Source organism: Sphingomonas sp. S6 (assembly GCF_043498045.1).
In the GTDB taxonomy this organism is placed as follows: domain Bacteria; phylum Pseudomonadota; class Alphaproteobacteria; order Sphingomonadales; family Sphingomonadaceae; genus Sphingomonas.
Genome location: NZ_JBIEOE010000009.1, coordinates 1 through 54,940, shown reverse-complemented (window position 1 = coordinate 54,940; position 54,940 = coordinate 1). Strand labels below are relative to the sequence as shown.

The following is a 54,940-nucleotide window of genomic DNA, read 5'->3' as shown; positions in this document are numbered from 1 at the left end:
CGCTTCCAGCACCTCGGCCAGCTTCATCGGCCCACGCGCCTCCATCTCGTCGCGGATGCCGTCGGCGGCACGCGCCGACATGCAACCCAGGAAGCGGTTGCGGCCGTTTTCGTCGGTGCCCTTCAGGGCGCGCGACAGGATGTCGCCGTCGACGTTGCGGATCAGCGTGCCCAGGTTCTTGTCGTCCATGTCGAGCAGGTTGTCGAAGATGAACATCGCCTCTTCGATCGCCTTGGCGACTTCCTTGTCGATCTTGAACAGCTTGGGCATCACGCGCTGCTCGGTCGCCTTGCGTGCGCCCTGCAGGATCAGCGCCGCCTCGCGCGTGCCGCCCAGCGTCAGCCCGCCCGACGTGGTGCCGCCGCCGTTGCGCCGGTTGGCGAGCACCGTCTTCAGCGTCTCGATCGCATCGGCGTTGATCGGTCCCAGCCGCGCGATGCGGTGCAATATGTCGGGCTGCACGCCTTCGGGCAGCAGTTCCAGCACCTTGCCGCCGACCGCGGGTTGCAGATGCGCGATCATCACCGCGGCGATCTGCGGATGCTCCTTCTCGATCATCTGCGCGATCTCGGGCGCGTCCAGCCAGTTGAGCATCTCGAGCTCGCTCGACGTTTCGGCCGGGCCGATCCGCGCCAGGATGCTCTCCGCCTTTTCCTCGCCCAGCGCGCGCGTCATCAGCGCCTGCACCTTGGCGCGCGGGTCGAAGGTGATGCCGTTGCGCTCGCGTGCCTTGCCGGTGAAATCGTCGAGCACCATCTGCATCTCCTCCTCGGAGACGTCGGCGACGTTGAGCATCGCGGTGCCCAGCTCGCGCACCTCGTCGGGATCGAGCTTCTGGAGCATGGCCGCAGCCTCCTCCTCGTCGACCAGCATCATCAGCACCGCGGCGCGTTCGACGCCGCTGAAGGTGCGCGGGGCGGGGGCTTCGCTCACTGCTCTTCAGCCTTCATCATGTCGCGCAGCGCCAGCGCGGCGCGGGCGGGATTGTCGCGGGTGAAGCCGCGCACCGCCATGATCCGTTCGTCCATGGTCTGCGGCTGTTCCAGCTGCTCGAGCGTCACCGGCTCGTGGACGGCGATGCCCAGCGGCGCGGTGCCGTCGGCGCCGATCCCGGCGGTGGCGCCCTCGGTGTCCTCGGCGCCGTCCAGCGCGTCGGTCTTGCCGGCGGCGTCCGCCTCGGCCTTCGTCTTGGCCAGCGTGTCCTCGCGCTTGCCCATCAGGCCCTTGGCGATCGGACGGACGCCGAGCAGCAGGACGAGCAGGGCAATCAGGATCGCGGTGCCGTTGCGCGCCGCGACCGGCACCCAGGCGTTGTCGTACCAGGCGGGCGGGGCGACGTCGGTCGCGTCGGCGAACTTGCGGCTGATGACCGTCACCTGATCCTGCCGCGCGCCATCGAAGCCGACCGCGCTCTTTACCAGATCGGTGATCTGCTGGATCTCCATCGCGGTGCGGCGGCTCTTGTCGGGATCGCGCAGCAGCACCGCGACCGACAGGCGCTTGATCGATCCCGGCGTCGCCTTGGTCACCGACACCTCGCGGCCCAGGTCATAGGCGCGCTGGAAGCTGTCGCTCTGCTTGTTGGGGTTGGGGGCGGGGCCACCGGCGACCGGCGAGGGGTCGGGCGTCGGCGCCGCACCCGACGCACCGTTCGCGGCCTGCGGCTGCTGCAACTGGCTGGCGGGCGGCGGCGTGTTGCTCAGCGCGCCGGGGATGCCGCCCGGTGTCGTCGGGCTGGGCGCCTGATTGCCGGTCCAATTGCCCGTCTCGGCGCGCAGGGCGCCCTGCTTGTCATAGCTTTCGCGTGTCGCCTGCGTCTGGTCGAGGTTGATGTCGGCCTGCACCTCGGTGGTGAAATTGCCCGCGCCGACCAGCGGGGTCAGCAGCTGGATCAGCTGCTGGCGCACCTTGTCTTCGGTCTTGCGCTGCATTTCCAGGCGCGCGTCGCCCTCGGCATCGACGCCGCTCGCGCCGCCGGGCTTGGACAGCAGCGCGCCCATCTGGTCGACGATCGTCACGTCCTCGGGCTTCATGCCGGGGACGGAACTGGCGACGAGGTTGATGATCGACTGGACCTGCGCCTGGCTCAGCGCACGGCCGCCCTGCAACTTGACCACCACCGATGCGGACGGCGATGCCTTGTCGCGCACGAACACGCTGGCTTCGGGCATCGCGAGGTGGACGCGCGCCTCGGCGACCGCGTCGATATCCTCGATCGATCGGGCAAGCTCGGTCTCGCGCGCCTGGCGCAGGCGTTCGCCCTCCACCGCGCGGCTGACGCCCATCGGCAGCTGGTCCAGGATCGCATAGCCGCCGGGCGCCTGCTTCGGCAGGCCCTGGCCCGCCAGCAGCATCCGCGCCTTGCTATACTGGTCCTCGTCGACGGTCAGGGCACCCGTGCCCTCGTCGATCCGGCTCTTGATGTTCGCCTGGGTCAGCGCGGCGGTGACCGCCTGCTTGTCGGCGTCGGTCAGCCCCTGGAACAGCGTCTTCTGCGTCGGCGTCGACAGCGTCATCCACGCAAGCGCGGCGGCGCCGATCAGCGCGACCAGCATCGCCATCGGCAGGCTGCGGCGCACCGCGGGCTGCGCCAGGACAGACTTGATCTGCAACAGCGGGTTGGCGAACTTCTCGGGCAGCGCGGGCGCGGCACCGGGCGTGGTGGTGGCGAGTGCAGTGGTCATCGATTACACCGGCATGCTCATGATGTCCTTGTAGGCGGACAGCAATTTGTTGCGGACCTGCAGCGTGGCCTCGAACCCTACCGAGGCTTCCTGGCGGGCGAGCATCACCTTGGCGATATCGACCGTCTCACCGCGTTCGTAACTTTCCGACAGCGCGCTCGCCTTGTTCTGGCTCGCGTTCACGTCCTTCAGCGCATCCTGCAGCGTGTCGGCGAAGCTCGCAGGCTTCGTCGCGGCACTCTGCGTCGGTGCGGCGCCATCGGCCGATCCGGCGCGGGCCAGCGCCTGGTTGCGTTCCAGGATCTGCGCGCGCAGCTGCATCACGCGGTCGACGCTCATCGCGCCGCCGACGCCCGAAATCCCGCTCATGCCGAAGCGGCCCAGGCGGTGGCGGGCCGGGCGAGGTCGTCACCCTGCTCGCGCGCCTTGGCGAGGCGATAGCGCAGCGTGCGCTCGGAAATGCCGAGGCGCCGTGCGGTCTCGACGCGGCTGCCGCCGCACGCGGCCAGCATCTCGCGGATCGCCTGGAATTCGCTCATCTGCACCACGTTGCCCAAGGTCGCCGGCTCGGCGGGGAGGGCAGGGGCGGCAGGCGCGACCGCGAACAGCGGCGTCACCGGGCTGGTCTCGCGGAAGGTGAAGCTGATCGGGCGATCGAACACGATGTGGCTCGCCTCGATCGTGTCGCCGCCGGCGAACAGCAATGCGCGCTGGATCACATTCTCCAGCTCGCGCACGTTGCCCGGCCAGTCGTGGCGGATCAGCGTCTCGACCGCCTCGGCGGTCGGCCACGGCACCACCGCGCGGGTGCCGGCGTGGCGCAGGATCATCGTCGCGGCGAGCGCGGGAATGTCCTGCGTGCGGTCGGCAAGCGGCTTGGTGCTGAGCGGGAAGACCGACAGGCGGTAGTACAGATCGGCGCGGAAGCGGCCCGCGGCGACTTCGGCCTGCAGATCGCGGTTGGCGCAGGCGACGACGCGCACGTCGATCGGCTGCGGCACGGAGGCGCCGATCGGCACCACCTCGCGCTCCTGCAACACGCGCAGCAGCTTGGCCTGCAATTGCAGGGGCATTTCGGCGATCTCGTCCAGCAGGATCGTGCCGCCGTCCGCGGCGCGGAAGAAGCCTTCACCGCCCGACGAGGCGCCGGTGAACGCACCCTTCTGGTGGCCGAACAGCAGCGCCTCCAGCATGGTTTCGGGCAGCGCCGCGCAGTTGATCGCGACGAACGGCCCGTTCTTGCGGGGCGAATTGTTGTGGATCGCGCGCGCCAGCACTTCCTTGCCGGTGCCGGTCGGCCCGTTGATCAGGACGGTGATGTCCGCCTGCGCGACGCGCTCGGCCAGCGCCAGCAGCGCCAAGCTCTCGGGGTCGGCTGCGGTCGGCGTGTCGGGGCCGGCGACCAGCGCGCGGGCAAAGCCGTTGCCGACCGCCGCATCCTCGGGACCGAAGGCGATGCGCGCCGGATTGCCGCCGTGCGAGGGCACGACATGGCGCGGGCCATCACCGATGATGACCGTGCGCGCCGGGGCGGGCGGGGCCTCGCCCTCGGCGACCAGGAACAGGTCGGTGGCTGCGGGCTGGCCGGATTCGAACGATCCGATCCCGAAGCCCTGGGCGCGCAGGCCCGAAACGAGCGCATATTTGCGCTGCATCACTGCAGCGGAAGGAAAAATCGAACGCATGGTCATCCCCCAAGGATGAGCGTTGAAATGCGGCAAGAGTGGTAAACGGGTCGTTAAAACGGTTGCCGCCCGGCAAAATATTTCCGGGCGCTCGTACGCGCTTAGCGCGCACGCGCCGCACCCGTGCCCGCGTCGGGTGCGCGCACGCCTCGCACACGCCCTCGTGCACGCGCTGCACGCACGACACGCACGACACGCACGTGCCCGATGCGGGCGTACGTCGCGGGCGCATGCTTCTTCCTGCCGCACGATCCGGGTTCCCGGCCATCGCCGATTGCGCGCGATTTTTTTGCTTAAAGCCCGTTTCGGCCGGCCGTTACCCACCATGACGGCTCGGCCTTCCTCGCCAACGAGGCAGCGACAGGCCGCAGACCAATGGAGGTTCTCATGGCTGTTATCGGTACTAACGTTGCTTCGATCCGCGCCGCCAATGCGTCGACGGCTGCCAACCAGATGCTGCAGACGTCGATGGAGCGCCTGTCGACCGGGCAGCGCATCAACTCGGCGAAGGACGATGCCGCCGGCATGGCGATCTCGGACACGATGACCGCGCAGATCCGCGGCATGAACCAGGGCATCCGCAACGCCAACGACGGCATCGCGATGGCGCAGACCGCCGAAGGCGCGCTGGGCGAAGTCGCCAACATGCTGCAGCGCGTTCGCGAACTGACCGTTCAGGCGACCAGCGGCACCTACAGCTCGTCGGACAAGACGAACATGCAGGCCGAAGTCTCGGCGCTGAAGACGCAGATCACCTCGACGCTGGCCAACACGCAGTTCAACGGCAACAAGCTGTTCGACGCGACCGCCGGCACCGTCAACACGACCGGCACCGCGCCGGCCCCCGTCGTCGCCGTGTCGAGCACGTTCAAGATCCAGGCGGGCGCCAACGCCGCCGACGCGGTCAGCCTGACGTTCAACAAGCTGACCAACAATTCCTCGCTGACCGCGGTCATCGGCGACGCCACCGCTCCGGCGCCGGCGCCGGTCCCCGGCATCGACCTGACGACGGCCGACAACTCGGCTCTCGCCACCGTCGACAGCGCACTGAAGACGGTCAGCACCTACCGCGCCGGCCTGGGTGCCGCGCAGAACCAGCTGCAGTCGGCGGTGAATAACCTCACCACCAACGCGACCAACCTCACCGCGGCGAAGAGCCAGATCACGGACGCCGATTTCTCGGCCGAAACGACCGCCCTCGCCAAGGCGCAGATCCTGAGTCAGGCATCCACCGCGATGCTCAGCCAGGCCAACCAGAGCCAGCAGGGCGTGCTCAAGCTGCTCCAGTAATTTCCTTCCTGACGGCCGGATAAACTCCGCAAGTTCGGACGCCGTCCGGCCGTATCCCAACATGGTAGCTCAGCCTTTCGCCCAGGGGGGGCGGCGGTGAGGTGCCAATAACCAACCAAGGATTGTCACATGGCTGTTATCGGCACCAACGTCGCCTCGCTCCGCGCGGCTAATGCTTCCACCTCCGCCAACGCGATGCTGCAAACGTCGATGCAGCGCCTGTCGACCGGCAGCCGGATCAACTCGGCCAAGGACGACGCCGCCGGCATGGCGATCTCGGACACGATGACCGCACAGATCCGCGGCATGAACCAGGGCATCCGCAACGCCAACGACGGCATTGCGATGGCGCAGACCGCCGAAGGCGCGCTGGGCGAAGTGTCCAACATGCTCCAGCGTGTCCGCGAACTGACCGTGCAGGCGACCAGCGGCACCTACAGCTCGTCCGACAAAACGAACATGCAGGCCGAAGTCACCGCGCTCAGCGCGCAGATCACCTCGACGCTCGCCAACACGCAGTTCAACGGCAACAAGCTGTTCGACGCGTCGGCCGGCACCGTGACCGCCGCGACTGCGGCACCGGCCCCGGTGGCGCCCGCCTACAGCACGATCAAGATCCAGGCGGGTGCGAACTCGGCGGATGCGATCAACCTGAAGCTCAACAAGCTGACCGACGACACGACGATCACCAACGCGACGTCGCTCGATCTCACCACCGCCACCAACACCGCGCTCGCCACGGTGGACTCGGCGCTGAAGACGGTCAGCACCTATCGCGCCGGCCTGGGTGCCGCGCAGAACCAGCTCCAGTCGGCGGTGAACAACCTCACCACCAACTCCACCAATCTTACCTCGGCAAAGAGCCAGATCACGGACGCCGATTTCTCGGCTGAAACGACTGCCCTCGCCAAGGCGCAGATCCTGAGCCAGGCATCCACCGCGATGCTGTCCCAGGCCAATCAGAGCCAGCAGGGCGTGCTCAAGCTGCTCCAGTAAGGTTCCGCTACCCGCGCAGCTCCGTCACCTTCGTGGTGACGGGGAGGCTCCTTCCTAACCCCCCTTACAGAAGGAACGATCATGACCGTCATCGGCACAAACGTGGCATCGCTGCGCGCCGCCAATGCCTCCACCAACGCGAATGCCGCGTTGTCCACCGCGATGCAGCGCCTGTCGACCGGGCAGCGCATCAACTCGGCAAAGGACGACGCCGCCGGCCTCGCGATTTCCGATACGATGACGGCCCAGATCCGGGGCATGAACCAGGGCATCCGCAATGCCAACGACGGCATCGCGATGGCGCAGACCGCCGAAGGTGCGTTGGGTGAAGTCTCCAACATGCTGCAGCGTGTCCGCGAACTGACCGTGCAGGCGACCAGCGGCACCTACAGCTCGTCCGACAAGGCGAACATGCAGGCCGAAGTCTCCGCTCTGTCGACGCAGATCACCTCGACGCTCGCCAACACGCAGTTCAACGGCAACAAGCTGTTCGACGCGTCGGCCGGCACGGTGACCGCCGCGACTTCGGCACCGGCCCCGGTGGCGCCCGCCTACAGCACCTTCAAGATCCAGGCGGGTGCGAACGCGGCCGACTCGGTGAACGTCAAGTTCAACAAGCTGACCGACGACACGACGATCACCAACGCGACGTCGATCGACCTCACCACCGCGACGAACACCGCGCTCGCCACGGTCGACTCCGCGCTGAAGACGGTCAGCACCTATCGCGCCGGTCTCGGCGCCGCGCAGAACCAGTTGCAGTCGGCGGTGAACAACCTCACCACCAATTCCACCAACCTTACCGCGGCGAAGAGCCAGATCACCGACGCTGACTTCTCGTCCGAGACGACCAACCTCGCCAAGGCGCAGATCCTCAGCCAGGCCTCGACCGCGATGCTCGCCCAGGCGAACCAGAGCCAGCAGGGCGTGATGAAGCTGCTCCAGTAACGGCAGCCGACGACTTTCAGTAACCGCGTACTTCGGCGCGGGCACCGCCCCCCCCAAGGGTGCCGGCGCCGGACCGAGCTCGTCCCCCAAGGTCGAGCAAGCCAGAGCCCCGGTGGTCGCCAGCGACCGCCGGGGTTTTCGGCGTGTCACCTTCGTCTTTCCGGCGTGTGCTACCCGCACCGCCCACCCCACCCACACCGTCACCCCGGACTCGTTCCGGGGTCCACTCTGCGGCGAGGGGGATGGCCAGAGCCTCCAGCCACGCCCTCGCGGCCCGGTGGACCCCGGAACGAGTCCGGGGTGACGCGTTGTGCGGGGCGGCCGTGCCGCCCCCATCCGGGCGCCGCTACCGATGCGCGGCGCGCGCCAGCCGGTCGTTGATCGCCTCGCCCAACCCGTCACGCGGGATCGGCGCAATTGCGATGCCCGCAGCATCGCTCGCATCGGCCCGGTGCAGCGCATCGAACAGCCGCGCCGCCGCCTCCGTGAGGTCGCCGCGCGCCGACAACGTGTCGTCCCCTATTAGAGAGTCATAGCCGATCAGCCATTCGCCTTCGCGGCGCGCGGTCGCCTCCAGCCGCAGCGGCTTGGCCGGCGCATAATGCGTCGCAAGCTGCCCCGGCGCGGTGATCGCCGCGCCCTCGGCCCGGCGGGTGACGGGAAAGGGCAGGTCCGCCGCGGCGATCGGCCCTGGTCGCAGGATCGTCCGCCCGGCGACGATCGTCGATTCCACCCCCGCCGCGCACGCGCCGTCGTCGATGATCAGCGGCACCCTCGTTCCCAGGCTCCTGGCGACATGCTCCGCCCGCGTCGGGCTCAACCCGTTGCTCGCATTCGCCGACGGCGCGGCGAGCGGCGCCCCACTCGCTGCAAGCAGCGCCTGCATCGCGCGATGCCGCGGCACGCGCAGCGCGATCGTCTCCAGCCCCGCCGTCACCAGCGACGCGATCCCCGCGTCGGTACGCAGCGGCAGTACCAGCGTCAGCGGCCCCGGCCAGAAGCCCGCCGCCAGCGCCCGCGCGTCCGCATCGAACACGGCGATCCGCTCCGCTGCGGCGAGATCGGGCACATGTACGATCAGTGGATTGAAGCTCGGCCGCCCCTTGGCCGCATAGATACCCGCCACGGCTGTCGCATTCCGCGCGTCGGCGGCGAGGCCATAGACCGTCTCGGTCGGCACCGCGACGCATTCGCCGCGGGTGATTCGCGCAGCCGCCTCGTCGATCGCGGCCATGCCGTAGGGTAAGATGCGCGGGTTTGGATCGGCCATTTTCCGACGCTATATCGTGGTGATCCTTGGGAGAGAATGATGTCCTTTACCGCCGCCGTCGCCGACCAGCGTTTCGTGCTGGAGCATGTCGTGAAGATCGACGAACTGGCGAACACGGATCGCTTTGCCGCCGCCAGCGCCGACGTGGTCGATGCCGTGCTGGACGGCGTCGCGGATTTCGCCGCGGGCGAATGGGCGCCGCTCAACCGAGAGGGCGACACGGTCGGCGCGAAATGGACGCCCGACGGCGTTCACATGCCCGCGACTTTCATCAAGGCGTATAAGGATTATGTCGAGGGCGGCTGGGGCACGATCGGCGTGCCCGAGGCTTTCGGCGGCCAGGGCCTGCCCTTCGCGATTCAGACCGCCGTGCTCGATACGCTCGGCAGCGCCAACATGGGCTTCGCGCTGTGCCCGACGCTCACCGTCGGCGCGATCGAGGCGCTGATCCACCACGGCACGCCCGAACAGCAGGCGCAATATCTGCCGCACCTCGCCACCGGCGCGTGGACCGGCACGATGAACCTCACCGAACCGCAGGCGGGCAGCGACGTCGGCGCCTTGCGCGCGACCGCCAAGCCGCTGGGTGACGGCACGTGGAGCATCAAGGGCACCAAGATCTACATCTCGTTCGGCGACCACGACATGGCGGACAATATCGTCCACCTCGTCCTCGCCCGCACCCCCGATGCGCCCGCCGGCACGCGCGGCATCAGCCTGTTCCTCGTCCCCAAATACCGCCTCAATGCCGACGGCACGCCCGGCGACTTCAACGACGTCCGCGTCGTGTCGATCGAGCATAAGATGGGCCTGCACGCCTCGCCGACCTGCGTCCTGTCCTTCGGCGACCATGACGCGTGCATCGGCGAGCTGATCGGCCCCGAACATGGCGGCATGCGCGCGATGTTCACGATGATGAACAACGCGCGCCTCAACGTCGGCCTGCAGGGCGTGCAGGTTGCGGAGGGCGCGACGCAAAAGGCGGTCGCCTATGCGCTCGAACGCGTCCAGTCCGCGCGCGCCGGCTCGCCTGACAAGAACCCGGTGCGCATCGTCGAACATCCCGACGTTCGCCGCATGCTGCTGCGCATGAAGGCGCAGACCCAAGCCGCCCGCGCGCTCGTCTACTACGCCGCGGGTCAGGTCGACCGCGCGGGCCTCGGCGATGCGGCGGCGAAGAACCGGCTGGAGGTCGTCACCCCGCTCGCCAAGGCGCACGGCACCGATATCGGCAATGAAGTCGCCAGCCTCGGCGTCCAGGTCCATGGCGGCATGGGCTATGTCGAGGAAACCGGCGCCGCGCAGTATTTCCGCGATGCGCGCATCACGCCGATCTACGAAGGCACCAACGGCATCCAGGCCGCCGACCTCGTCGGCCGCAAGCTGGGCCTGGAAAACGGCGCCGCCTTCGCCGCGCTCGTCGCCGACATGCGCGCCGAGGCGCAGCATCCGCAGCTCGTCGCGCTGATCGACGCGGTCGACGCCATCGCCCACCGGCTCGCCACCGCGGACGCCGATGACAAGCTCGCCGCCAGCTACCCCTTCCTGACGATGACCTCGGTCGCGACCTGCGGCTGGCTGCTGGAACGCGAAGGCCGCCATGCGACGGGCGACGAAACCTTCGCCCAGATGAAGCGCGCCAGCGTCGCCTTCTACCTCGACCAGATCGTCCCCGAGGCGCTCGGCCTGAAGGCGGCGGCGACCGCCAAGGCCGACGTACTATACGCGGTGCCGGCAGAGGCGTTCGCGGCCTAACCCATTCCTCCCCTGCTCCGCAGGGGAGGGGGACCGCTCGCGAGGCGAGTGGTGGAGGGGCAGCCCCAAGCAATACCGCCCGCGGCTGCCCGCCGTCAGCCTTCGGCTGCCACCTCCCGTCCGGGGAGGTGTCAAACGTCGACACCCTCCCAATCGTCATGCCCGCGCAGGCGGGGATCCAGACTGGCAAGCCTTTCGGCTCCATCCCCAACGTCAGCCAATCTGGATTCCCGCCTGCGCGGGAATGACGAAGAAGGGCAGGACCCGCTGCGACCGCCGGCTCACCGCCACCCGCCACCCAACCCCCTTGCCAACCCCGGCAATCCTGCCGAAAGCCACCCGATGTTTGATCTCGACGCCTATCTCGCCCGCATCGGCCTGCCGGCCCGCGTGACCCCCGACGCCGAAGGCCTCGGCCGCCTGCAGCGCGAACACCGGTTGGCGATCCCGTTCGAAAACCTCGATGTCCGCCTCGGCCGCGGGATCGCGATCGACAGCGCCAGCGTGTTCGCCAAGCTCGTCACCGCCAAGCGCGGCGGCTATTGCTTCGAACACAACCGCCTGTTCCTCGATGCGCTCGCCGCGCTGGGCTTCGACGCGCGCCCGCTGCTCGCCCGCGTCTGGCTCGGCGCGACCGACGTGCCGCCGCTCACCCACACGTTCAGCCTCGTGACGATCGATGGCGCGGACTGGATCGCCGACGCCGGCTTCGGCGGCAGCTATGCGCCGGTGATGGCGCTGGTCGACGGGTGGGAGGTCGACGCCCCCGACGGTGCGCGCTTCCGCCTAACGCGCGACGCCGCGCACGGCTGGATGCTGCTGCGCAAGGGCGCCGCCGGTTCCACCGACGGCCGCGGGACGGGCGAGGGCTGGCAGCCGCAATACAGCTTCCACGAGACCGCCGTCGCCGATGCCGATCTCGCACTGTCCAACCATTGGACGTCGACCGCGCCCGGCAGCCGCTTTACGCAGATGACGATCGCCAGCATCGTCCTGCCCCATGGCTTCGCGGGCCTCACCGATCGTCGCTACCACCGCCGCGCGGGCGACAACGACACCGCAGCCGAGATCACCGATCCACGCGTCTACCGCATGCGCATGTCGCTGATGTTCGGGATCGACCTGACCGCGGACGAGGTAGCGGCGCTGGGGCTGTTCTAAAAATTCGTCACCCCGGGCTCGACCCGGGGTCCCGCTTCTTGCTTCCCGCTGCCCTAAAAGCGTGAACCTGGGTCAAGCCCGGGGTGGCGCGGAGAAACCGGCCTTAGGCCCCCTCGCGCTCCAACAGGTCCGCCGCGTCGAGGCCCAGCAGGTCGATATAGCTGCGGATCCGCGGCCACTGATTTTCGATGAAGCTTGCGCGTTCCGCCGCGCGCAGCTTGTCCGCCGCGCCGGGCAGCACGAACATGCCGACGCCGCGCCGCACCTCGACATAGCCGTCGTCCTGGAAGCTCTGATACGCTTTGGCGACCGTCAGCGGGTTGGCGCCATGTTCGGCGGCGAAGGCGCGGACCGAAGGAAGCTGGTCACCCGTGCGGTAATCGCCGCGCAGGATCCCGGCGGCGATGGTGCCACGCAGCCGGATGTAGACCGGGCTGTCCTCGTTGCTGAGCGCTGTCATGGTTGTTTAATACACCAGTCGCGCGAAAGGTCCATCCCAAACCTTTTTGTCCGAACCTGCCTTAAAATCCCGTGCGATCAGGGCCAGTGGCTGATCACGCGTGCCAGATCGGGACGGGGCCGTTCGTCGAGCGGCCGGCCGGGTGTGCCGAGGAAGACGAAGCCCGCGATCCGCTCGTGCGGCCCGCCGAACGCATCGCGCACCACCTCCGAAAAGGTCGGCCACCCCGTCAGCCATCCGCCCGCAAAGCCCATCGCATGCGCGGCATGCAGCAGGTTCATCGTCGCCGCGCCGGCCGACAGCTCCTGCTCCCAACGCGGAATGTGGCTGGTCGTGCTGGGCGAGGAGAGGACGACGACCAAGGCCGGCGCCTGATGCGCGAACTGCTCCAGCGATTCGATTTCGGTCCGCGCTGCCTGCGGGCGTTCCGCGCGATAGGCGTCGGTGATCAGCGTCGCGAGCGCGGCGCGATCGTCGACGATGACGAAGCGCCAGGGCGCGAGTTTGCCATGGTCCGGCGTGCGCGCCGCGATGGCGATCATCTGCTCGAGCTGCGCGGGCGAGGGGCCCGGCGCGATCAGGTCGCGCGGCTTGCCCGAGCGGCGCGTGGTCAGCAACGAAAGCGGCGTGGAGGTGTCATTGAACATGGGCGCCGCCATAGCCCCGAGACGCCGATGTTTACAGTCGCGGCTTTGTCGTTACTCTTGATACCATTAACGACGATGCGCGCGCAGCGATGCGGCACAGTTCAGGGAGCGTAACGAATGGTGGACACCCCGACCGCGGATAACCGCGGCGAGCCTGACATCAGCCACATCAATCCGGCCGCCGAAGGTACGTGGTTCGGCCACCCCCGCCAGCTCGCCCGCCTGTTCACCACCGAAATGTGGGAACGCTTCGGCTATTACGGCATGCGCGCGCTGCTGACGCTCTATCTGACGCAGCATTTCCTGTTCGGCGACCGCGCCGCGACCGGTCTGTATGGTGGCTATACCGCGCTGGTGTACCTCACCCCGCTCGTCGGCGGCTATCTGGCGGACCAGTATCTGGGCTCGAAGCGCGCGGTGAAGTTCGGCGCGATCCTGATGGCCTTGGGCTATTTCACGCTCGCCTTCGGCGGCCAGCCCGCCAAGCCCTATGCGACGATCGACGGCCAGCGCTACGAGGTTGCCGTCGCGCAGGTGAACGGCGTCGAGACGCGCTACGTCATCGACGGTACCCAGAAACTGGCGATCAAGGGCAATGACGACGGCACCGTCGCGCTGCTTGGGGCCGACGGCCAGCCGCAGCGCACGATCGCCAAGGGCGGCTTCGCCTCCGATGGCGAACGCAGCGCCTTCTATACCACGCTGATGCTGATCGCACTCTGCATGGTCTCGGTCGGCAACGGCTTCTTCAAGCCCAACATCTCGACCATGGTCGGCGAACTCTATGCCCAGGGCGACCGACGCCGCGACAGCGGCTTCACCATCTTCTATATGGGCATCAACCTCGGTTCGCTGCTCTCGCAATTCCTCTGTCCGCTGCTCGCGGTGGGTATTCCCGGCGTCTGGGCGGGCCTCGGCTGGTGGGCGGGCTTCGGCCTTGCCGCGGTCGGCATGCTGCTGTCGTGGATCCTCGTCCAGTTCGATGGCGGCCGCCTCAACGGCTATGGCGAACAGCCCGCCGGCCAGCCCGCCAACCGCACGCTCGGCATCTACGCCGCAGCGCTGATCGGCATCCCCTTGTTCTACCTCCTGTTCGTCAACCTGATGAACAGCGCGGAATCGACCGCGGGTGCGGGCTCGATCGTCGCCTACGTCCTGGCGCTGCCGCTGATGGGCAAGCTGCTGTTCGGCACCTTCATCATCGCCGTCCCCGGCATCCTGATCTGGAGCTTCGTGTCGGGCAGCCGCACCGAATTCCAGATGATGCTGGCGGCGATGGTGCTCATCACCTTCAACGTCGTGTTCTGGACGCTGTTCGAACAGGCCGGCTCCAGCCTCACGCTGTTCGCCGATCGCAACACCGACCTTCACATCTTCGGCTATCCGATCTCGGCCGGGCAGACGCAGACGTTCAACGCGCTGTTCATCGTGCTCTTCGCCCCCGTCATGGCGGCGATGTGGACGAAGCTCGCCGCGGCGGGCCGCGAACCGTCGATCCCCGTCAAGTTCGGCATCGCGCTGATGGGCGTCGGCGCGGGCTTCCTGTTCCTCGTCTTCGGCAGCCGCTTCGTCGGCCCCGATTTCAAGGTCGGCATCTGGTGGCTCGCGGGGCTGTACCTGATCCACAGCCTTGCCGAACTGTGCATCTCGCCGGTCGGCCTGTCGATGATCACCAAGCTGTCGATCGCGCGCATCGTCGGCCTGATGATGGGCGTGTGGTTCCTCTCGATCTCGGTCGCGCAATATTTTGCCGGCATGATCGCGCAGGTCGCCAGCGTCGAAACCGTCGGCGGTCAGGTCACGAACCTGAAGGTCAGCCTCGACACCTATAACGGCGTCTTCACGCTGATCGCCGAATGGGCGATCGGCCTCGGCATCGTTCTGCTGCTGCTGTCCTGGCCGCTCAAGAAGTGGATGCACGGCGTCAAGTAAGCCAAGCCCGTCACCCCGGCCGAAGAGCCGGGGTCCCGCTTCTTCTGTCTGCGGCGATAGAAGCGGGACCCCGGGTCAAGCCCGGGGTGACGGCTTCTGGTCCGGGCGTTTGTCCCGCCCCACCACACTCGTCACCGCCACATCCATCGTCACATTGCCCACGGTCCGGAACAGGTCCGGCACCGTCTCCACCGCCACCAGCAACCCCAGCGCCTCGATCGGCACCCCCATCGCGAACGCCACCGGCGCGACGCTGGCGAAGAAGCTGATCGTCCCCGGCAGCGACACCGACCCCATCGTCGTGATCGCCGCGGTGGCCACGCCCGCCGCCAGCTGCCCCGGCCCGATCGGCACCCCCAGCCAGTGTGCGACGTACAGCGCCACCGCCAGGTTCATCGCGGGACTCGTCGCGCGAAAGATCGCCACGGCCACCGGCAGCACGATCCCCGCGGTCGCCGGCGCCACGCCGATCGCTTCCGATCCCTTCAGCATCGCCGGCAAGGACGCGAGCGAGCTTTGCGTGCTGATCGCAATCCCCTGCGCTGGCGCCACCGCCTTGGCGAAGGCGCGTATCGGCACCCCCCCGAACACCCGCGCCACGGCATAACCCGCCAGCAGCACGATGAAGCCGATCGTCGACACCAGCACGATGTAGTGGACCAGCGCGCCGAACGCCGCCGCCCCGGTCCGCGCACCAACGCCATAGGCAAGCGCGAAGATGCCGATCGGCGCCAGCTTCAGCACCCAGCCGATGATCACCAGCATGGCGTCCGTGATGCTCTGGAACAGGTCGGTCAGCCGCTTGCGCGACTCCGCCTCCAGCCGCGTGATCGCAAACGCGAAGGCCAGCGTGAACACCGTCAGTGGCAGGAACGCGTCCCCGGACGCAGCTGCAACGACGTTGGTCGGCACGATCGTGTTGAAGAAATCGGCCAGCGTCGGCACCTTACCCATCACCGGCGCCGCGGTCAGCGCCGCGCGCAAGGCCTGCGACCACGCGTCTGGTAGCGGCCACGCATCGAGCAGCAACGGCATCACCGCCGCCGACATCAGCGTCGTCCCCCACAGCACCACCACGAACAGCGCCACCGCGCGTCCCGCGATGCGTCCGGCGCGTGCCGCTTCCGCGGTGGCGGCGATCCCCGTCACCAGCAGCCCGACGATCAGCGGCACGATCACCATCTGCAGCGCGTGCAGCCATGCCTCGCCGATCGGCTGGGTGACGGTCGTCACCGCCAGCGCCCAATCCCGGTGGATCGCCACCCCCAGGATGCCGAGCGCGATGCCGGCGACGAGCGCCAGAAGGATACGGGTGGCTTGCGACATCGGGTTCCTTGGCGCATCGGGAAAACACGAAAACGCATAGCGGGACGGAAACCACGCGATGGCAAGGAAATACTTCGGCACCGACGGAATTCGCGGGCTGACCAACGCGGGCGCGATGACCGCGGCAATGGCGATGAAGGTCGGTATGGCGGCCGGCGCCTATTTCCAGCGCGGCGATCACAAGCACCGCGTGCTGATCGGCAAGGACACGCGCCTGTCGGGCTATATGCTCGAATCCGCACTCGTCGCGGGCTTCACCAGCGCCGGCATGGACGTCATCATGGTCGGCCCGCTGCCCACCCCGGCGGTGGCGATGCTCACGCAGACGATGCGCGCCGACATCGGCGTGATGATCTCGGCCAGCCACAATCCCTTTGCCGACAATGGCATCAAGCTGTTCGGCCCCGACGGCTACAAGCTCTCCGACGAAGCCGAACTGACGATCGAGGGCCTGATCGACAGCGACGTAGCCTTGGCGCCCGCCGCGCAGATCGGCCGCGCGCGCCGCATCGATGACGCGCAGGGTCGCTACATCCACTTCGCCAAGAACACCTTCCCCACCGACCTGCGGCTCGACGGGCTGCGCGTCGTCATCGATTGCGCCAACGGCGCCGCGTACAAGGTCGCGCCCTCCGCGCTGTGGGAATTGGGCGCGGACATCATCGCGATCGGCGTCACCCCCAATGGCGTCAACATCAACGACGGCGTCGGCTCGACGGCGCCGCAGACGCTGTCTGAAACCGTCGTCGCCAGCGGTGCCGACATCGGCATCGCGCTGGATGGGGACGCCGACCGCCTGATCGTCGTCGACGAACAGGGCAGGGTGGTCGATGGCGACCAGCTGATGGCGACGATTGCCGCGGGCTGGGCGCGCCGCGGGCGCCTCGCGGGCGGCGGGCTCGTCGCGACGGTCATGTCGAACCTCGGCCTCGAACGGCACCTGCGCTCGCAGGGCCTCGGCCTCGTCCGCACCGCGGTCGGCGACCGCTACGTGCTCGAAAAGATGCGCTCGTCGGGTTACAATGTCGGCGGCGAACAGTCGGGCCACATCATCCTGTCGGATTACGGCACCACCGGCGACGGCCTCGTCGCGGCGCTGCAGGTGCTCGCCGAACTGAAGCGCGCCGGCGCGCCGGCCAGCGAAGTGCTCCACCGCTTCGAACCGCTGCCGCAATTGCTCAAGAACGTCCGCTTCGCCGGTGGCAAGCCCTTGGAGGCGCAGTCGGTCAAGGACGCGATCGCTGCCGCCGAAGCCGAGCTCGCCGGCACCGGCCGCCTCGTCATCCGCCCCTCGGGTACCGAACCGGTGATCCGCGTGATGGCGGAGGGCGACGATGCGGCACAGGTCGAAACGCTCGTCGACCGCATCTGCGACGCCGTCCGTCAGGCCGCCGCCTGATGCTGGAGATGCGCCCCGACTGCGAACGCTGCGGCATGGACCTGCCGGCGGACGAACCCGGCGCGTTCATCTGCTCGATGGAATGCACCTTCTGCACCGAATGCGCCGACGGACTCGACGAACGCTGCCCCAATTGCAGCGGCGAACTGCTCGACCGCCCCACGCGGCTTGGTACGTTACTAAAGGCGAACCCCGCCGTCACCGAACGCCGCTTCCAGGCCTGACCCTCGATCCGTCATCCCGGCGAACGCCGGGATCCATGGACACGGCGCCGCCAGCATCGGCGCACCGCCGCGACCTCGCCGCCACCATGGATCCCGGCATTCGCCGGGATGACGAACAATTTTGGTTCACGCGGAGACGCGGAGACGCGGAGGTGTTGCTCTAGACCCCGGCAGCTCTCACCAAAACGGTTCAAGAATGGACGCCGCTCGCGAAGCGCGTCACCCATCTCACGAGCGCAACCCTCCGCGTCTCCGCGTGAACCCAATCCCCATCGCCCCAGGCACCGCCGATGGTTCACACAAAGCCGCGAAGCCGCAAAGATGCTTCACCTGCGGCCCCGCTGTCGATCGCGCGACAGCGCCACCCCACACGCCCCCTCTTCGCGTCTTGGCGTCTTCGCGCGAACCAAAACCCCTGTCCTACACGCCCCCAAATATGCCATGGCAAACCACCATGGCTCACCTGACAAGCCACACCCCCGCCATCGTCGTCCCAATGCCCCAGCACGGGGAGCAATTCCGGACGTTACGTACCGTCCACTTCGTCCACTTCCGGCACCATATATGATCCCCCGCGTCCTCATCATCGCCGGATCCGATTCGGGCGGCGGCGCCGGTATCCAGGCGGATATCAAGACCGTCACGATGCTCGGCGGCCACGCCATGACCGCGATCACCGCGATCACCGCGCAGAATACGTTGGGGGTGCAGGCGGTGCATCCCGTCCCCGTCGACATGGTCGTCGCGCAGATGACGAGCGTCCTCGACGACATCGGCGTCGACGCAGTGAAGATCGGCATGATCGGTTCGGCCGCGACCGTCCACGCCGTCGCCGACGTGCTGGAGGCGCTCGCCGTCCCCATCGTCTTCGATCCCGTGATGATCGCGACCAGCGGCTCCGTCCTCGCCGACGCCGACACGATCGCCGCCTTTGCGCGGCTGATGCGCTGCGCCACGGTCATCACGCCCAATCTGCCCGAACTCGCTGCGCTGGGCGGCATCGACGCGGTGCGCGCGGGCGGTGCCGCGATTCTCGCCAAGGGCGGCCATGCCCCCGGCGACACCGTGTCCGATCGCCTGATCCACGCCGACGGCACCGAGCGGACCTGGTCCAACCCCCGCATCGACACGCGCCACAGCCACGGCACCGGCTGCACGCTCGCCAGCGCCATCGCCACCGGCCTCGCCGCCGGCTTGTCGCTCGACGCGGCCGTCGCCCGCGGGATCGGGTTCGTCCGAATCGCGCTGCATGAGGCACCGGGCCTCGGCGCCGGCCACGGCCCGATGGGGCATGCCCGTGTCCGCGTGGACAGCGACCTCGGCGGCCTCAGTCCCAATCAGGTGACGCTGCCCGCGACCGACCACGCGGTGTCCTTCGCCTTCTACCGCACCCTCGGCCTCACCCCGATCGTCGACAGCGCCGGCCGCTACGCCCGCTTCGAAAGCGCCGCCGGCACGACCCTGTCGATCGAAGCGGCGGACGAGATCGACGGCCGCCCGATCCTGTTCCTCGAAACCGCAGATCTCGACGCCGCCGTCGCCCGCCTTCGCGCCGCCGAGCATGCCGTCGCCGATCCGGTCGCGCAATCCTGGGGCTGGCGGGAAGCGCGGGTCACCGATCCCGCCGGCAATGCGCTCTGTCTCTACACCGCTGGCGAACATCGCCGCTTCCCGCCATGGCGCCTCGCATGCCCGGACTGAAGCACGAAAAAGCCTGCCTGCCCCCCGTCGCCGGGGTGGACGAAGCGGGGCGGGGGCCGCTCGCCGGCCCGGTGGTCGCCGCCGCGGTGGTGCTGCCCGCCAAGGGCACGCCGCGCGGCATCGATGATTCGAAGAAGCTCTCGGCCACCGAACGCGCCCGCCTCTGCACGCTCATCCAGACGCGCGCCGTCTTCGGCATCGGTATCGTCGAGCCGGACGAGATCGATACGCTCAACATCTATTGGGCGACGATGAAGGCGATGACGCTGGCGGTCGACGCGCTCACGCTCAAGCTCGGCTGCGATCCCGGCCATGTGCTGGTCGACGGCAATCGCCTGCCGCGCTGGTCCTATCCCGCCACCGCGATCGTCAGCGGCGACGCGCACAGCCTGTCGATCGCCGCCGCCTCGATCATCGCCAAGGAAACGCGCGACGCGATCATGCTCGAACATGCCGCGGTCCACCCGCAGTATCACTGGCATTCGAACAAGGGCTACGGCTGCAAGCACCACCTCGCGGCGCTGATCGAGCATGGGCCCACCCCGATTCACCGCCGCAGCTTCGCCCCCGTTGCCGCCGCCTACGCCCGAATCACGCCCGATGCGGCGGCGGGACCGCTGTTCACCGCCTCTGCCGCTAACCAATTTCATGGCTGAGTCTTTTGAGTCACACCCCCAGCGCTGGGGGACGCGTGGAATCGACGCTCCCATATCTTGCGGGGCCGAGTCGCTGATCCCACCGCTTAACGGGATGGCAAGCTTTATCGTTAACCACTCAGGCCTTGACGCGAGTCCACCATCTGACGCGAATAGAGGTCCAAGGGGGACGTAATGGCGGTTATCGAGAAGGTCAGGCAGCCGAAGGTTTCGGCGCGGACAATGGCGCGCAAGGTGGCGTCGGTCGACACGCGCGTGCTGCCGCTCGATCAGATCGTCCGTGGCGATTGCATCGCGGCGATGCGGGCGATGCCCGACAAGTCGGTCGACATGATCTTCGCCGATCCGCCCTACAATCTGCAATTGGGCGGCGAGCTGTTCCGTCCCGACGGCAGCCATGTCGATGCGGTGACCGACGATTGGGACAAGTTCGACACCTTCGCCGCCTATGACGCCTTTACCCGCGCTTGGCTGGCCGAGGCGCATCGCATTCTGAAGGACACCGGTTCGATCTGGGTGATCGGCAGCTATCACAACATTTTCCGCGTCGGCACCGCGGTGCAGGATCTGGGCTATTGGATCCTCAACGACATCGTGTGGCGCAAAGCCAATCCAATGCCCAATTTCCGCGGCACCCGCTTCACCAACGCGCATGAGACGCTCATCTGGGCGTCGAAGGGCGAGGGCGCGAAATACACCTTCAACTACCGCAGCATGAAGACCCTGAACGACGAGCTGCAGATGCGCTCCGACTGGGAATTCCCGATCTGCGGCGGGCAGGAGCGCCTGAAGAAGGACGGCGTGAAGGTCCACCCGACCCAGAAGCCCGAGGCTTTGCTCTACCGCATCCTGCTCGCCTGCACGAAGCCCGGTGACGTCGTGGTCGATCCCTTCTTCGGCACCGGCACCACCGGCGCGGTCGCCAAGCGCCTGGGCCGCCACTGGATCGGCATCGAGCGCGAGGGCGACTATATCGCCGCCGCCGAGGAACGCATCGCCGCTGCGCTGCCGCTCGATGAATCGGCGCTCTCCACGATGCAGTCGCCGCGTCAGCAGCCCAAGGTCGCGTTCGGCGTCCTGGTCGAAAACGGCTATCTCCAGCCCGGCGCGGTGCTCACCGACACCAAGCGCCGCTTCCGCGTGACGGTCCGCGCCGACGGCAGCCTGCTGTCGGACTGCGGCGCCAGCGGCTCGATCCACAAGCTCGGCGCGACGCTGCAAGGCGCCCCCGCCTGCAACGGCTGGACCTTCTGGCAGCATGAAGCCGGCGGCAAGCTCCAGCCGATCGACACGCTGAGACAGACGTATCTGCTGGCGACGCAGCCCTGACAATCCTCCCCGTGCCGCGGGGAGGGGGACCGCCGCCGAAGGCAGTGGTGGAGGGGGGGCACAAACGATGCCCCAAGAGGAAGCCCCCTCCGACAGCGCTGACGCGCTGCCACCTCCCCGTGCCGGGGAGGAGTGAGGGTTGCCTTGTCGGCCCACAGCAAGGACACGGGAACGATGACGCTCCACCTCCGCCCCGTCCAATTCGTCGACACCCCCGTCACCCAGACCGACGGCGCCGTCGCCCGCCTCGCCGGCGGGCTGCAATGGTTCGCGGCCTATGAGGTGATCGAGGGCGGCACCAAACGCACCGTCCCGGTTGCCGATATCGCCACCCTCGGCGACCGCGCCCAGGCGCTCCACGCCGCTATCACCGCCCCCCGCGCTCCGCTCGTCCTCGGCGAGCGCACGCTCCGCCTCGACCAGCCGCTCGTCGCCGGCATCCTCAACGTCACGCCGGACAGCTTTTCCGACGGCGGCCAGCACAGCGCCGATCCCGCCGCCGCCGCGGCCGCCGGTGTCGACATGGCCGCCGCCGGCGCCGCGCTGGTCGACCTCGGCGGCGAATCCACCCGGCCCGGCGCCGCGCAGGTCTGGGAAGGTGACGAGATCGCCCGCATCCAGCCGGTCGTCGAACGCCTCGCCCGCAGCGGCACGCTCGTCTCGATCGACACCCGCAAGGCCGCGGTGATGGAAGCCGCACTCGCCGCCGGCGCGCAGATCGTCAACGACGTCTCCGCGCTGCTCTGGGACGATCGCGCGCTCGCCGTCGTGGCGCAGGCCGGCTGCCCCGTCGTACTGATGCATTCGCCCGATCCCAAGGAGGGTGGCCACGCCCGCACCGGCTATCGCGACGTGCTGACCGAGGTGTTCGACTGGCTCGACGCGCGCATCGCCGCGGTGGCGGCCGCGGGCATCGACCGATCGCGCATCATCGTCGATCCCGGCATTGGCTTCGGCAAGACGCTCTCGGAGAATCTCGCCCTCCTCAACGGCCTCGCGCTGTTCCACGGTCTCGGCTGCCCGATCATGCTCGGCGCCAGCCGCAAGCGGATGATCGGCGCGCTGGACAATGAAGCCCCGGTGGCGGCGCGCCTCGGCGGCAGTCTGGCACTCGCGCTGAAAGGAGCGGAGGCCGGCGTGCAACTCCTGCGCGTTCATAACGTTTCCGCAACGGTTCAGGCACTGCGCGTGTGGCGCGGCCTGCGTGACCGGGCCCTCGCGGGTGGCTGAACCGTAAAATAGTGTTGCGGTGCAGCATAGCGTGCAGATGTGCGTTATGGCCGCTCCGTCATCATTCGTGAGGTTCCATGATCGTCGCATCCTCCCCTCGATTGAACCGCATCATCGCCGAGGTCTGGAAGCCGCTGACGCTCCTGTTCGTCTGGGACGTCATCGTCACGGTCACTTATTACGTCCTGCCGTTCAAGGCGCCGTCGCTGCCGCTGACGCTGTTCGGCTCGGTGCTGGCGCTGTTCCTCGGCACGCGCGCCAATTCGGCCTATGCGCGCTGGTGGGAAGGGCGTTCGCTGTGGGGGCTGATGATCAACGCCTCGCGCAACATCAGCCGCGAAGCGCGCAACTTCCTGCCCGCCGAAGAGGCGCATGACCTGCGCCGCACGATCGTGCTGCGCCAGATCGCCTATGTGAACGCGCTACGCTGCCAGCTGCGCAAGCAGCCGGTCGACGAACAGGTGCTGAAATATCTGTCGCGTGGCGAGGCGGAGCCGGCGCTGGCCCGCACCAATATCGCCAACGGCCTGCTCGACGGCACCGGCCGCCGCATCGACGATGCGCGCCGCGCCGGCCTGATCGACACGATCCAGCAGACGCGGATGGAATCGACCTTGGTCGATATCGCCAATTCGCAGGGCGGCATGGAGCGGCTCAAGAATACGCCGCTGCCGAACCAGTTCCGCTTCTTTCCGACGCTATTCACCCACGTCTTCTGCATCCTGCTGCCGATCGGCCTCGTCGAGACGTTGGGCTTCGCGACGCCGCTGGGGTCGACGGTGGCGGGGCTGATGTTCCTCGCGGTGCTCGCGATCGGTGACGATCTGGTCGATCCGTTCGCCAATACGGTTCACGATCTGCCGCTGACCGCGATGTGCCGGACGATCGAGATCGATCTGCTCCAGTCGATCGGTGACGAGGCACCCCCGCCGGTCACCCCGGTAAAGGGTGTGCTCTGGTAAGAGCGGGCCGCCGCCGTCGGTGCGTGACCCATTCGGCGCGCATCACGCCGCGGCGTTATCAATCCCCAGCTCGCCGAGCTTGCGGTACAAGGTCGACCGCCCGATCCCCAGCCGCCGCGCGACTTCGGTCATCCGCCCGCGATAATGGCCGATGGCGAGCCGGATCACATCCGCCTCGATATCCTCCAACGGGCGCAGATTGCCGTCGGGCCGGAACAACGTCACGCCGCCACCCGATAGCGTGGCGGTGCCCGCGCTCCCCGGCCGGCGATTGCCCAGCGACGCGATCTGCGGGAAATCCGCCCGCGTCAGCGCCGCACCCTCGCACAGCACCGCTGCGCGGAAGAGCGCGTTCTGCAACTGGCGGACGTTGCCCGGCCAGTCATATTGCACCAGCAGCGCCAGCGCATCGTCGGTGATCCCCAGCGGCCGCAGCCCCGGCTGCTGCGCGATCCGCGCCAGCAGATGTCGCGCCAGCGCCGGCACGTCGGCCAGCCGTTCGCGCAACGGCGGGATCGTCACCTGCACGACGTTGAGCCGGTAATAGAGGTCCTCGCGGAACCGCCCGGCGGCAACCTCGTCGAGCAGCGTCTTATTCGTCGCGGCGATCACGCGCACATCCACCTGCCGCGCGTGACGCGCGCCGATCGGCTGGATTTCGCCCGATTGCAGCACGCGCAGCAGCTTCACCTGCGCCTCGAGCGGCATTTCGCCCACCTCGTCGAGCAGGATGGTGCCGCCGTCGGCATCGGCGAACTTGCCGATCTTGCGTTCGAACGCGCCGGTGAACGCGCCCTTTTCGTGCCCGAACAATTCGGATTCGACGAGATTCGCCGGGATCGCCCCGCAATTGACGGTGACCATCGGCTTCTTGGACCGCGGCGAGGCGGCATGGATCGCATCGGCGACCACTTCCTTGCCGACGCCGCTTTCGCCCTCGACCAGCACCGGCACGCGCGCCCGCGCCGCCTTGGCGGCGATGGCGAGCGCGGCGCGGAAATCGGGCGAGGAGCCGACGATCTCGTCGAACGCCAGCAATGCCGGAATCTTTTCGGTCAGCGGCCGCAATTCCCCCGCCGCCGTTCCCGCCACCGCCGCCTCCAGCGCCGCGAGCAGGCGTTCGGGGGCCAGCGGCTTCACCAGGAAATCGGTCGCGCCGGCGCGCATCGCCGCGACGGCATGCGCGACCGATCCGTTGGCGGTCAGCATCAGGATGGGGAGCGCCGGGCGTCGTTCGCGCAGCTCCGCAATCAGCGGGCCGGCATCGGCGTCGGGCGCCCAATGATCGAGCAGGATCGCGTCAAGCTGCATCCCGTCCTGCGTGCCGAGCTGCGCCAGCGCCATCTCGCCATCGGCGGCGAAGATCGATCGCCAGCCGGCGCGCGCGGCCAGCGCCGACACCAATCGCCGCTGCGCAGGTTCGTCGTCGATCAGCAGAAGCAGGCGCTGCCCGTTGCGCGTCATAAGGTTTTCCGTCCCGGTTCGGGGCAAGCGATACACGGTCGGAGTAAAGGCGGGCTTAAGCCAGCGCACGCGTACCTTGCCTTGACGCCCATGGCGCTTTGCGGGCAGTGATCGTGCAACAGGGGCGAAGGCGCCACAGGCAAACAGGGGTTGGATGATGGCCGGCAACGGTGACATGAAGGCGCATGTGGCGACCTATTCGAGCGTCACGAAGATGCTGTTCTGGGGCGCCATCGCCTGTGCGGTGATCGCCGCGCTGGTGATCTGGCTGATCGCCTGAGCGCCCGCCGACATGAAGATCGCCGTCCTCAAGGAGCATGTTGACGGCGAGCGGCGCGTTGCCGCCACGCCGGAAACCGCCAAGAAATTCATCGCCCTGGGTGCGACCGTCGCGGTGGAAGCCGGCGCCGGTGCCGCCGCCCGTTATGCCGATCAGGCCTATGCCGATGTCGGCGCCAGCGTCGCCGACCGCGCCAGCACGCTCGCCGGCGCGGACATCATCCTCGGCGTGCAGGGCCCCGATCCCGCCGGTCTGACGGGCGCCGCGTCCGGCGCGTGGATCGTCGCCGGCCTTAACCCCTTCGGGGACCGCGCGCGAATCGACGCTTATGCCACTGCCGGCTACGAAGCCCTGGCGATGGAATTCATGCCGCGCATCACCCGCGCGCAGTCGATGGACATATTGTCGTCGCAGTCGAACCTCGCCGGTTACAAGGCGGTGCTCGACGCCGCGGCCGAATATGGCCGCGCCTTCCCGATGATGATGACCGCGGCGGGCACGGTCAGCGCCGCCAAGGTGTTCGTCATGGGCGTCGGCGTCGCCGGGTTGCAGGCGATCGCCACCGCCCGCCGCCTAGGCGCGCAGGTGTCCGCCACCGACGTGCGCTCCGCCACCAAGGAACAGATTCAGAGCCTCGGCGCCAAACCGATCTTCGTTGAGAATGTGAAGGGCATCGAGGGCGAAGGGGCCGGTGGCTATGCCGGCGAAATGAGCGACGAATACAAGGCCGCCCAGGCCGAACTCGTGTCGGCGCATATCGCCAAGCAGGATATCGTCATCACCACCGCGCTGATCCCCGGCCGCCCGGCGCCACGCCTCATCAGCGATGCGCAGGTCGCCAGCATGCGCCCCGGCAGCGTCATCGTCGACCTCGCGGTCGAACAGGGTGGCAATGTCGAAGGCGCGGTGGCGGGCGAGATCGTCGAGCGCCACGGCGTCACGATCGTCGGCCATCGTAACGTCGCCGGTCGCCTGCCCGCCGACGCCTCGGCTTTGTTCAGCCGCAACCTCTACAACTTCCTCTCGACCTTCTGGGACAAGGAGGCCGGCCGCCCGGTGCTCGACGCCGAGATCGGCGATGCCGTCCGTCTGACCAAGGACGGGCAGGTGGTGAACGCTCGGCTGCTCGGCGCATGAGGGGGGCTGTCCTACACGCGGCGAAAGAGCCTAGTTTTGCGGCCATGAACCGCGAATCGCGCCCCCGTTCTGCCACGACGAACCGTTCAGGTTCGCGGTATGGCAAAGAGGGGGGTACCGTTTCGCTTACTTTGTCCACTTTGGAAGCGCCGGTACGCCGCGCCGAATCGGTCGGGAGCTGAATCATGGACTTCGTCGCGATCCTCTCGATCTTCGTGCTGGCCTGCTTTGTTGGATATTATGTCGTCTGGTCGGTCACGCCGGCGCTGCACACGCCGCTGATGGCGGTGACCAACGCCATCTCCAGCGTCATCATCGTCGGTGCACTGATCGCCGGCGCGGCGGCGGGCAGCACCTCGTCGAAATGGCTGGGGCTCTTGGGCGTGGTGCTGGCCAGCATCAACATCTTCGGCGGCTTCGCGGTCACCAGCCGCATGCTGGCGATGTACAAGAAGAAGGACCGGCCGGCACCGGCCAAACACTAAGCACAATACGTCACCCCAGCGCAGGCTGGGGTCTCATGCCGCAGGCGCGCGCTTGCGGAGAAAGATCCCAGCCGTCGCTGGGATGACGGACAGGGGGACAGGATGGAACACGCAACCGCCGGCAGCTCGTTCGCGGCGCTCGCCTATCTGATCGCCGGGGTGTGCTTCATCCTCGCGCTGCGCGGCCTGTCGTCGCCGACGTCCAGCCAGCGCGGCAATCGCTTCGGCATGATCGGCATGACCATCGCCGTGGTGACGACGCTGGTGACGCACGTGCCGATCGACCAGTTGCTCGTCACCGGCGCCACGCCGACCTATGATTACACGGCGATCCTGAGCCGCGTCGATTACGTCACGATGCTCGAAATCCTCGCCGCGATCGGCGTCGGCGCGGTCATCGGCATCACCACCGCGCGCCGCATCGCGATGACCGCGATGCCGCAGCTCGTCGCCGCCTTCCACAGCCTCGTCGGCCTCGCCGCCGTGCTCGTCGCCTGCGCCGCCTTCCTCAACCCCATCGCCTTCGGCATCGCCGACATGGTGATCCCGATGATCGGCCAGCCCTTTGCCGTCATCCATGGCGTCAGCCGCGTCGAGATGGGCCTCGGCGTAGCGATCGGCGCGATCACCTTCTCGGGCAGCGTCATCGCCTTCCTGAAATTGAACGGCAACATGGGCGGCAAGCCGATCCTGCTGCCCGGCCGCCACGCCATCAACCTCGCCGTGCTGGCCGCGATCCTGCTGCTCGTCGCCTATTTCACGCAGGATCAGAGTCCCTGGATCTTCTGGACGATCACGATCCTCAGCTTCGCGATCGGCTTCCTGCTCATCATCCCGATCGGGGGCGCGGACATGCCGGTCGTCGTCAGCATGCTCAACAGCTATTCGGGCTGGGCGGCGGCAGCGATGGGTTTCACGCTCCACAATAGCGCGATGATCATCACCGGCGCGCTGGTCGGCTCGTCGGGTGCGATCCTCAGCTACATCATGTGCCGCGCGATGAACCGCAGCTTCATCAGCGTCATCGCCGGCGGCTTCGGTGCCGAGGCCGCGGCGGGCGGCGGCGGCGACAAGGTCGATCGCCCGTGGAAGCGCGGCTCGGCAGAAGACGCCGCCTTCCTGATGAGCCAGGCCGAACAGGTCGTCATCGTCCCCGGCTACGGCATGGCGGTCGCGCAGGCACAGCATGTGCTCCGCGAAATGGCCGACAAGCTGAAGGAGCATGGCGTCCGCGTGAAATACGCGATCCATCCCGTCGCCGGCCGCATGCCGGGCCATATGAACGTGCTGCTCGCCGAAGCGAACGTGCCCTATGATGAGGTGTTCGAACTCGAGGACATCAACTCCGAATTCGCGCAGACCGATGTCGCCTTCGTGATCGGCGCCAACGACGTCACCAACCCGGCAGCCAAAACGGACAAATCGTCGCCGATCTACGGTATGCCCGTGCTTGACGTCGAAAAGGCGAAGACGGTGCTGTTTATCAAGCGCTCGATGGGCGGCGTCGGCTATGCCGGCGTCGATAACGACGTGTTCTACATGGACAATACCATGATGCTCCTCGCCGATGCGAAGAAGATGGTCGAGGAGATCGTCAAGGCGCTCGACTGATGGCGGCGGCTGTCTCCATTTTGGAGGTAATGGGCATTTCGGCGCCATTTACCTCGGAAATGGAGGTGACTGACCGCGATCCCGCCCCCGGCCCGCGTATCGTGCCGTCATGGGGAAGGCGACGTTTACTGAATGGGCGGGGCAGGGCGGTGCCGGCTCCTACAGACACCGCGGCCGGGCGATGCTGCTGATCGCCGACACGGACGTAGGCGATGCCGCCGACGCGGCCATCGCCGCCGCCGGGGGGCGGCCGTTGCGGCGCATCGCTTGGGCTGAGGTGGAGGCCGGTCTCGCCGCCGTCGTCGCGGCGCCTGTCGTGCTGGCTGAGGCGGGCGGCGTCGCTCCTGAACGGCTGGAGCAGGCGCTGCCCGCGCTGTGCCGCTTCCTCGACGCGATGGAGACGCGCGGCGTCGTCACCTTCGCCACGGACCAGATTGATCTCGTCGCCCGCCACCTGATGGATGCCCCCGTCGAATTGCTCTGCGACGCCACCATCCCGCAGCGCGCGCTGGCCCTGGCGCAGGCGGCGCTGCCCCGGGCGCTGATGCTGAACGACAGCATGCCCGACCGGGTCGAGGATGATCGCCACGCCTACCATCCGCAGGGCTCCGAATCGGACGACCAGCACATCCGGCGGATGGCCGAAGGGATCGCGCAAATCTCGCGCATCACCGCCGGCCTCCTCTCCCATACCGTGCCGGCGGAGGGTGGCCCGGGCGCACGCGACCTCGCCGACCGCCGCCGCAGCTTCGCCAGTGAGCCCGCTACCGGCGGTCAAATGGTCACGCCGCAGGAGGTGCGCCGCGTGATTCAATTACGCCAGTCACGCAGCCGCTTCTTCGGCCAGTTCATCGGCGAAGGGCTCTTTGAAGACCCGGCGTGGGACATGCTGCTCGACCTGTTCGCCGCCGAACTAGAGGGCAATCGCGTCAGCGTCTCCAGCCTGTGCATCGCCGCCGGCGTCGCGCCGACCACCGCACTGCGCTGGATCGCCCGCATGACCGACATGGGCCTGTTCGTCCGCCACCCCGACCCCGTCGACCGCCGCCGCGCCTTCATGACCCTGTCTTCCCGGGCCAGCGAGGCGATGCGCGCCTATCTGGTCGCAGCGCGGAAGGCATGAGTGCGCTTCCCTCTTGCGGTTCCGCTCCGGCTTTGGCAGGGCGGACATCCTCGAGAGGGGGCGCTTAGCTCAGTTGGTAGAGCATCTCGTTTACACCGAGAGGGTCGGCGGTTCGAGCCCGTCAGCGCCCACCATCCCCCCGATGATCAGGCCTGCGCCGCTCCAAAGTCCGACGGCGTCCGCCGCGGACCGCCGCTGCCGCGCCGGTTGAGCGCCTGGCGCACCCTGTCGAGCAATTCGGTGCGTCGATAGGGCTTGCTGAGCACGTCAGTGGCGCGCTTGCGCGGGCCGTTGACGACCAATTCCTCGTTATAGCCGGTGGTCAGCAATACCGAGACGCTGGGATCGCGCTCCATCACCGCATCGGCCAGCATCAGGCCGTTCATGCCGCCCGGCATCACCAGATCGGTGAACAGCAGGTCGATATGGTTGTCGGGATGGACCTTTTCGAAGGTCTTGAGGCCCTGTTCGCCGCTAATCGCGGTGGTGACGCGATAACCCGCGCTGGTCAGGATTTCGCTCGCGACCGCCAGAACTTCGTCATTGTCCTCGACGATCAGCACATGTTCGACATAGCCGCGCGGCTGCGCCGGTGCCGCGTTCAGCGCATCGACGCTGGCATCGGACGTCGCCGCCTCTTCGGTGGGGCGCGCGACGGGGAAGATCATCATGACGCTGGTGCCGCGACCGTCTTCGCTCTCGATATCGAGGCGGCCGCCGGACTGGCGCAGGAAGCCGCTGGCCATGGCGAGGCCGAGGCCCGTGCCCTGGCCGACGCCCTTGGTCGTGAAGAACGGTTCGACCGCGCGCTCGAGCACCTCTGGCGGCATGCCCGTGCCCTCGTCCTTCACCTCGAGCACGACATAGTCGCCGGGCGCCAGTTCGCGTGCGGTTTCGGGCGTGAGCGACAGGCGGCGCGTGCCGATCGTCACCTCGCCGCCATTGGGCATGGCATCGCGGGCGTTGTTGACGATGTTGAGCAGCGCCATTTCGAGCTGATCGGGATCGACGACGACGTGCGGCAGACCCCGGCGCAGGCTGAGATGCAAGTCGACGTATTTCGACACCGAGCTTTCGATCACTTCGCTGAATTCGGTGACGAGGTGGCTGAGGTCGATCGCGCGCGGTTCGAGGCGTGTCTTGCGGGCGAAGGCGAGCAGCTGGCGCGTCAGCTTGGCGCCGCGTTCGGCGGCCGACTGCGCCGCGGCGACGTAGCGCTTGGCCTTGTCGCTGTCGGTGACCGCGGACAGCAGGTCGAGGTTGCCGTTCACCACCTGCAGCAGGTTGTTGAAATCATGGGCGAGGCCGGCGGTGAGCTGGCCGATCGATTCCATCTTCTGCGCCTGGCGATAGCTTTGTTCGACGTTGCGGCGCCGCGTGACGTCGAGCTGGCTGGCGAAGAAATAGAGGAGGTTGCCCTCGACGTCGTAAACCGGGCCGATGAAGACCGCGTTCCAGAAGGGCGAGCCGTCGCGGCGGTAGTTGAGCAATTCCAGTGCGATCGACTGACGTGCCTCGATTGCCTCGCGCAATTCGGCGACGGCCCCGCGATCGGTCTGCGAGCCTTGCAGGAAGCGGCAGTTGCGGCCCAGCACCTCGGCTTCCTCATAGCCGGTGAGGTCGAGGAACGCCTTGTTCGCGAAGGCGATCGGATTGTCGGGCGCGTTCGGATCGGTCAGGATCATCGGCATCCGCGTCATCTCGATCGCGGCGAAGAAGACGTTGCCGCGATCGTCGAGGCCGGGGCGCGTGATCGTGCTTTCGCGCCAGTGATGCAGACCGGGGCGGCCGATCGGATCGTCGTGCCCGCTGTCGATCGTGCCTGCGGAGGGAACCCCGGTCGCCTGTCCGATCAGTGGCGCGTCGGACGCGGTTCGCTGGGTGTCGTCATCCATGGATTCGGGCATGCCGCAGCGAACGCCAACACGCAAGTCGCGACCGTACCGGCATTATTTTACCCGTCATGAGCGATTGCCGCCCTCGTCGCGATATTTGATCTCGAGATAGCGGCCGCGCGTGGACAGGCTGTCGAGGTCACTCTGCGCCAGCCGCGCGGTCATGTCGGCGATCTCTTGCTCGATCAGCCTGAGGCCGGCGACGAGTTCGGCATCCGGCGTACGGCCGTTTCGCTCGACGCGGCGGAGCGGTTCGGGGACGCGCGCATAATCGGTGACGAAGGCGGGCAGCTGTTCGCCGATCAGGCGGCGGACCTCATACGCTTCTTCCTCGCGGCCATCGAGCCGGCCGAGCTGCGGCGACAGCGTTTCGAGCCGTACGCCGATCTGGTCGACCAGCCCGCGCGCCGGCGCCGGCAGCATCGGGCGCTGCGCATCGAGCCAGCGTTCGGTCTTGGCGGGCAAAGTCTTGATGTCGGTTTCGCGCAACACCCTCTCGCTCGGCGCGCGGGCGGCCGGCGCGATGGCGATGGCGATCGTCACCGCCGCCATCAGCAGCAGGACGGCGAGGCCGCCGAACAGGCCGAGCGGCACGACCATCCCCGCCACTGCGGCGGCGATCAGGATGATCGCATTGACCGCGCAGATGATCGCGAAGCGCGTGCCGACACCCACCGCCTTGCGCTTCAGCCGCTTGCCGTGCGCGCGATACACCGTGCCGAGCTTTTCGGTGACCGGCCTGCGATATTCCTCGCTGATCCGGGCCATCGTCGCGCGGGCGCGGGCGATCTGTTCGTCGACCTCACTCATGATCGTTTACAGCGACTCCAGGCGATAGCTGTCGGCCGAGGGACCCTTCAGCGCGCCCTGCGCGGCGCCTTCCGCACGCGCGATATAGCCCTTCGACTTTTCGACCTCGCTGCCGAGCGCGGTGACGGTCGTCTTCATCGAATCGAGCGCCTTGATCTTGAACGTGTCGATCGCATCCATCGTGTCATAGATGTTCTGGAAGGCGCGTTGCAGCGTTTCGAGCGGGATGGTCGACGCGGCGGCCTGTTCGTGGATCGCGGCGGTGTTGCTGCGCAGCAGCTTGCCGGTCGAATCGATGATGTTGGCGGTCGTCGTGTTGAGCTGGGTGATCGATTCCAGCACCAGTTTCTGGTTGGTCAGCGCCTGCGCCACGGTCACCGCGGTGCGCAGTGCCGAGACGGTGGTGGTGCTGGCGCGATCGACGCCCTTCACCAGTTCGACGTTGTTCTTCTTGACGAGGTCGAGCGCGAGATAACCCTGCACCGTCACCGCCATCTGCGTCAGCAGATCCTGCGTGCGCTGGCGCGTGTAGAAGAGCGCGGTTTCGCGGATCGCCTTCGCCTTGGCGGGATCGGTGTGGTCGAGATCGGCGGCGGTTTCCTCCAGCTTGGCGTCCATCGCCTTGCTGAGGTGGATCATCTGTTCGAGGCGGCCCATCGCGCCCCACAGATTGGCGCGTTCGGTATCGATCGCGGCATTGTCCATCAGCAGCTCGTCCTTGCCGGACGCAAGGTTCTTCAGGATCGCGCTGATGTGCGTCTGCGACGACTGATAGCTTTCGAAATAGTCGCGCATCTTCGACCCGAAGGGGATGATGCCGAAGATCTTCTTCGGCCCGCTAAGCGCGCCCTTGCGGCCGGGATCGAGGTCTTCGATCACGCGGCGCAGCTGTGCGAGATCGGCGCCGACGCCGCTCTCCTTGTCCATGGCGCGGATCGGCCGATCGAGGAAGCGGTTCGACTGGCCCGCCGCCTCGCGAATTTCCTTGGCACCCATTGCGGTGATCGCATCGACGCGCTTGCCGAATTCGGGGCTGTTGACGTCTTCGGCGACGAGATCGCGGACGAAGGTGTCGACGCGCGCTTCGAGCTGCGTCTTCTTGGTATCGTCGATCGGCACGAGCCCGGCGGCGCGCTCGGCCTGTACGGTCGGCACGGGATCGGGCGGGGTCAGCACCAGCCCCGGTTGCGTAGGTGCGCTCAGCGTATCGGCGCTCGTCGCCATCATCGTCCTCCAGCGGGCATCGGCCCGTTGCCCCGCAATGTGCCGGTTGCGGGGGCGGGGTTCAAGTGTGTCATTTGAATAATACGCTTGGACGCGGGGCAGGAGGTGATTCGGGCCGCGGAAGTGGACGAAGTGGACGGTACGTTACGTCCCGAAACGCCACCTGTGCTGCGCCTGCCGGCAGAGGGCAGGGCGAGGGTGGGCGTGGCCATCGCGGGAGTATAGCGGATCGGGGGCGTGTAGGACAGAGGCGTGTCCAACTGGTGGGCTACTCCAGAGAAGTGAGACTAAATTCGTCCACTTGCGGACATTAGGTCGTCACCCTTTTCCAAAAAACGTTGGCAACCAAGATCACGCTGATCGCGGCTCCAAACGCTCCAAGCACTTGCAGTGAGGATGTGAATAACGCCTTTGCTGACGTTGGCGCGTCAAGGCCTAGCCATTCGAGTAGGCTGTATCCGAGCGCGCCCATGCCGGCGACCGTTGCCAACGAGAGCATATACGCCAGAGTGCCGACACGACTTGCCCGAGTAAGCACGAAGGCAGCAAGTATGGCCGTGAGCAGACACGCCACGGCCCACCCGAATACCTCGGCAAAACCACGCCAACCCTTCGGGCCGATGCCGTCGGTTAGTCCAGCGAAGCCGATGACAGCTGCCGGAAGGGTGGCCATGCAGCCAATACCTTAATGCACACCGTTTCGCTGCATTGCGCGTTCCCCCGCTCGCATTCTGAGAACGCCTACACCTATCGGAACGCGGTGCAGATTACGTGAGGGCATCGTCCGCTTTCCACGCAAAGCGGACATCAGGTGAGGACTCGTCGGAGCCTCTGGACGTTTGGGTTGCGGGTGCTCCGTGGTATATACATGGCGCATCCTCAGGAGGGTGATTTGGCAGAACCGGCGACTAATCGTACTGTTCGGGCGGCGAAGCTCTTTCGCAATAACGGCAGCCATGCGGTCCGCATCTCAGCGGAGTCCGAGTGCGCCGGCAGTCGCGTACCTATCCAAACGGATGGCGACCGGCTCAGCATCAAGTCGGAACCCCGGCCGGGCCTGATCGGGACGCTGCGAGGTGTGGCGCCGCTCGATCCCGAAGACGCGTTTCCGGACGATCTGCATGATCGCTTGCTGTCGCTCCGAGGAATGTGCAGCCGGGATCGTGACGGGGGCGATAGACATGGAAACGAGGATGGCGCTGAAATGTGGTGGCGCGATGTTGGCGTTCAGTCTGATGTTGCTCGCCGCTGCCTGGCGGGTCTGGTTGCACATTCCGCACGTCGCGGATCTGTATAACCTGGTCTATGACAACAGTCGGCCGGCAAAATCCGAAGATAGTACGACCTTTCTATTCGTGTTTCCGCTGTTTTGCTGCGCGGGCAGCTTGAGTATGCCGATCAGCGCATGGAGGGGAGTGCCCTCCCGTGGCTCCAAGCTCGTCATCCCCTTCCTCGTCTTTGGCATATTCGCGTGTGGATCGATCCTTAGGACGGTGACGGTCGCTCGCTATTACGGCGTCTGAACCTCGGGCCGGACTGGGTTTCCCCGCCCCCTTCCCGCGACGCAACATTTCGGCTATGGGCGCCCGCGATACCCTATAGATCAGGAATTCCCATGAGCCTCCGCAACGTGGCGATCATCGCGCACGTCGATCACGGCAAGACGACGCTGGTCGATCAGCTCTTCCGCCAGTCCGGCACCTTCCGCGACAACCAGCGCGTGGAAGAGCGCGCGATGGATTCGAACGACCTCGAAAAGGAGCGCGGGATCACCATTCTCGCCAAGCCGACCTCGGTCGACTGGGCCCCTCCGGGTGGTGGCGAGACCGTTCGCATCAACATCGTCGACACGCCCGGCCACGCCGACTTCGGCGGTGAGGTGGAGCGCATCCTGTCGATGGTCGACGGCGTCGTGCTGCTGGTGGATTCGTCGGAAGGCGCGATGCCGCAGACGAAGTTCGTGACCGGCAAGGCGCTGGCGCTGGGCCTGAAGCCGATCGTCGTCGTCAACAAGGTCGACCGTCCCGACGCGCGCATCCAGGAAGTGCTGGACGAGGTGTTCGACCTGTTCGTGTCGCTGGACGCGAATGACGAGCAGCTCGACTTCCCGGTGCTCTATGCCTCGGGCCGCAACGGCTATGCCTCGACCGACATGGACGCGCGCGAAGGCACGCTGATCCCGATGTTCGAGACGATCGTCAACCACGTGCCGCCGCCCAACCTGGACAAGGACGCGCCGTTCACCTTCCTGGTGACGCTGCTGGACCGCGACAACTTCCTGGGCCGCATCCTGACGGGTCGCGTCAATTCGGGCACGGTGAAGACCAACCAGGCGATCCACGCGCTCGACGCCGATGGCAACATCATCGAGACGGGCCGCGCGTCCAAGATCCTGTCGTTCCGCGGCCTCGACCGCGTGCCGGTCGATGAAGCAAGTGCAGGCGACATCATCAGCCTCGCCGGCCTGACCGTCGCGACGGTCGCCAACACGATCGCCGACACGACCGTCAGCGAGCCGCTGCACGCGCAGCCGATCGATCCGCCGACGCTGTCGATGCGCTTTGCGGTGAACGATTCGCCGATGGCGGGTCGCGAGGGCAGCAAGGTGACGAGCCGCATGATCCGCGACCGCCTGTTCCGTGAGGCGGAATCGAACGTCGCCGTGAAGGTGACCGAAGCCGCCGATCGCGACAGCTTCGAGGTCGCCGGCCGCGGCGAGCTTCAGCTCGGCGTGCTGATTGAGACGATGCGCCGCGAGGGCTTCGAACTGGGCATCAGCCGCCCGCGCGTGCTGTTCGGCGAGGACGAGGACGGCAAGAAGACCGAACCGTACGAAACCGTCATCATCGACGTGGACGAAGAGCATTCGGGCACCGTCGTCGAGAAGATGAACCTGCGTAAGGCGGAACTGACCGACATGCGTCCGTCGACCGGCGGCAAGACGCGCATCACCTTCTCCGCGCCGTCGCGCGGCATGATCGGCTACCATGGCGAGTTCCTGTCGGACACGCGCGGCACCGGCATCATGAACCGGCTGTTCGAGCGTTATGGTCCGCACAAGGGTCAGATCGAAGGCCGCAAGAACGGCGTGCTGATCTCGAACGGGGCTGGCGAAGCGAACAGCTATGCGCTCGGCCCGCTCGAGGACCGCGGCATCCTGTTCGTCGGCCACGGCGAGGCGCTGTACGAAGGCATGATCATCGGCGAGAACGCCAAGACGGATGACCTGGAGGTCAATCCGATGAAGGCGAAGCAGCTGACGAACTTCCGTGCGTCGGGCGGCAAGGACGATGCGATCCGCCTGACGCCGCCGAAGAAGATGACGCTGGAACAGGCGATCGCGTACATCGACGACGACGAGATGGTCGAGGTGACGCCGAAGTCGATCCGCCTGCGCAAGCGCCACCTGGATCCGCACGAGCGCAAGAAGGCGTCGCGCGCCAAGATGGCGGCGTAAGGCTTTCAGGCTTTGGTTCGAGGAGGGGGCGTCCGAGCGATCGGGCGCCCTCTTTTTTTGTGCGCGGTGGGGCGGGCGGACTGGTGGTTTCGCCCGATCCGTCACCCCGGGCTCGACCCGGGGTCCCGCTTCTTCTTTTCCGCCGCCTCTAAAAGCGGGACCCCGGGTCAAGCCCGGGGTGACGGGGTGGGTGGCGTGAGGGTGCCTGCCGTCGCCGTTGTCTTGGGTTGGGGCCGGGGAGCCCGCTTTGAGACTCCGCGGAAAAGGAGAAGGGGACCCTGGCTCTTCGGCTCGGGTGACGGGTGGGCGGGACCCGCGGGCACAAAAAAGGGGCGGCGCCGTGTGGTGCCGCCCCTTGCCGTCGGTAACGATCGCTTAGCGGAAGCGGCCGCTGACCGAGACGCCGATGATGCGCGGTTCGTTGAAGACCGCGGCCATGTAGTTTTCGATCACGCCCTTCAGGTTCTTTTCGTTGGTGATGTTGCGGGCGAAGGCGGCGACTTCGTAATTGTCGTCTGGCGTGGTGTAGCCGATCTTCAGGCCGCCTTCGAAATTGCCCTTCGCGTAGAATTCCGCGGTCTTGTAGAGCACGAAATTCGTGTAGCCCTGGACGTTCCAGTCGGTCGCGGCGAACAGCTTGCCGCCGTTCGACAGCGGCACGTCGTAACGGGCGGTCGCGTCGAGGTTCCAGCGCGGGGCGTTGGGCAGCGGGTTGCCGTCGACCGCCGCGAAGGTGTTGGTGCCGACCTTGATCGTCGGATTCTGCACCGTGCAGACGACCACGCCGTTGAGGATGCAGACCTGCGCATAGACGCGCTTGTCGCGGATCTTCGAGGCGAGCGCGCTGGCGCCCAGGGTCAGCGTCAGGTTCGGGATCGGGCGGAATTCGCTGTCGATCTCGATGCCATAGGCGCGTGCCTTGTCGGCGTTGAACAGCACGCCGTTGCCGTTCACGTCATTGCCGTTCAGCTGGATGTCGTTGACGACATAGGTGAACAGCGACGAATTGATGCGTAGGCGCCCGTCGAGGAACAGGCCCTTCGACCCGACTTCCCACGAAGTGATCGTTTCGCTGTTCGCGGTGCTGAACGGCGAGTTGAACACGGCCGAGCGGCCTTGGATCGTCGGGCCGCGGAAGCCGCGCGCGACGCGGGCGTAGACGCTGTTCTGGCCGTCGATCGCGTAGAGCGCCGAGACGTCCCAGCTCGGCTCCTTGCCCTCGAGGCGCACCGACGTCGGTGCGGTGGGGTTGAAGCGACGGAACTGGTCGACGGTGCCGGTGACGTCATAGACGGGCTTCACAAGCGCCGTCTTCTTGAGGTCCTCGGTATAGCGCGCGCCGCCGGTGATGGTGAAGTCCGGCGTCACCTTGAAGCTTGCCTGACCGAAGGCGGCCCAGCTGGTGTTGACGTCGCGCAGACGCACCCAGTTGTTGGGATTGCGGGTGTTGCCGAGCGCATCCGGGCCGGTGAGGAAGTAGGTGCGCTGGTAGAATTCGGTGGTGTCCTTCTGGTTGAAGTAGAATCCACCGATTTGCCAGGTGAAACGCTGGCCCGCAGCCGAGGCGAGGCGGACTTCCTGCGTATACTGATCGAGGCCGCGGATGTTGCCCTGGCTCTGGCCGTAGCCGTTGGGGCGGCCGTTGAACGGATAGTTCACCGCCGCGCCGCCATCGGTATCGCCGCGGCTGTAGCCCGAGGTCGTCTCGTACGCGCTGATCGAGGTGAGCGTGACCGGACCGAAGTCATAGGCGCTGTTCACCGACGCGCCGTAGGTGTCGTAATCCTGCGGGTTGTCGTTGCCTTCGTCGAGCGCGATGCGGTCGCGCGGTTCGGCCGAGACCGAGTTCGAGCCCTTCTTCAGCGCGGCGCGGTGGAAGATCGTCGAGGTGCCGTGATAGCCGCGCGCATGGCCCGAGACGTTGACCGAAAAGGCGTCGGTCGGCGTCAGCAGGACCTGCAAACGCACGTCCTTTTCGGTGAAGCCGCCCATCGCATCCTTCTGCGGCGTGCGCGTGCCGTCGGCGCTGTAGCCGGCGAAGGTGTTGTCGACCCAGTCGTTGCGATGCTGCATCAGGCCCGACAGGCGGACGGCGACCTTGTCCTGCACGATCGGACCGCCGACACCGGCGTCATAGGTGAAGGTGCCGAGGCTGCCCGCCGACGCCGACACGCGGCCCTGCCAGGTCTGCGACGGCTTGATCGTATCGAACTTGATGATGCCGGCCGTCGTGTTGCGGCCGAACAGCGAGCCCTGCGGACCGCGCAGGACTTCGACCTGCTGCACGTCGAAGACGGGATTGGACTTCAGGACGACATGTTCGAGGACGACATCGTCCTGGATGATCGAGACGGGCTGGCTGGCACCCAGGTAAAAGTCGATGTTGCCCAGGCCGCGGATATAGAAGCGCGGGAAGATGCGGCCGGTGGTGGTTTCGGCATAGAGGCCGGGGACGCGGCCCGAGAGCGCGAGAATGTCTTCGCCACCCGACTGGAGGCTGCGCAGTTCGGGCCCGCCGACGACGGCGACCGAGAGCGGCACGCGCTGCAGGTTTTCGCTGCGGCGTTCGGCGGTGACGACGATGTCGCCGAGATCGCCGGTGTCGGCCTGCGGCGCGGCGTCGGCCGGGGTGGCGGGCGCGGGCGCCGTCTGGGCGAGGGCGGGCGCGGCAAGGCCGGCGGCGCCGAGCAGCAGCATGGTCTTGAGCAGGCGAGACGTCACGAATTTCCCCTTTATGGTCTGGCGCAAGGGGGGCCATGCTCGCGTGGCAGGCGCGCGGGTGATCCCGTTCGCGAATGCCCGTCGTGTCGGATGATGCCCCCTGCGGCTGTCGCGCGACTAAGCGCGGATTGTGTCGTCTTCGTGAACATTTGTGTCCGGCCGGACGGTAAACGCCGGATGAACGCCGCATTCCGGCTCGGTTCAGCCCGAATCACCTAGAGCACAGGCAACACGCTCGGACCGTTGTGCGTTTGGCCCAACCCGGACGTCGTCAGTGAGGAGGTTCGTCATGAACGGGTTTTTCAAGAAGGCAGGATTGGGTGTGGCGCTTGCCGCGACCGCGCTGACCGCTGCGGCGCCGGCCGATGCGCAGCGCTGGGGCGGCTATCGTCATTATAACCGTGGTGGCGGCGATGCCGTTGCCGGTGCGCTGATCGGCGGCGTGCTGGGCCTGGGTATCGGTGCGGCGATCGCGAGCAGCAACCGTCCGCGCTATTACGATCGCGGCTATTATTACGATGCGCCGCCGCCCCCGCCGCGCGTCGTCTATGAAGACCGCTATTATGCGCCGCCGCCGCCGCCGCCCCCGCCGAGGGTCGTGGTGCGCGAGCGCTACTATAACTATAATTATCCGTCGTACGGATATGGCTACGGTTACTAATAGCAGCGGTTTCGTCGGGAAGGCGGCGTGGGCAGCGATGCCCGCGCCGCTTTTTCGTGGCGGGCGCGCGCCATTGGCGTTAAGCGCGCGCGGATGACCGATACGCCCCCCGATCGCCTGTCGACCGACCCGTCGAGCCCCTATTTCGACCAGCCCGCGCTGGAGCGCGGCATCGGTATCCGCTTCAAGGGCAAGCAGCGCCACGACGTCGAGGAATATGACCGCGCCGCCGGCTGGATCCGCGTCGCGCTGGGCAAGAAGGTCGATCGCCACGGCCGCCCGCTGACGATCAAGCTGACCGGCGAGGTCGAGGCGTGGTTCGAACGCCCCGCGCCGGGGACCGAGGGCGAGGACAGCGCCGAGGGCTGAGCCCCCGATCGCGACTGGCAGACCGTGAGGGCGTGGCGGGGAACCGTTGCGCCCTTTTTGCTGGGCGATGGGCGTGCGACGGAGGGGTTTCAGGGGTGACGATCGTCCCCCGAAACCGTCACCCCAGCGAGGCTGGGGTCTCTCGCGGCTCGGGTCGCGTGCTGTTACCGGAAGATCCCAGCCTGCGCTGGGATGACGTTTGGGGTGGGTGGATCGACGCGCCCGCCGCGTCAGTCGAGGATGCGGCCGATGCGGACGAGGACGCCGGTGGGATCGCTGACCGCGAATTCGTAGGTGCCCCAGGGGGTGGCGTGCGGGGTGTCGGGCAGGATGATGAGCTCGCGCACCCGGTCGGCGATCGCGTCGACGTCGTCGACATAGAGGTAGAGGCCGAAGGGATTGTCCTCGACCTTCGCCGGCCAGCCGGGGGCGTGGCGGAGGTGGAGGTGCCAGCCGCGGCCATCCTCCAGGATGCGATACTCACCCCAGTCGGCGGCGAGGGTGAAGCCTAGCCTAGCGTAGAAAGCAGTGTTGGCGGCGAGATCGCTGCTCGGCACGATGGCGACGACATGATGGGACATCGGGATCGGCCTCCTGCAGGGACGGCTTATCGCTTCGGCAGGTGCCGCAGGATCGCAGGCATCTCCGCATCGATGACCGGGCGGGGATCGCCGTCGCCGTAGCGCACGCTACTGCGATAGCGGAGCAGCTGTCGATAGGGGTGGGCGCCGGTGCCGGGGGCGCTGACGGTGATCCAATAAGCGAAGGGGGCGGTGCGGGTCGGCTCCGCGACGATCACGTCCCCAGCGAGCGGGCCGGCGTCAATATAGCGCACCTCCTGATTGTTGTTGCGGCCGGTCTGGTGCGTGAAGACGGGCGCGAAGCGGTCGGCGGTCCGGTCGTACGCGAACAGCGCGGTGGCGATCCGCTGGTCGCCGTTGGCGCCGTGCAGGCTGCCGACGCGGAGGAGGAGCAGCGGGGCGGTGCCATGAGGCCGGACGATGCGCGCGGCGAGCAGGTCGTGCGCCTCGGCATAGGGATCGGCGCCGCCGGATGGGGTGAGCAGGCGCGCGGCATCGGGCTGGCAGGCGCCGCCGGGATGGCCGAGGCACAGCCGGATCGGGCCGGGGACGGTGCCGTCGCCGAGGATCGGATCGGGGATGGCAGGCCCCTGCGTCGCGGCGAGGCGCCACGGGGTGCGGGTGGCGAAGGGGCGGGTGAGGTCGATCGTGACCGGTAGCGGAGGCGCGGCGGGGCTGGAGGCGGCGACGAGGAGCAGAGCGAGCAGCGGCATGGGCATGCATCCTTCGCGGACGAGGCGCGGGCAATCTGCGCGGTTCAATCTTGCGCGTTGCTGAACGTCGTTGGTGACCGCGGGGCGCGCTGGCGGGGGTGGCTGTGGTTCGCTTGGCCGGCGCGCGGGCGGCGGTAATGGGGGGCGGTTGGGCGATGGCGGCGAGGCGTACGGGCGATAAGTCGGTCAGGCTATGGCCAGGCGCTCATTAACCATATTGGCGGCGGTTGTCGGGAACGTGTGCCTCAAGAGGGTTGCGCAGGGTTACCGATCTGGTACGTTGGGCTCTGTCGGCGGGGCCATGGCGTCCCATCGGCCTGCGATCGCGTCCAGATATTGGCGCGCGACGTCGAGCGTTCCTGGTACATAGCGATAGTGGGTTTCGCGCCCCGCGCTTGTCCGGGTGACGAGGCCCGCCTGTTCGAGCAGGTGCAGATGTTTGGTGACGGCCTGGCGGGTCATGCCCGCATGGGTCGCCAACCGGGCGATCGGCCGGGCGATGCCGCTGCGTAGCGTGACGAGCAGCAGCAGCCGCGTGGGATCGCCGAGAATGGCGAACAGCCGCGCGGCCTGCACGGGCTTGGCGACGGACGGCGGAACGGACATCGGCAACCTCCCGGTTGCGCAGGCAACCGTCTGGATGCCGACAGGGCAACCGAACGGTTGCAATGCTGGCAACCCTGCGGTTGCTTATGATCGACACGCATTGGTTAGGCAACGCTATCGTTGCCATCGATCTCCGGCGCGCGGCATCGGCCGCGTTGGGGCGCATGCCCGGTCGATGCGCGGACGCTTTGCCTTGTCGCGCGGAGCCGGCGCGGATGGACGCAAAACCGTCAAAATGCGGCGGCATGGTTGGCCCGGGACGTCGGGGGTGACGGACCGTGTGGACTGGACGAGCGTCGGAGGTGGTAATGGGCCGGGCAGGGCGTGCCGTGATGGCGATGGTGGCGGGCGGGCTCATGCTGTCGGCCGGGCCGGCGGTCGCCAGCGAGCCGGGCCTGGAGCTGATCGGCGCGACGCAGATCCCATTCGACAGCCGGTTCGACGGGATCACGATCGGCGGACTGTCGGGGCTCGATCGGCTGACCGGCGACCAGTATCTCGCCATCTCGGACGACAAGGGCGATGGCCGCCCGCCGCGCTTCTACCGGCTCGCGATCGGGCTCGATTCGGCGCATCGCGCGATGACGGTGCGGGTCGAACGCCAGACGTCGCTGCGCGACGCGCGGGGCGTGCCCTTCCCGATGGACCGGCCAGTCGTCGATCCCGAAGGCATCCGCCATCTGGCGAAGGGGCACGTCCTGTGGTCGTCCGAGGGGACGTGGAGCGCGGACCCGGGGCTGCGGGTGCAACCGGCGATCTACGAAAGCGACGCGGCCGGGCGTGTGCTGCGACACTTCCGTTTGCCGTCGGCCTATCTCTATGCGGACAATCGCACGCGCGGGGCGGCATCGAACGGCGTGCTGGAAGGGCTGGCGATCGGACCCAAGGGGGGCGTGTTCGCGATCAACGAGGTGCCGGCGTATGAGGACGGGACGGCGAATGGGCCTGCGCTGCATCGCCTGACCCGCTTCGATCCGCGCACCGGGCGGGCGCTGCGCCAATATGTCTATGACGTGCCGGATGCGCCGTACAGCGTGTCGGAATTGCTGGCGATCGACGACCGGCGCTTCCTGTCGATCGAGCGCGTCGCGCCCTTCGATGCGCACCAGGGCGTGCACGCGCGGATCGTCCTGTCCCGGATCGCCGAGGACACCACCGACGTGCTGTCCTGCCCGGCGCTGCCGCGCTGCGCCGCGGTGCCGATGACCCGCGAGGTGCTGCTCGACCTGCCCGGCCATTATGACGGCGTGCTGATCGACAATCTGGAGGGGATGGCGTGGGGCCCGCGCCTGAAAGGCGGGCGGCGCACGCTGATCCTGGTGGCGGACGACAATTTCAGCAAGGACGAGGTGACGCAGTTCCTCGCCTTCGCCTGGCCGGGGGCGGACCCGCTGCGGTAGAGGGGCGGGTTACGCCGCCTCGAGCGCCTCGGTCGCCTCCAGCCATTGCGCTTCGAGCGCGTCGATACGGTCCTGTGCGTCGGCGCGGCGCTTCATCAGGTCGCTCATGGCGAGCTTGGCGAAGCGCGGTTCGGCGGTCTTGGGATCGAACATGGCGCGATCGAGCGCGTTGCGTTCGGTGGTGAGCTTGGCGATCTCGGCTTCCGCATCGCGGATCGCCTTGCGGCGCGCCTTGTCGGCGTCGCGATCGATCGGCTTGGCCTTGTCCTTCTTGGCCTTCTTGTCGTCGGGCTGCTTGTCGCCGGCGAGGACAAAGGCGATGTAATCGTCGAGGCTGCCGTCGAATTCGCGCGCGGTGCCGCCGTCGACCAGCACGAGGCGATCGGCGGTCATTTCCAGCATGTGGCGATCGTGGCTGACCAGCACGACGGCGCCGGTATAGGCGTTGAGCGCCTGGATCAGCGCCTCGCGCGCATCGACGTCGAGGTGGTTGGTCGGTTCGTCGAGGATGAGCATGTGCGGCGCGTCGCGGGTGATGAGGGCGAGGGCGAGGCGCGCCTTTTCGCCGCCCGACATCTTGCCGACCTTGCCTACCGCCTTGTCGCCCGAAAAGCCGAAGCGGCCGAGCTGCGCACGCACTGCGGCAGGGCTGGCGCCGCGCATGATGCGGGTCATGTGTTCGAGCGGTGTGTCGTCGGCGTCGAGTTCCTCGACCTGATACTGGGTGAAATAGCCCACCTTCATCTTGCCGGTGGCGTTCATCTCGCCGTCCATCGGCGTCAGCTGCGCAGCAAGCAGGCGGGCGAGCGTGGTCTTGCCGTTGCCGTTGCGGCCCAGCAGCGCGACGCGATCGTCGGGGTCGAGGCGCATGTTGAGGCGCTTGAGGATCGGGGTTTCGGCATAGCCGACCGACGCCATGTCGAGCGTGATGAGCGGCGGGCGCAGCTCGCTGGGATCGGGGAAGTCGAACGACAGCGTCGGATCGTTGGCGAGTTCGGCGATCGGCTGCATCTTCGCGAGCATCTTCTGCCGGCTCTGCGCCTGTTTGGCGGTCGAGGCCCGGGCCGAATTGCGGGCGACGTAATCCTGCAGCTTGGCGCGCTGCGCGTCCTGGTTCGCCTTGGCGGCGGCGAGCTGTGCCATGCGTTCGGCGCGCTGGCGCTCGAAGCTGTCGTAGCCGCCGGCGTAGAGCGTGATCTTGCCGTTCTGCAGGTGCAGGATGTGGTCGACGACGTTGTTGAGGAAATCGCGTTCGTGGCTGACGACGACGATCGTCGCCTTGTAGTTCACGAGGAAATCCTCGAGCCACATCACCGCTTCCAGATCGAGGTGGTTTGACGGCTCGTCGAGCAGCAGCAGGTCGGGCTGCGAGAAGAGGAGCGCGGCGAGCGCAACGCGCATTTTCCAGCCGCCCGAGAAGCTGTCGAGCGGGCGCTGCTGCATCTCTTCGTCGAAACCGAGGCCGAGCAGAATCTGCGCGGCGCGCATCGGCGCGGTATAGGCGTCGATCGCGATCAGGCGCTCGTAGACGTCGCCGAGCCGGTCGGGGTCTTCGCACGTCTCCGATTCGATCATCAGCGCGGCGCGCTCGACGTCGGCGGCGAGGACGGTGTCGAACGGCGTGGCGGTGCCCGAGGGGGCTTCCTGCGCGATATAGCCGAGGCGCGCGCCCTTGGGCATGTCGGCGCTGCCGTCATCGGGCTCGAGCATGCCGGCGATGACGCGGACGAGCGTCGACTTGCCGGCGCCGTTGCGACCGATCAGGCCGACGCGACTGCCGGGCGGCAGCGCCGCGGATGCGCCGTCGAGGATCGTGCGGCCGCCGAGGCGCACGGTGATGCCGTTGAGGTTGAGCATGGCCGGCCCATAGCAGATGTTGCGTTGCAGCTAAAGCGGGCCGGAAGACGGGGTTTTCACGCGAAGACGCGAAGGCGCAAAGAGGGTGGGGGTCGGCGCCGCCGGGGTGCCCAAAGGGGGCTGACGGGTGAGAGCCTGCGGCGCGCGCCCTTTGCGGCTTCGCGGCTTTGCGTGAACCCTTTACAGCGACCGGATCAGGCGGACGGCTTGCGCGATCCAGGGGGGCGAGGGGATCGAGACGGGGCGGGCGGCGGGCGTGGGGGGGAGGACGAGCAGTGCCTCGCCATCGATGCCGATCAGCCGTGCGAACAGGAAGCGGCCGGCGGGTTCGGGGAGCAGGATGTCGCGGTTGAGCGCCTGGGCGAAACCGTCGGGTGCGCGCAGGTCGCACCAGATTTCGTCGCCGGCGCGATAGTCGCCGACGCTGCCCGTCACCGATATGGCGATGCCGCCGTTGCTCGGCTGCGGCGCGGGGAGCGTCATTTCGCGGCGGGGCACATGGGTGCCGTCGCTGTCGAGCGTCGCCGCGACCGGTAGCGCGGTACGTTCGGGCAAAGTCACCAGATCGGCGGGTGCGACTTCCAGCGCGGCGGCGATGCGGTTCAGCCAGTCGACCGAAACCGTCCGCGTGCCCGTCTCCAAACGGCCGATCGTCTGCGCGGTTGTTGGAGGGACGCACTTTTGCGCGACCTCTTCGAGGGTCAGTCCCTTGGCCCTACGTACTTGACGGATCGCGGTAATCATGGCGGCTCTCTAACCAGTGTGGTTATTTCGCTGTCCTACAACGTGCGCGATATGGCAAGCCCCCGCGACTCGGAAAGCGAAGGAGCGCGGGATATGCGGGAGCTGGTGGAGCGGACGATCGGCGATGCGCGGCGGGTGCGCGTGAACGTTGCGGAATCACCCCTGGGGTGGTTGAAGGCGCGCGGGATGGTAGACGCGCGACAGTTCGAGGCGGGCGAGCGGCTGCGTGGCGATTACGAAACGGCGGCGTTAGGCCCGCGGGTGACGATGCGGTGGAGTGCGCGTGTCGACGGCGGGGCGGGCGAGGGGCTGGACCCGACGACCGCGCAGATTGCGGCGAAGCGGCGGTTCGATGCGGCGCTCGACGCGGCGGGCAAGGGCCTGTCCGATATCGCGTGGCGGACGATCTGCGCGGGCGAGGCGCTGCCGGTGGCGGAAAAGGCGCTCGGCTGGCCAGTACGATCGGGGCGGCTGGTGCTGACGCTGGCGCTCGACCGGATTGCCGATCACTACCGGCTGGCCTGACGGCCCGCCGGCTGGCCGATCACTATCGGCTGGCCTGACGGCGCGCGCGGGTGTAGGGCGCGCGCCGAGAAGAACATAAGTGGCACGGATACGTGCCGATGACGGGATGGGTGCAGTGCGGTTCGACTTCGTGAAATGCCATGGGTCCGGCAACGATTTTCCGTTGATCGACGCGCGGGCGCTGTCGTTGAGCGACGCGGAGTGGGCGGCGGTGGCGCGGGCGCTGGCCGACCGGCGCGGGCCGGTGGGCGGTGACGGGCTGCTGCTGCTCGACCAAGGCGAAGGAAATGCTGCGTTTTCGATGCGCATGTTCAATTCGGATGGCAGCGAGGCGGAAACGTGCCTGAACGGGCTGCGCTGCGTGGCGCGGGCGGGGTTCGAGGCGCTGGGGATCGATGCCGCCGACGTGTCGCTGAAGACGTCGACGGCCCATGTCGAGCGCGATGCCGATGTGGCGCCGGGCGTGTACACGGTGCGCGAGACGGCGGGGCCGGCGGGGCTGGATGCGGCGGCGTGGCCGATGACCGGCGCCGGGCCGCGGATCGTCCAGGCGGCGGTGCCGCCGCTGGGGACCGCGCGGTTGTTCACCGCGGTATCGATGCCCAACCCGCATCTGGTGACGTTCGTCGATGCGGTGGACGAGGCGGAGCTGGTCGCCGTGGGCGAGCGGTGCGAAGCGGCACCGGCGTGGTTGCCCAATCGTGCCAATGTGTCGTTCGTCGAAGTGCGCGGTGGCGATCTGTTCGTGCGGACGTTCGAACGCGGCGTCGGGCTGACCGACAGCTGCGGCAGTGCGATGGCGGCGTCCAGCTTTGCGGCTTGCCTGACCGGGCGGCTGGCCTATGGCGCGCCCATCACCGTGTTCAACAAGGGCGGGCTGGTGCGTGCGGTCGTCGCCGAGGATGCGATGGTCAGCCTGTCGGGCAATGCGACCTGGGAATGGCGCGGATCGGTCGATGTCGACCTGGCGACGGAGCAGGCGGGAAGCTTGCGCGTTGAGGGTCATGCCGATGCGGAGATCGCCGCCTGGGCGCAGTTAGCCGATGCCGCGAGCCGCTGACCCGTCCCAGACCTGATCCAGTTGAAGGCGAGGTCCGTCCTTTTGGGCGCATCCTCCTGTATCGCTTAGAGAAAAGTATCACGATGCGTGACGATTCGAACTATTTCTACGACCGGGCCGAAACCGAGCTCGAACTGGCGCAGCGCGCCACCCACCCGCTGGCGGTGCGCGCGCATTACATCATCGCCAACCATTATCTCGACCGCTGCTATGGCGGGCCGCCGGAGGATCCCGCCGCGGCGCCTGCCGACGAGGGCGATGCCGCCTGACCCTGAGGGGTGACCGGCCGGTGCCGTGCTTGGCGTGACACCGACCGGGTGAACCCTCGCGAGTCCCATGCGTTGCAGGGCAGCGAGGTAGGAATGGCGGACGAGGCGCAAGACCCGACGCCCGGTGGGCATGGTCCGGGCGATACGGAAGTACGGGCGGGCACGCGGACCGACGACGGTCCGGAAGGGAAGTTATACCCGGTGGCGGTCGCGTTGCGCGCGACCTTCGATGCCGACAATCACGCGACGTTGAGCCGCGACGTGACCGGGCTGATGCTCGACCTGTCGCGCGTGCCGTTCGAACCGCACGAATTCGAACCGTTGCTGCGCCCGCTGGCGCCACCGCCGCCGGCCGGGTGGCTGGCGCGCGCACGGCTCGCCTTGCGCCGGTTGCGCGAGGCGCGGGGCTGAGCGTGCCGCTCAGGCGGGAACGCGCGGTCCCTGCAATTCCGACCCGAGCGAGCTGAACAGCGCCTCGATCAGCGACAGCGCGAGCGGCGACAGGCGAATGGGCGTCGAAGGGCCGAGCGCGCCCGGTGCCTCCATCTCGGCGAAGCCCGCGTCGATCAGCGCCAGGATCCAGCGGTTGGCAAGCGCCTGTGACGTGCTGATCCGCTTGGCGAGTTCCGCTGCCGTCACCGAGCTCGCCTCCGCCTCTGCCAGATAGGCGATCAACAGGATCTCGCAGGCGGGATTGCCGGCCAGTGCCGGGCCGAACGCCCGCTTGCTGCCACTGACCGCGTGCAGGAATACCCGCGCCATCCGCCAATAGGCATGGACCGATTCGGTTTCGGCATGGCGGCACAGCAGGCGGGCGCTGAGGACGAGCACGGCGGCATCGCCCTGGCCCAGCCGCGAGACGGTGACGTTGATCCAGACGACCCCGCCATTGGCCTGCATACAGCGCAACGTGCCTCGATGCGTCTTCTGGCTGGGATCACGCCATGCGGTCTGCAGGAACGCGTCGGCGATCAGTCGTTCGGTCGGATGGGCGAATTCGCTGGCCGGACGTCCGATCACCGCATCGCGCCCGACGCCGACGAGCGCGGCATAGCCATCGTCGATATCGACGATGTCCCTGCGGCGATTGATCAGCGCATGGCCGATATGTCCTGAACGATACGGCATAGGCTACGATAGCGGCCTTTCGTGGCAAAATGAAACCCGTTGTCCGACTATAGTGGCTTGATAGCATATCTTGTGTCCGACCGTGTCGATGCAGCGATAGGCTGCGCGCGGCTAACCCATATGGTACAAAGCGCTTGACATCGTCACGCTCATTAGGTACATAACGGGAACGCTGAAGAATTGCGAGTCGGGCCGGCGTGGCGGGGATCGATCCCCGCCGCGCTCGGCCCGCCGCGTTTCGGGGCAGGGCGAACGAGCGGGGAGACGGGGCATGGACAGCGGCGAAACGACCGAGGTCGCGGTGGTGCGTCTGCCGTTGCGGGGCAGGCGGGTGCGATGGACCATCGCGTTGGAGGGCCTGTTCTTGGACCATCTCGCCGCAACGGGCGATATCAGCGCCGCTGCGCGCACGATCAATCTGCATCCGTCGCAGGTCTATTATCGGCTGCGCACCAGTGCCCGCTTTGGCGAGGGGTGGGCGGCCGCGATCGAGGCGGGATATCAGTCGGTCGAGATCAGCATGATCGGCCAGATCCTGTCGTCCGACGTCGACGTCGGCGCGGATCAGTCGACGAGGGGGCGGCCGTTCGATTGGGACAAGGCGTTGCGCCTGATGGCGCAGCGCGCCAGCCGTGCCGCGGGTAAGCCATGGCGTGGCGGCCCGACCCGGACGGTCGCTACCCGCGAGGAAAGCGACGCGATTATCCTGCGACGCCTGTCCAATATTGCGACGAAGGCGAAGCGCCTCGGGGAGGGCGCGTGACGGGCGGTTCGATCGACGTGATCGCCCGGCTTGTCGCGATGACCGAGCCCGAGCGCGGACGCTTCATCCGGGGACTGCCCCTTGGCGTACGGCGCGAGCTGTCGGAACGCTGGATCGGCGGCTGGGCGCGGGCGGGACAGGCGCCGCCGGAGGGGGACTGGCGGATCTGGCTGATCCGCGCCGGGCGCGGCTTCGGCAAGACGCGCGCGGGTGCGGAATGGGTGACGGCGCTGGCGGCGGACAAGGATGCGGCGATCGCGCTGGTCGGCGCGACCGAGGCGGACGTGCGGCGGGTGATGATCGACGGGCCGAGCGGGCTGCGCGCGGTGGCCAAGACGGGCAAGGTGCCGCGCTACACGATCCACAAGGGCGAGGTGCGCTGGCCGAGCGGGGCGGTCGCCTATGTCTATTCGGCCGATGCGCCCGAGCAGCTGCGCGGGCCGGAGCATAGCGCCGCCTGGTGCGACGAACTGGCCAAGTGGCGACGCGGCGATGCCGCCTGGGACAATCTGATGATGGGATTGCGGCGGGGTGCTGCCCCGCGCGTGCTGGTGACGACGACGCCGCGGCCGACCAATCTGATGAAGCGCGTGCTGCGATCGAAGGGGCTGGTCGAGACGCGGGGGGCGACGCGCGACAATCCGTTCCTGCCGCAGGTGTTCGTCGACCATATCGAACAGGCCTATGCCGGCACCGCGCTGGGGCGGCAGGAGCTGGACGGCGAGATGGTCGAGGATCTGGCCAGCGCCTTGTGGTCGCGCGCGCTGCTGGAAACGTGCCGGGGCGATGTGCCCGACGATCTGGTGCGCGTGGTGGTCGGTGTCGATCCGCCGGCGGGGGGACTGGAGGACGGCACGGCGGGCGACGCGTGCGGGATCGTCGCGGTCGGGCTGGACGGCGACGGCGTCGCGCATGTGCTCGGCGATGCGAGCGTCTCTGCCGCGTCGCCCGAGGGCTGGGCGCGGGCGGTGGCGGGTTGCGCCGCGCAACATCGCGCCGACCGGGTGGTGGCGGAGGCCAATCAGGGCGGGGCGATGGTGCGATCGGTGCTGATGGCCGCCGACGTGACGCTGCCGCTGACGCTGGTGCGCGCAAGCCGGGGGAAGGTGGCGCGGGCCGAGCCGGTGGCGACGCTCTACATGCGCGGACGCGTGCGGCATTGCGGGCGGTTCGCCGCGCTGGAGGACGAGATGTGCGGGCTGGTGGCCGGGGGCGGCTATCAGGGGCCGGGCCGTTCGCCGGATCGCGCGGATGCTCTGGTATGGGCGGTGAGCGAGCTGATGCTGCGGCCGCATGGGAAGGCGGGCGTGCGGGGGCTGTAGGGCGGGCCGTCGGCCGCGTTTCCTCGTCATCCCGGCGCACGCCGGGATGACAAAATCAGGGGCGGCGGCGGTGGCGCTGCCCCTCCACCATCGCCTCGCGATGGTCACCTCCCCGTGCCGGGGAGGACTTCGGGGAGATTCAACATGCGGTTGTTCGGGTGGAAGGCTGCGCGCGATGGCGCGCGGCCGGCGTTGTCGCGGGGTGGCGGGGGCATAGCGCTGGGCGAGTGGCCGCAGTCGTATGAGGCGCAGGTGCGCGCGGCCTATGCGGGCAATGCCATTGCGCAGCGGGCGGTGAAGCTGGTGGCGGAAAGCACCGCGGGCGCGCCGGTGGCGACGAAGGTGCCGGAGCTGGCCGCGCTGGTGGCGGCGCGATCGGGCGGGCAGGTGCTGCTGGAGGCGGTGGCGGCGCAACTGCTGCTGCACGGCAATGCCTATGTGCAGGTGCTGCGCGATTCCGAGGGGCAGGTGGGCGCGCTGTATGCGCTGCGGCCCGAGCGGGTGAGCGTCGAGGTGGACGCGGGCGGGTGGCCGACCGCCTATCGCTATGCGGTGGGCGAGCGGCGGGTGCGGCTGGATGCGGAGGGGCTGCGGCCGGACGTGATCCATATCCGCAGCTTCAACCCCGTCGACGATCATTACGGCATGGGGTGCCTGGGTGCGGCAGCGGGGGCGGTTGCGGTCCACAATGCCGCCGGCAAGTGGAACAAGGCGCTGCTCGACAATGCGGCGCGGCCGTCGGGCGCGTTGGTCTACGATCCGGGCGACGGCGCGGCGCTGTCGGCGGAACAGTTCGAGCGGCTGAAGGCGGAGATGGAGGCGGGGTTCGCGGGCGCGACCAACGCCGGCCGGCCGATGCTGCTGGAAGGCGGGCTGAAGTGGCAGGCGCTGTCGCTGTCGCCCGCCGACATGGACTTCGTCGGGCTGAAGGCGGCGGCGGCGCGTGAGATCGCGCTGGCGTTCGGCGTGCCGCCGATGCTGCTGGGACTGCCGGGCGATGCGACCTACGCCAATTATCGCGAGGCGAACCGGGCGCTGTGGCGGCTGACGGTGCTGCCGCTGGCGGGGACGATCTTGACCGCCTTGGCGCAAGGGCTGGGGGGCTGGTTCGAGGGGGCGGCGCTGTCGGTCGATCTGGATCGCGTGCCGGCGCTGGCGGAGGATCGCGAGCGGCTGTGGCGGAGCGTGGCGGGCGCCGACTTCCTGAGCCTGGAGGAGAAGCGCGCGATGGTGGGGATGGGGGCATGAGCAGCGCGGGACAGGACACCGGGGTGCTGGCGCAGCTGATGGCGCAGGCGGCGCGCGAGGGCGCGGACCTGTCCACCATGCGCGGCATCGCCGAGGAGGCGGGCGAGCTGTCGGCGATGCGGGCGCTGACCCGGCTGGGGCTGGCCGACGAGGCGGCGCGGGGGGACCTGGCCGAACTGCGCGAGCTGTTGGGCGCCTGGCGCGATGCCAAACGATCGGCGTGGAAAGCGGCGGCGGGGTGGATCGTGCGGCTGGCGGGTGCGCTGCTGCTGACGGGGCTGGCGGTGAAGCTGGGGTTCGGCGGGTGGCTGGAGTGAAATTCGCCGGATATGCCGCCGTGTTCGACCGCGTCGACCGGGCGGGCGATGTGATGCGGGCGGGGGCCTTTGTGGGCGCGGGGCCCGTGCCGTTGCTGTGGCAGCATCGTGGGGCGCCGGTGGGGCGGATCGACGTTTTGACCGAGGACGCGCGGGGACTGCTGGTCGAGGGTGTCGTCGACGATGCGGAGGTTGCGCGGCTGGTGACGGCGCGCGCGGTGGATGGGCTGTCGGTGGGCTACCGGCCCCTGGTGGCGCGGCAGGGCGCGCGGCGCGAGCTGTTGCGCGTGGCGCTGGCCGAGGTGAGCCTGGTGGCGGTGCCGATGCAGCCGCTGGCGCGGATCACGCAGGTCGGCTGAATTTGGTTGGCGGGCCGGCACCGCCTTCAGAATGTTTCAACGAGGAGAAGACGTATGGACGTGGTCGAAAGGCCGGCGCTGGATGGCGCGCGCGTGGAGCAGGCGGACGGAGCGTTCGCGGGCTTCGTGCGGACCGGGACGGTGCTGGAGATGAAGGCCTATACCGGCGTCACCGGCGATGCGGGCGGCTATGCCGTGCCGCGCGAGGTGGATGGCGAGATCGCCAAGGTGCTGAAGAGCATCTCGCCGATCCGCGCGATCGCCAATGTCGTGACGGTGGGGTCGGCGGGCTATCGCAAGCTGATCACCACCGGCGGCACGCCGTCGGGCTGGGCGGCGGAGACGGCGGCGCGGCCGGAGACGGCGAGCCCGGTGTTCGCCGAACTGGTGCCGCCGATGGGCGAGCTGTACGCCAACCCCTCCGCCAGCCAGGCGATGCTGGACGATGCGGCATTCGACGTCGAGGCGTGGCTGGCCGGCGAGATCGCGACCGAATTCGCGCGCGCCGAAGGGGCGGCGTTCGTCGGCGGCACTGGGGTCAACCGGCCCAAGGGGTTCCTGACCGCGCCGGTATCCACCGCAAAGGATGCCACGCGGCCGCTGGGCACGCTGCAATATCTGCCGTCGGGCGCCGCGGAGGATTTCGGCACCGCGCCCGACGAGCGGCTGCTCGATCTGGTCCATGCCTTGCGCGCGCCGTACCGCCAAGGCGCGAGCTTCGTTATGAACGCCAATACCTTGGCGCGCATCCGCAAGTTCAAGACCGCGGACGGCATGCCGCTGTGGCAGCCGAGCCTGGCGGCGGGGCAGCCGGCGACGCTGCTCGGCTATCCGGTGGTCGAGGCGGAGGACATGCCGGACATTGCGGCCAATGCGCTCAGCATCGCCTTCGGCAATTTCCAGGCGGGCTATCTGATCGCCGAACGCGGTGAGACGGCGATCTTGCGCGATCCGTACAGCAACAAGCCGTTCGTCAGCTTCTACGCAACCAAGCGCGTTGGCGGCTGCGTCGCGGACAGCGCGGCGATCAAGCTGATGAAGATCGCCACCGCCTGATGGCTGTCTGAAAATTCGCGGAAGAGCGAATTTTGAAGCGGTTCCGGCCCGCTCCCCCTCCCGGCCACCCATCAGGATACCGTGTGGGTGGCCGGGAGGG

At 67.8% G+C, this 54,940-nt stretch carries 53 protein-coding genes and 1 tRNA gene (1 of these 54 cut by a window edge); 34 read left to right on the top strand and 20 right to left on the bottom strand.

All coding sequences use genetic code 11. The features are described 5' to 3' along the window. The 4 genes in view from fliG to ACGVWT_RS13970 are tightly spaced (at most 3 nt apart) and all read right to left on the bottom strand, a layout consistent with a single transcriptional unit that may run on beyond the window. On the bottom strand, positions 1–933 hold the 5' portion of the coding sequence (gene fliG / locus ACGVWT_RS13985) for a flagellar motor switch protein FliG (protein ID WP_017980123.1). The gene continues 84 nt to the left of window position 1, outside the view; the window shows 933 of its 1,017 coding nt (coding positions 1–933); the start codon lies at positions 931–933; its stop codon lies beyond the left edge, outside the window. Continuing rightward, complete coding sequence (gene fliF, locus ACGVWT_RS13980) at positions 930–2,684, bottom strand: flagellar basal-body MS-ring/collar protein FliF (RefSeq protein WP_315460712.1); 1,755 nt, start codon at positions 2,682–2,684, stop codon at positions 930–932. The genes fliG and fliF overlap by 4 nt, the downstream gene beginning before the upstream one ends. A 3-nt stretch (positions 2,685–2,687) precedes the next feature. Beyond that, on the bottom strand, positions 2,688–3,053 hold the full coding sequence (gene fliE / locus ACGVWT_RS13975; protein WP_315460711.1) for a flagellar hook-basal body complex protein FliE: 366 nt from the start codon (positions 3,051–3,053) through the stop codon (positions 2,688–2,690). Next, positions 3,050–4,369: a sigma-54-dependent Fis family transcriptional regulator gene (locus ACGVWT_RS13970; protein WP_207771634.1), complete on the bottom strand. Its 1,320-nt coding sequence runs from the start codon at positions 4,367–4,369 to the stop codon at positions 3,050–3,052. The genes fliE and ACGVWT_RS13970 overlap by 4 nt, the downstream gene beginning before the upstream one ends. Positions 4,370–4,756: 387 nt before the next feature. On the opposite strand from ACGVWT_RS13970, the gene ACGVWT_RS13965 reads away from it, so the two are divergent. The 3 genes from ACGVWT_RS13965 (at position 4,757) to ACGVWT_RS13955 (ending at position 7,603) form a co-directional block, all read left to right on the top strand. Continuing rightward, positions 4,757–5,659 (top strand): flagellin, encoded by a 903-nt coding sequence (locus ACGVWT_RS13965; RefSeq protein ID WP_116461354.1) that lies wholly within the window; start codon positions 4,757–4,759, stop codon positions 5,657–5,659. A 129-nt stretch (positions 5,660–5,788) separates the two neighbouring features. After that, positions 5,789–6,655 (top strand): flagellin, encoded by an 867-nt coding sequence (locus ACGVWT_RS13960; RefSeq protein WP_116460450.1) that lies wholly within the window; start codon positions 5,789–5,791, stop codon positions 6,653–6,655. Positions 6,656–6,736: 81 nt separating this feature from the next. Then, positions 6,737–7,603: a flagellin gene (locus ACGVWT_RS13955; RefSeq protein WP_315460710.1), complete on the top strand. Its 867-nt coding sequence runs from the start codon at positions 6,737–6,739 to the stop codon at positions 7,601–7,603. Positions 7,604–7,949: 346 nt separating this feature from the next. Here the strand turns inward: ACGVWT_RS13955 and ACGVWT_RS13950 are convergent, their stop codons facing one another. Next, the gene (locus ACGVWT_RS13950) at positions 7,950–8,873 is read right to left on the bottom strand and encodes an L-threonylcarbamoyladenylate synthase (RefSeq protein ID WP_315460709.1); all 924 of its coding nucleotides are present in this window, start codon (positions 8,871–8,873) and stop codon (positions 7,950–7,952) included. 36 nt (positions 8,874–8,909) lie between these two features. Here ACGVWT_RS13950 and ACGVWT_RS13945 point away from each other — a divergent pair, with 36 nt between their 5' ends. After that, entirely contained in the window at positions 8,910–10,628 is a 1,719-nt protein-coding gene (locus ACGVWT_RS13945; RefSeq protein WP_315460708.1) for an acyl-CoA dehydrogenase, read from the top strand. A gap of 342 nt (positions 10,629–10,970) precedes the next feature. Further along, positions 10,971–11,789, top strand: coding sequence for an arylamine N-acetyltransferase (locus tag ACGVWT_RS13940; RefSeq protein ID WP_315460707.1), 819 nt, complete (start codon positions 10,971–10,973; stop codon positions 11,787–11,789). Positions 11,790–11,892: 103 nt separating this feature from the next. On the opposite strand, the gene ACGVWT_RS13935 is transcribed toward ACGVWT_RS13940, so the two are convergent. Then, positions 11,893–12,249 carry a GntR family transcriptional regulator gene (locus tag ACGVWT_RS13935; RefSeq protein WP_315460706.1) on the bottom strand — a complete coding sequence of 119 codons (357 nt, stop codon included), beginning with the start codon at positions 12,247–12,249 and terminating at the stop codon, positions 11,893–11,895. A gap of 77 nt (positions 12,250–12,326) precedes the next feature. Further along, a complete protein-coding gene (locus ACGVWT_RS13930; RefSeq protein ID WP_116461356.1) occupies positions 12,327–12,896 on the bottom strand; it encodes a nitroreductase in 570 nt (189 codons plus the stop codon). A 117-nt stretch (positions 12,897–13,013) separates the two neighbouring features. Between ACGVWT_RS13930 and ACGVWT_RS13925 the strand changes: the two genes are divergently transcribed. Then, positions 13,014–14,828 carry a peptide MFS transporter gene (locus tag ACGVWT_RS13925; protein WP_116460455.1) on the top strand — a complete coding sequence of 605 codons (1,815 nt, stop codon included), beginning with the start codon at positions 13,014–13,016 and terminating at the stop codon, positions 14,826–14,828. Positions 14,829–14,903: 75 nt separating this feature from the next. On the opposite strand, the gene ACGVWT_RS13920 is transcribed toward ACGVWT_RS13925, so the two are convergent. Further along, positions 14,904–16,154: a dicarboxylate/amino acid:cation symporter gene (locus ACGVWT_RS13920; protein WP_315460705.1), complete on the bottom strand. Its 1,251-nt coding sequence runs from the start codon at positions 16,152–16,154 to the stop codon at positions 14,904–14,906. Between the two features lie 58 nt (positions 16,155–16,212). On the opposite strand from ACGVWT_RS13920, the gene glmM reads away from it, so the two are divergent. The 7 genes from glmM (at position 16,213) to ACGVWT_RS13885 (ending at position 23,655) form a co-directional block, all read left to right on the top strand. Continuing rightward, entirely contained in the window at positions 16,213–17,553 is a 1,341-nt protein-coding gene (glmM, locus tag ACGVWT_RS13915) for a phosphoglucosamine mutase (protein ID WP_315460704.1), read from the top strand. Then, positions 17,553–17,777 (top strand): DUF1272 domain-containing protein, encoded by a 225-nt coding sequence (locus ACGVWT_RS13910; RefSeq protein ID WP_315460703.1) that lies wholly within the window; start codon positions 17,553–17,555, stop codon positions 17,775–17,777. Before glmM ends, ACGVWT_RS13910 begins: the two co-directional genes overlap by 1 nt. A 564-nt stretch (positions 17,778–18,341) precedes the next feature. Then, complete coding sequence (gene thiD, locus ACGVWT_RS13905; RefSeq protein ID WP_315460702.1) at positions 18,342–19,478, top strand: bifunctional hydroxymethylpyrimidine kinase/phosphomethylpyrimidine kinase; 1,137 nt, start codon at positions 18,342–18,344, stop codon at positions 19,476–19,478. Next, the gene (locus tag ACGVWT_RS13900; protein WP_315460701.1) at positions 19,466–20,134 is read left to right on the top strand and encodes a ribonuclease HII; all 669 of its coding nucleotides are present in this window, start codon (positions 19,466–19,468) and stop codon (positions 20,132–20,134) included. The genes thiD and ACGVWT_RS13900 overlap by 13 nt, the downstream gene beginning before the upstream one ends. 174 nt (positions 20,135–20,308) lie before the next feature. Then, positions 20,309–21,463, top strand: a complete 1,155-nt coding sequence (locus ACGVWT_RS13895) for a site-specific DNA-methyltransferase (protein WP_394426845.1) — start codon at positions 20,309–20,311, stop codon at positions 21,461–21,463. Between the two features lie 174 nt (positions 21,464–21,637). Next, positions 21,638–22,693 (top strand): dihydropteroate synthase, encoded by a 1,056-nt coding sequence (folP, locus tag ACGVWT_RS13890; protein WP_315460700.1) that lies wholly within the window; start codon positions 21,638–21,640, stop codon positions 22,691–22,693. Between the two features lie 77 nt (positions 22,694–22,770). Then, positions 22,771–23,655 (top strand): bestrophin family ion channel, encoded by an 885-nt coding sequence (locus tag ACGVWT_RS13885; protein ID WP_315460699.1) that lies wholly within the window; start codon positions 22,771–22,773, stop codon positions 23,653–23,655. A 42-nt stretch (positions 23,656–23,697) separates the two neighbouring features. Here the strand turns inward: ACGVWT_RS13885 and ACGVWT_RS13880 are convergent, their stop codons facing one another. After that, complete coding sequence (locus tag ACGVWT_RS13880) at positions 23,698–25,119, bottom strand: sigma-54 dependent transcriptional regulator (protein ID WP_017980100.1); 1,422 nt, start codon at positions 25,117–25,119, stop codon at positions 23,698–23,700. A 154-nt stretch (positions 25,120–25,273) separates the two neighbouring features. On the opposite strand from ACGVWT_RS13880, the gene ACGVWT_RS13875 reads away from it, so the two are divergent. The 6 genes from ACGVWT_RS13875 (at position 25,274) to ACGVWT_RS13850 (ending at position 29,889) form a co-directional block, all read left to right on the top strand. Further along, the gene (locus tag ACGVWT_RS13875) at positions 25,274–25,399 is read left to right on the top strand and encodes an aa3-type cytochrome c oxidase subunit IV (protein ID WP_017980099.1); all 126 of its coding nucleotides are present in this window, start codon (positions 25,274–25,276) and stop codon (positions 25,397–25,399) included. A 12-nt stretch (positions 25,400–25,411) separates the two neighbouring features. Then, the gene (locus ACGVWT_RS13870) at positions 25,412–26,536 is read left to right on the top strand and encodes an NAD(P) transhydrogenase subunit alpha (protein ID WP_315460698.1); all 1,125 of its coding nucleotides are present in this window, start codon (positions 25,412–25,414) and stop codon (positions 26,534–26,536) included. A 185-nt stretch (positions 26,537–26,721) separates the two neighbouring features. Beyond that, on the top strand, positions 26,722–27,021 hold the full coding sequence (locus ACGVWT_RS13865; RefSeq protein WP_116460466.1) for an NAD(P) transhydrogenase subunit alpha: 300 nt from the start codon (positions 26,722–26,724) through the stop codon (positions 27,019–27,021). A gap of 102 nt (positions 27,022–27,123) precedes the next feature. After that, complete coding sequence (locus ACGVWT_RS13860; protein WP_315460697.1) at positions 27,124–28,632, top strand: NAD(P)(+) transhydrogenase (Re/Si-specific) subunit beta; 1,509 nt, start codon at positions 27,124–27,126, stop codon at positions 28,630–28,632. A gap of 109 nt (positions 28,633–28,741) precedes the next feature. Next, positions 28,742–29,755, top strand: coding sequence for a MarR family winged helix-turn-helix transcriptional regulator (locus tag ACGVWT_RS13855; protein ID WP_315460696.1), 1,014 nt, complete (start codon positions 28,742–28,744; stop codon positions 29,753–29,755). A gap of 58 nt (positions 29,756–29,813) precedes the next feature. Then, positions 29,814–29,889 (top strand) — tRNA-Val (locus tag ACGVWT_RS13850). Between the two features lie 12 nt (positions 29,890–29,901). Here the strand turns inward: ACGVWT_RS13850 and ACGVWT_RS13845 are convergent. From ACGVWT_RS13845 to ACGVWT_RS13830, 4 genes are all read right to left on the bottom strand, one after another. Then, a complete protein-coding gene (locus ACGVWT_RS13845) occupies positions 29,902–31,650 on the bottom strand; it encodes a histidine kinase famiy protein (protein WP_394426836.1) in 1,749 nt (582 codons plus the stop codon). A gap of 66 nt (positions 31,651–31,716) precedes the next feature. Beyond that, positions 31,717–32,460 (bottom strand): hypothetical protein, encoded by a 744-nt coding sequence (locus tag ACGVWT_RS13840; protein WP_315460694.1) that lies wholly within the window; start codon positions 32,458–32,460, stop codon positions 31,717–31,719. 6 nt (positions 32,461–32,466) lie between these two features. Continuing rightward, on the bottom strand, positions 32,467–33,684 hold the full coding sequence (locus ACGVWT_RS13835) for a toxic anion resistance protein (RefSeq protein ID WP_315461018.1): 1,218 nt from the start codon (positions 33,682–33,684) through the stop codon (positions 32,467–32,469). Between the two features lie 310 nt (positions 33,685–33,994). After that, complete coding sequence (locus ACGVWT_RS13830) at positions 33,995–34,357, bottom strand: hypothetical protein (protein WP_315460693.1); 363 nt, start codon at positions 34,355–34,357, stop codon at positions 33,995–33,997. 520 nt (positions 34,358–34,877) lie between these two features. Between ACGVWT_RS13830 and ACGVWT_RS13825 the strand changes: the two genes are divergently transcribed. Together ACGVWT_RS13825 and typA are read left to right on the top strand one after the other, a co-directional pair. Further along, a complete protein-coding gene (locus tag ACGVWT_RS13825; protein WP_315460692.1) occupies positions 34,878–35,207 on the top strand; it encodes a hypothetical protein in 330 nt (109 codons plus the stop codon). A 92-nt stretch (positions 35,208–35,299) separates the two neighbouring features. Next, positions 35,300–37,141: a translational GTPase TypA gene (gene typA / locus ACGVWT_RS13820; RefSeq protein WP_017980090.1), complete on the top strand. Its 1,842-nt coding sequence runs from the start codon at positions 35,300–35,302 to the stop codon at positions 37,139–37,141. Between the two features lie 375 nt (positions 37,142–37,516). Here typA and ACGVWT_RS13815 read toward each other — a convergent pair whose 3' ends face one another. Further along, a complete protein-coding gene (locus ACGVWT_RS13815) occupies positions 37,517–39,838 on the bottom strand; it encodes a TonB-dependent receptor domain-containing protein (RefSeq protein WP_315461017.1) in 2,322 nt (773 codons plus the stop codon). Between the two features lie 313 nt (positions 39,839–40,151). Here ACGVWT_RS13815 and ACGVWT_RS13810 point away from each other — a divergent pair, with 313 nt between their 5' ends. After that, on the top strand, positions 40,152–40,523 hold the full coding sequence (locus tag ACGVWT_RS13810) for a hypothetical protein (RefSeq protein ID WP_116460473.1): 372 nt from the start codon (positions 40,152–40,154) through the stop codon (positions 40,521–40,523). Between the two features lie 93 nt (positions 40,524–40,616). Then, positions 40,617–40,892: a DUF3297 family protein gene (locus ACGVWT_RS13805; protein ID WP_315460691.1), complete on the top strand. Its 276-nt coding sequence runs from the start codon at positions 40,617–40,619 to the stop codon at positions 40,890–40,892. Positions 40,893–41,122: 230 nt separating this feature from the next. On the opposite strand, the gene ACGVWT_RS13800 is transcribed toward ACGVWT_RS13805, so the two are convergent. The 3 genes from ACGVWT_RS13800 to ACGVWT_RS13790 all read right to left on the bottom strand — a co-directional run bounded on the left by ACGVWT_RS13800 (position 41,123) and on the right by ACGVWT_RS13790 (position 42,792). Next, positions 41,123–41,473: a VOC family protein gene (locus ACGVWT_RS13800; RefSeq protein WP_315460690.1), complete on the bottom strand. Its 351-nt coding sequence runs from the start codon at positions 41,471–41,473 to the stop codon at positions 41,123–41,125. Between the two features lie 26 nt (positions 41,474–41,499). Beyond that, positions 41,500–42,186: a hypothetical protein gene (locus tag ACGVWT_RS13795; RefSeq protein WP_315460689.1), complete on the bottom strand. Its 687-nt coding sequence runs from the start codon at positions 42,184–42,186 to the stop codon at positions 41,500–41,502. A gap of 264 nt (positions 42,187–42,450) precedes the next feature. Next, positions 42,451–42,792, bottom strand: a complete 342-nt coding sequence (locus ACGVWT_RS13790) for a helix-turn-helix transcriptional regulator (RefSeq protein WP_315460688.1) — start codon at positions 42,790–42,792, stop codon at positions 42,451–42,453. A 308-nt stretch (positions 42,793–43,100) separates the two neighbouring features. Between ACGVWT_RS13790 and ACGVWT_RS13785 the strand changes: the two genes are divergently transcribed. Continuing rightward, a complete protein-coding gene (locus tag ACGVWT_RS13785) occupies positions 43,101–44,192 on the top strand; it encodes an esterase-like activity of phytase family protein (protein ID WP_315460687.1) in 1,092 nt (363 codons plus the stop codon). 9 nt (positions 44,193–44,201) lie between these two features. On the opposite strand, the gene ACGVWT_RS13780 is transcribed toward ACGVWT_RS13785, so the two are convergent. Together ACGVWT_RS13780 and ACGVWT_RS13775 are read right to left on the bottom strand one after the other, a co-directional pair. Further along, positions 44,202–46,049, bottom strand: a complete 1,848-nt coding sequence (locus ACGVWT_RS13780) for an ABC-F family ATP-binding cassette domain-containing protein (RefSeq protein ID WP_315460686.1) — start codon at positions 46,047–46,049, stop codon at positions 44,202–44,204. A 180-nt stretch (positions 46,050–46,229) separates the two neighbouring features. Then, positions 46,230–46,793 (bottom strand): helix-turn-helix domain-containing protein, encoded by a 564-nt coding sequence (locus ACGVWT_RS13775; protein WP_116460480.1) that lies wholly within the window; start codon positions 46,791–46,793, stop codon positions 46,230–46,232. Between the two features lie 93 nt (positions 46,794–46,886). On the opposite strand from ACGVWT_RS13775, the gene ACGVWT_RS13770 reads away from it, so the two are divergent. The 4 genes from ACGVWT_RS13770 to ACGVWT_RS13755 all read left to right on the top strand — a co-directional run bounded on the left by ACGVWT_RS13770 (position 46,887) and on the right by ACGVWT_RS13755 (position 49,058). Beyond that, positions 46,887–47,318, top strand: coding sequence for a DUF6456 domain-containing protein (locus ACGVWT_RS13770; protein WP_315460685.1), 432 nt, complete (start codon positions 46,887–46,889; stop codon positions 47,316–47,318). Between the two features lie 106 nt (positions 47,319–47,424). Beyond that, complete coding sequence (gene dapF, locus ACGVWT_RS13765; protein ID WP_315461016.1) at positions 47,425–48,378, top strand: diaminopimelate epimerase; 954 nt, start codon at positions 47,425–47,427, stop codon at positions 48,376–48,378. An 83-nt stretch (positions 48,379–48,461) separates the two neighbouring features. Continuing rightward, positions 48,462–48,647 carry a hypothetical protein gene (locus tag ACGVWT_RS13760; RefSeq protein WP_315460684.1) on the top strand — a complete coding sequence of 62 codons (186 nt, stop codon included), beginning with the start codon at positions 48,462–48,464 and terminating at the stop codon, positions 48,645–48,647. 93 nt (positions 48,648–48,740) lie between these two features. After that, complete coding sequence (locus ACGVWT_RS13755) at positions 48,741–49,058, top strand: hypothetical protein (RefSeq protein ID WP_315460683.1); 318 nt, start codon at positions 48,741–48,743, stop codon at positions 49,056–49,058. A 9-nt stretch (positions 49,059–49,067) separates the two neighbouring features. Here the strand turns inward: ACGVWT_RS13755 and ACGVWT_RS13750 are convergent, their stop codons facing one another. Then, positions 49,068–49,775, bottom strand: a complete 708-nt coding sequence (locus ACGVWT_RS13750; RefSeq protein WP_315460682.1) for a PAS domain-containing protein — start codon at positions 49,773–49,775, stop codon at positions 49,068–49,070. 271 nt (positions 49,776–50,046) lie between these two features. On the opposite strand from ACGVWT_RS13750, the gene ACGVWT_RS13745 reads away from it, so the two are divergent. From ACGVWT_RS13745 to ACGVWT_RS13720, 6 genes are all read left to right on the top strand, one after another. Continuing rightward, entirely contained in the window at positions 50,047–50,538 is a 492-nt protein-coding gene (locus tag ACGVWT_RS13745; RefSeq protein ID WP_315460681.1) for a hypothetical protein, read from the top strand. Continuing rightward, positions 50,535–51,860 (top strand): terminase large subunit domain-containing protein, encoded by a 1,326-nt coding sequence (locus ACGVWT_RS13740; protein ID WP_315460680.1) that lies wholly within the window; start codon positions 50,535–50,537, stop codon positions 51,858–51,860. The genes ACGVWT_RS13745 and ACGVWT_RS13740 overlap by 4 nt, the downstream gene beginning before the upstream one ends. Positions 51,861–52,004: 144 nt before the next feature. Beyond that, positions 52,005–53,108 carry a phage portal protein gene (locus ACGVWT_RS13735; protein WP_315460679.1) on the top strand — a complete coding sequence of 368 codons (1,104 nt, stop codon included), beginning with the start codon at positions 52,005–52,007 and terminating at the stop codon, positions 53,106–53,108. Continuing rightward, positions 53,105–53,425, top strand: a complete 321-nt coding sequence (locus ACGVWT_RS13730) for a DUF6127 family protein (RefSeq protein WP_315460678.1) — start codon at positions 53,105–53,107, stop codon at positions 53,423–53,425. Before ACGVWT_RS13735 ends, ACGVWT_RS13730 begins: the two co-directional genes overlap by 4 nt. Then, complete coding sequence (locus ACGVWT_RS13725; protein WP_315460677.1) at positions 53,422–53,784, top strand: HK97 family phage prohead protease; 363 nt, start codon at positions 53,422–53,424, stop codon at positions 53,782–53,784. The genes ACGVWT_RS13730 and ACGVWT_RS13725 overlap by 4 nt, the downstream gene beginning before the upstream one ends. Before the next feature lie 54 nt (positions 53,785–53,838). Then, positions 53,839–54,840, top strand: coding sequence for a phage major capsid protein (locus ACGVWT_RS13720; protein WP_394426820.1), 1,002 nt, complete (start codon positions 53,839–53,841; stop codon positions 54,838–54,840). Positions 54,841–54,940: the final 100 nt, after the last annotated feature.

Bases quoted from the DNA above. Each gene is read 5' to 3' on its own strand.
- fliF (WP_315460712.1), bottom strand. From the start codon at position 2,684: ATGACCACTGCACTCGCCACCACCACGCCCGGTGCCGCGCCCGCGCTG.
- fliE (WP_315460711.1), bottom strand. From the start codon at position 3,053: ATGAGCGGGATTTCGGGCGTCGGCGGCGCGATGAGCGTCGACCGCGTG.
- ACGVWT_RS13970 (WP_207771634.1), bottom strand. From the start codon at position 4,369: ATGCGTTCGATTTTTCCTTCCGCTGCAGTGATGCAGCGCAAATATGCG.
- ACGVWT_RS13965 (WP_116461354.1), top strand. From the start codon at position 4,757: ATGGCTGTTATCGGTACTAACGTTGCTTCGATCCGCGCCGCCAATGCG.
- ACGVWT_RS13960 (WP_116460450.1), top strand. From the start codon at position 5,789: ATGGCTGTTATCGGCACCAACGTCGCCTCGCTCCGCGCGGCTAATGCT.
- ACGVWT_RS13955 (WP_315460710.1), top strand. From the start codon at position 6,737: ATGACCGTCATCGGCACAAACGTGGCATCGCTGCGCGCCGCCAATGCC.
- ACGVWT_RS13950 (WP_315460709.1), bottom strand. From the start codon at position 8,873: ATGGCCGATCCAAACCCGCGCATCTTACCCTACGGCATGGCCGCGATC.
- ACGVWT_RS13945 (WP_315460708.1), top strand. From the start codon at position 8,910: ATGATGTCCTTTACCGCCGCCGTCGCCGACCAGCGTTTCGTGCTGGAG.
- ACGVWT_RS13940 (WP_315460707.1), top strand. From the start codon at position 10,971: ATGTTTGATCTCGACGCCTATCTCGCCCGCATCGGCCTGCCGGCCCGC.
- ACGVWT_RS13935 (WP_315460706.1), bottom strand. From the start codon at position 12,249: ATGACAGCGCTCAGCAACGAGGACAGCCCGGTCTACATCCGGCTGCGT.
- ACGVWT_RS13930 (WP_116461356.1), bottom strand. From the start codon at position 12,896: ATGTTCAATGACACCTCCACGCCGCTTTCGTTGCTGACCACGCGCCGC.
- ACGVWT_RS13925 (WP_116460455.1), top strand. From the start codon at position 13,014: ATGGTGGACACCCCGACCGCGGATAACCGCGGCGAGCCTGACATCAGC.
- ACGVWT_RS13920 (WP_315460705.1), bottom strand. From the start codon at position 16,154: ATGTCGCAAGCCACCCGTATCCTTCTGGCGCTCGTCGCCGGCATCGCG.
- glmM (WP_315460704.1), top strand. From the start codon at position 16,213: ATGGCAAGGAAATACTTCGGCACCGACGGAATTCGCGGGCTGACCAAC.
- ACGVWT_RS13910 (WP_315460703.1), top strand. From the start codon at position 17,553: ATGCTGGAGATGCGCCCCGACTGCGAACGCTGCGGCATGGACCTGCCG.
- thiD (WP_315460702.1), top strand. From the start codon at position 18,342: ATGATCCCCCGCGTCCTCATCATCGCCGGATCCGATTCGGGCGGCGGC.
- ACGVWT_RS13900 (WP_315460701.1), top strand. From the start codon at position 19,466: ATGCCCGGACTGAAGCACGAAAAAGCCTGCCTGCCCCCCGTCGCCGGG.
- ACGVWT_RS13895 (WP_394426845.1), top strand. From the start codon at position 20,309: ATGGCGGTTATCGAGAAGGTCAGGCAGCCGAAGGTTTCGGCGCGGACA.
- folP (WP_315460700.1), top strand. From the start codon at position 21,638: ATGACGCTCCACCTCCGCCCCGTCCAATTCGTCGACACCCCCGTCACC.
- ACGVWT_RS13885 (WP_315460699.1), top strand. From the start codon at position 22,771: ATGATCGTCGCATCCTCCCCTCGATTGAACCGCATCATCGCCGAGGTC.
- ACGVWT_RS13880 (WP_017980100.1), bottom strand. From the start codon at position 25,119: ATGACGCGCAACGGGCAGCGCCTGCTTCTGCTGATCGACGACGAACCT.
- ACGVWT_RS13875 (WP_017980099.1), top strand. From the start codon at position 25,274: ATGATGGCCGGCAACGGTGACATGAAGGCGCATGTGGCGACCTATTCG.
- ACGVWT_RS13870 (WP_315460698.1), top strand. From the start codon at position 25,412: ATGAAGATCGCCGTCCTCAAGGAGCATGTTGACGGCGAGCGGCGCGTT.
- ACGVWT_RS13865 (WP_116460466.1), top strand. From the start codon at position 26,722: ATGGACTTCGTCGCGATCCTCTCGATCTTCGTGCTGGCCTGCTTTGTT.
- ACGVWT_RS13860 (WP_315460697.1), top strand. From the start codon at position 27,124: ATGGAACACGCAACCGCCGGCAGCTCGTTCGCGGCGCTCGCCTATCTG.
- ACGVWT_RS13855 (WP_315460696.1), top strand. From the start codon at position 28,742: ATGGGGAAGGCGACGTTTACTGAATGGGCGGGGCAGGGCGGTGCCGGC.
- ACGVWT_RS13845 (WP_394426836.1), bottom strand. From the start codon at position 31,650: ATGGATGACGACACCCAGCGAACCGCGTCCGACGCGCCACTGATCGGA.
- ACGVWT_RS13840 (WP_315460694.1), bottom strand. From the start codon at position 32,460: ATGAGTGAGGTCGACGAACAGATCGCCCGCGCCCGCGCGACGATGGCC.
- ACGVWT_RS13835 (WP_315461018.1), bottom strand. From the start codon at position 33,684: ATGGCGACGAGCGCCGATACGCTGAGCGCACCTACGCAACCGGGGCTG.
- ACGVWT_RS13830 (WP_315460693.1), bottom strand. From the start codon at position 34,357: ATGGCCACCCTTCCGGCAGCTGTCATCGGCTTCGCTGGACTAACCGAC.
- ACGVWT_RS13825 (WP_315460692.1), top strand. From the start codon at position 34,878: ATGGCGCTGAAATGTGGTGGCGCGATGTTGGCGTTCAGTCTGATGTTG.
- typA (WP_017980090.1), top strand. From the start codon at position 35,300: ATGAGCCTCCGCAACGTGGCGATCATCGCGCACGTCGATCACGGCAAG.
- ACGVWT_RS13815 (WP_315461017.1), bottom strand. From the start codon at position 39,838: ATGCTGCTGCTCGGCGCCGCCGGCCTTGCCGCGCCCGCCCTCGCCCAG.
- ACGVWT_RS13810 (WP_116460473.1), top strand. From the start codon at position 40,152: ATGAACGGGTTTTTCAAGAAGGCAGGATTGGGTGTGGCGCTTGCCGCG.
- ACGVWT_RS13805 (WP_315460691.1), top strand. From the start codon at position 40,617: ATGACCGATACGCCCCCCGATCGCCTGTCGACCGACCCGTCGAGCCCC.
- ACGVWT_RS13800 (WP_315460690.1), bottom strand. From the start codon at position 41,473: ATGTCCCATCATGTCGTCGCCATCGTGCCGAGCAGCGATCTCGCCGCC.
- ACGVWT_RS13795 (WP_315460689.1), bottom strand. From the start codon at position 42,186: ATGCCGCTGCTCGCTCTGCTCCTCGTCGCCGCCTCCAGCCCCGCCGCG.
- ACGVWT_RS13790 (WP_315460688.1), bottom strand. From the start codon at position 42,792: ATGTCCGTTCCGCCGTCCGTCGCCAAGCCCGTGCAGGCCGCGCGGCTG.
- ACGVWT_RS13785 (WP_315460687.1), top strand. From the start codon at position 43,101: ATGGGCCGGGCAGGGCGTGCCGTGATGGCGATGGTGGCGGGCGGGCTC.
- ACGVWT_RS13780 (WP_315460686.1), bottom strand. From the start codon at position 46,049: ATGCTCAACCTCAACGGCATCACCGTGCGCCTCGGCGGCCGCACGATC.
- ACGVWT_RS13775 (WP_116460480.1), bottom strand. From the start codon at position 46,793: ATGATTACCGCGATCCGTCAAGTACGTAGGGCCAAGGGACTGACCCTC.
- ACGVWT_RS13770 (WP_315460685.1), top strand. From the start codon at position 46,887: ATGCGGGAGCTGGTGGAGCGGACGATCGGCGATGCGCGGCGGGTGCGC.
- dapF (WP_315461016.1), top strand. From the start codon at position 47,425: ATGGGTGCAGTGCGGTTCGACTTCGTGAAATGCCATGGGTCCGGCAAC.
- ACGVWT_RS13760 (WP_315460684.1), top strand. From the start codon at position 48,462: ATGCGTGACGATTCGAACTATTTCTACGACCGGGCCGAAACCGAGCTC.
- ACGVWT_RS13755 (WP_315460683.1), top strand. From the start codon at position 48,741: ATGGCGGACGAGGCGCAAGACCCGACGCCCGGTGGGCATGGTCCGGGC.
- ACGVWT_RS13750 (WP_315460682.1), bottom strand. From the start codon at position 49,775: ATGCCGTATCGTTCAGGACATATCGGCCATGCGCTGATCAATCGCCGC.
- ACGVWT_RS13745 (WP_315460681.1), top strand. From the start codon at position 50,047: ATGGACAGCGGCGAAACGACCGAGGTCGCGGTGGTGCGTCTGCCGTTG.
- ACGVWT_RS13735 (WP_315460679.1), top strand. From the start codon at position 52,005: ATGCGGTTGTTCGGGTGGAAGGCTGCGCGCGATGGCGCGCGGCCGGCG.
- ACGVWT_RS13730 (WP_315460678.1), top strand. From the start codon at position 53,105: ATGAGCAGCGCGGGACAGGACACCGGGGTGCTGGCGCAGCTGATGGCG.
- ACGVWT_RS13720 (WP_394426820.1), top strand. From the start codon at position 53,839: ATGGACGTGGTCGAAAGGCCGGCGCTGGATGGCGCGCGCGTGGAGCAG.